General features: G+C 62.5%; 48 protein-coding genes and 3 pseudogenes. 20 read left to right on the top strand and 31 right to left on the bottom strand.

Translation table 11 applies throughout. The features are described from left to right. Positions 1-90: 90 nt before the first annotated feature. The 6 genes from ACWRN3_RS19870 to ACWRN3_RS19845 form a co-directional block, all read right to left on the bottom strand. Positions 91-1,488 carry an aldehyde dehydrogenase family protein gene (locus ACWRN3_RS19870; RefSeq protein ID WP_476741680.1) on the bottom strand — a complete coding sequence of 466 codons (1,398 nt, stop codon included), beginning with the start codon at positions 1,486-1,488 and terminating at the stop codon, positions 91-93. A gap of 51 nt (positions 1,489-1,539) precedes the next feature. Next, positions 1,540-2,880 carry an aspartate aminotransferase family protein gene (locus tag ACWRN3_RS19865; RefSeq protein ID WP_476741679.1) on the bottom strand — a complete coding sequence of 447 codons (1,341 nt, stop codon included), beginning with the start codon at positions 2,878-2,880 and terminating at the stop codon, positions 1,540-1,542. A 95-nt stretch (positions 2,881-2,975) separates the two neighbouring features. Then, complete coding sequence (locus tag ACWRN3_RS19860; RefSeq protein ID WP_476741678.1) at positions 2,976-3,374, bottom strand: GlcG/HbpS family heme-binding protein; 399 nt, start codon at positions 3,372-3,374, stop codon at positions 2,976-2,978. A gap of 95 nt (positions 3,375-3,469) precedes the next feature. After that, positions 3,470-4,423, bottom strand: a complete 954-nt coding sequence (locus ACWRN3_RS19855; protein ID WP_255175391.1) for a phosphotransferase — start codon at positions 4,421-4,423, stop codon at positions 3,470-3,472. Between the two features lie 142 nt (positions 4,424-4,565). Further along, a complete protein-coding gene (gene solA / locus ACWRN3_RS19850; protein ID WP_476741677.1) occupies positions 4,566-5,693 on the bottom strand; it encodes an N-methyl-L-tryptophan oxidase in 1,128 nt (375 codons plus the stop codon). 37 nt (positions 5,694-5,730) lie between these two features. Continuing rightward, positions 5,731-6,345 (bottom strand): TetR/AcrR family transcriptional regulator, encoded by a 615-nt coding sequence (locus ACWRN3_RS19845; protein WP_324645050.1) that lies wholly within the window; start codon positions 6,343-6,345, stop codon positions 5,731-5,733. A 218-nt stretch (positions 6,346-6,563) separates the two neighbouring features. Here ACWRN3_RS19845 and ACWRN3_RS19840 point away from each other — a divergent pair, with 218 nt between their 5' ends. The 3 genes from ACWRN3_RS19840 to ACWRN3_RS19830 all read left to right on the top strand — a co-directional run bounded on the left by ACWRN3_RS19840 (position 6,564) and on the right by ACWRN3_RS19830 (position 9,885). Beyond that, the gene (locus ACWRN3_RS19840) at positions 6,564-7,361 is read left to right on the top strand and encodes a tyrosine-protein phosphatase (RefSeq protein ID WP_476741676.1); all 798 of its coding nucleotides are present in this window, start codon (positions 6,564-6,566) and stop codon (positions 7,359-7,361) included. A 49-nt stretch (positions 7,362-7,410) separates the two neighbouring features. Beyond that, positions 7,411-8,862: an APC family permease gene (locus tag ACWRN3_RS19835; protein ID WP_324645052.1), complete on the top strand. Its 1,452-nt coding sequence runs from the start codon at positions 7,411-7,413 to the stop codon at positions 8,860-8,862. Between the two features lie 90 nt (positions 8,863-8,952). After that, the gene (locus ACWRN3_RS19830) at positions 8,953-9,885 is read left to right on the top strand and encodes an SDR family NAD(P)-dependent oxidoreductase (protein WP_476741675.1); all 933 of its coding nucleotides are present in this window, start codon (positions 8,953-8,955) and stop codon (positions 9,883-9,885) included. Positions 9,886-10,734: 849 nt separating this feature from the next. On the opposite strand, the gene ACWRN3_RS19825 is transcribed toward ACWRN3_RS19830, so the two are convergent. Beyond that, the gene (locus tag ACWRN3_RS19825; RefSeq protein WP_476741674.1) at positions 10,735-11,778 is read right to left on the bottom strand and encodes a carbon-nitrogen hydrolase family protein; all 1,044 of its coding nucleotides are present in this window, start codon (positions 11,776-11,778) and stop codon (positions 10,735-10,737) included. A gap of 147 nt (positions 11,779-11,925) precedes the next feature. On the opposite strand from ACWRN3_RS19825, the gene ACWRN3_RS19820 reads away from it, so the two are divergent. Beyond that, positions 11,926-12,888: an AraC family transcriptional regulator gene (locus tag ACWRN3_RS19820; protein ID WP_476741673.1), complete on the top strand. Its 963-nt coding sequence runs from the start codon at positions 11,926-11,928 to the stop codon at positions 12,886-12,888. 242 nt (positions 12,889-13,130) lie between these two features. Here the strand turns inward: ACWRN3_RS19820 and ACWRN3_RS19815 are convergent. The 4 genes and pseudogenes from ACWRN3_RS19815 to ACWRN3_RS19800 form a co-directional block, all read right to left on the bottom strand. Continuing rightward, positions 13,131-13,909 (bottom strand): annotated as a pseudogene (locus tag ACWRN3_RS19815) (IS3 family transposase); the annotation flags it as partial. A 331-nt stretch (positions 13,910-14,240) separates the two neighbouring features. Beyond that, a complete protein-coding gene (locus ACWRN3_RS19810; protein WP_476741672.1) occupies positions 14,241-15,080 on the bottom strand; it encodes an alpha/beta fold hydrolase in 840 nt (279 codons plus the stop codon). Between the two features lie 41 nt (positions 15,081-15,121). Further along, on the bottom strand, positions 15,122-16,057 hold the full coding sequence (locus ACWRN3_RS19805) for an alpha/beta hydrolase (RefSeq protein ID WP_476741671.1): 936 nt from the start codon (positions 16,055-16,057) through the stop codon (positions 15,122-15,124). A gap of 108 nt (positions 16,058-16,165) precedes the next feature. Continuing rightward, positions 16,166-17,527, bottom strand: a complete 1,362-nt coding sequence (locus ACWRN3_RS19800; RefSeq protein WP_476741670.1) for an MFS transporter — start codon at positions 17,525-17,527, stop codon at positions 16,166-16,168. Positions 17,528-17,584: 57 nt separating this feature from the next. Between ACWRN3_RS19800 and ACWRN3_RS19795 the strand changes: the two genes are divergently transcribed. The 3 genes from ACWRN3_RS19795 (at position 17,585) to ACWRN3_RS19785 (ending at position 19,479) form a co-directional block, all read left to right on the top strand. Continuing rightward, complete coding sequence (locus ACWRN3_RS19795; protein ID WP_476741669.1) at positions 17,585-18,595, top strand: LacI family DNA-binding transcriptional regulator; 1,011 nt, start codon at positions 17,585-17,587, stop codon at positions 18,593-18,595. 276 nt (positions 18,596-18,871) lie between these two features. Further along, entirely contained in the window at positions 18,872-19,117 is a 246-nt protein-coding gene (locus tag ACWRN3_RS19790; RefSeq protein WP_476741700.1) for a biotin transporter BioY, read from the top strand. Continuing rightward, positions 19,033-19,479 carry a beta-xylosidase family glycoside hydrolase gene (locus ACWRN3_RS19785; RefSeq protein ID WP_476741668.1) on the top strand — a complete coding sequence of 149 codons (447 nt, stop codon included), beginning with the start codon at positions 19,033-19,035 and terminating at the stop codon, positions 19,477-19,479. Before ACWRN3_RS19790 ends, ACWRN3_RS19785 begins: the two co-directional genes overlap by 85 nt. 135 nt (positions 19,480-19,614) lie before the next feature. On the opposite strand, the gene ACWRN3_RS19780 is transcribed toward ACWRN3_RS19785, so the two are convergent. The 7 genes from ACWRN3_RS19780 to ACWRN3_RS19750 all read right to left on the bottom strand — a co-directional run bounded on the left by ACWRN3_RS19780 (position 19,615) and on the right by ACWRN3_RS19750 (position 26,588). After that, positions 19,615-20,436: a fumarylacetoacetate hydrolase family protein gene (locus tag ACWRN3_RS19780; RefSeq protein WP_476741667.1), complete on the bottom strand. Its 822-nt coding sequence runs from the start codon at positions 20,434-20,436 to the stop codon at positions 19,615-19,617. Between the two features lie 113 nt (positions 20,437-20,549). Continuing rightward, positions 20,550-21,467 carry an HpcH/HpaI aldolase/citrate lyase family protein gene (locus ACWRN3_RS19775; RefSeq protein WP_324645062.1) on the bottom strand — a complete coding sequence of 306 codons (918 nt, stop codon included), beginning with the start codon at positions 21,465-21,467 and terminating at the stop codon, positions 20,550-20,552. A gap of 16 nt (positions 21,468-21,483) precedes the next feature. Then, positions 21,484-21,792, bottom strand: a complete 309-nt coding sequence (locus ACWRN3_RS19770; protein ID WP_476741666.1) for a hypothetical protein — start codon at positions 21,790-21,792, stop codon at positions 21,484-21,486. Next, positions 21,789-22,868, bottom strand: coding sequence for a tartrate dehydrogenase (locus ACWRN3_RS19765; protein WP_476741665.1), 1,080 nt, complete (start codon positions 22,866-22,868; stop codon positions 21,789-21,791). The genes ACWRN3_RS19770 and ACWRN3_RS19765 overlap by 4 nt, the downstream gene beginning before the upstream one ends. A gap of 36 nt (positions 22,869-22,904) precedes the next feature. After that, complete coding sequence (locus tag ACWRN3_RS19760; protein ID WP_476741664.1) at positions 22,905-23,852, bottom strand: phosphoglycerate dehydrogenase; 948 nt, start codon at positions 23,850-23,852, stop codon at positions 22,905-22,907. Between the two features lie 100 nt (positions 23,853-23,952). Next, on the bottom strand, positions 23,953-25,326 hold the full coding sequence (locus tag ACWRN3_RS19755) for a cation:dicarboxylate symporter family transporter (protein WP_476741663.1): 1,374 nt from the start codon (positions 25,324-25,326) through the stop codon (positions 23,953-23,955). A 95-nt stretch (positions 25,327-25,421) separates the two neighbouring features. Next, positions 25,422-26,588 (bottom strand): mandelate racemase/muconate lactonizing enzyme family protein, encoded by a 1,167-nt coding sequence (locus ACWRN3_RS19750; RefSeq protein WP_324645065.1) that lies wholly within the window; start codon positions 26,586-26,588, stop codon positions 25,422-25,424. A gap of 233 nt (positions 26,589-26,821) precedes the next feature. On the opposite strand from ACWRN3_RS19750, the gene ACWRN3_RS19745 reads away from it, so the two are divergent. The 3 genes and pseudogenes from ACWRN3_RS19745 to ACWRN3_RS19735 all read left to right on the top strand — a co-directional run. Further along, positions 26,822-27,520 (top strand): GntR family transcriptional regulator, encoded by a 699-nt coding sequence (locus ACWRN3_RS19745; RefSeq protein WP_255175405.1) that lies wholly within the window; start codon positions 26,822-26,824, stop codon positions 27,518-27,520. Between the two features lie 673 nt (positions 27,521-28,193). Next, positions 28,194-29,030 (top strand): hypothetical protein, encoded by an 837-nt coding sequence (locus tag ACWRN3_RS19740; RefSeq protein ID WP_476741662.1) that lies wholly within the window; start codon positions 28,194-28,196, stop codon positions 29,028-29,030. Positions 29,031-29,216: 186 nt separating this feature from the next. After that, positions 29,217-29,899 (top strand): annotated as a pseudogene (locus tag ACWRN3_RS19735) (TetR/AcrR family transcriptional regulator C-terminal domain-containing protein); the annotation flags it as partial. 174 nt (positions 29,900-30,073) lie between these two features. Here ACWRN3_RS19735 and ACWRN3_RS19730 read toward each other — a convergent pair. The 8 genes and pseudogenes from ACWRN3_RS19730 to ACWRN3_RS19695 form a co-directional block, all read right to left on the bottom strand. Further along, positions 30,074-30,463, bottom strand: coding sequence for a MarR family winged helix-turn-helix transcriptional regulator (locus ACWRN3_RS19730; RefSeq protein ID WP_476741661.1), 390 nt, complete (start codon positions 30,461-30,463; stop codon positions 30,074-30,076). Between the two features lie 310 nt (positions 30,464-30,773). Further along, positions 30,774-30,974 carry a hypothetical protein gene (locus tag ACWRN3_RS19725; protein WP_110543387.1) on the bottom strand — a complete coding sequence of 67 codons (201 nt, stop codon included), beginning with the start codon at positions 30,972-30,974 and terminating at the stop codon, positions 30,774-30,776. Between the two features lie 105 nt (positions 30,975-31,079). Further along, complete coding sequence (locus ACWRN3_RS19720; RefSeq protein ID WP_476741660.1) at positions 31,080-31,361, bottom strand: hypothetical protein; 282 nt, start codon at positions 31,359-31,361, stop codon at positions 31,080-31,082. Positions 31,362-31,463: 102 nt separating this feature from the next. Then, on the bottom strand, positions 31,464-32,105 hold the full coding sequence (locus tag ACWRN3_RS19715; protein ID WP_476741699.1) for a TetR/AcrR family transcriptional regulator: 642 nt from the start codon (positions 32,103-32,105) through the stop codon (positions 31,464-31,466). A gap of 54 nt (positions 32,106-32,159) precedes the next feature. Next, positions 32,160-32,332 (bottom strand): annotated as a pseudogene (locus tag ACWRN3_RS19710) (amino acid permease); the annotation flags it as partial. Between the two features lie 1,785 nt (positions 32,333-34,117). Next, on the bottom strand, positions 34,118-35,503 hold the full coding sequence (locus ACWRN3_RS19705) for an MFS transporter (protein WP_255175409.1): 1,386 nt from the start codon (positions 35,501-35,503) through the stop codon (positions 34,118-34,120). A 267-nt stretch (positions 35,504-35,770) separates the two neighbouring features. After that, on the bottom strand, positions 35,771-37,951 hold the full coding sequence (locus ACWRN3_RS19700) for an amylo-alpha-1,6-glucosidase (RefSeq protein WP_476741659.1): 2,181 nt from the start codon (positions 37,949-37,951) through the stop codon (positions 35,771-35,773). 204 nt (positions 37,952-38,155) lie between these two features. Then, complete coding sequence (locus ACWRN3_RS19695; RefSeq protein WP_476741658.1) at positions 38,156-38,710, bottom strand: hypothetical protein; 555 nt, start codon at positions 38,708-38,710, stop codon at positions 38,156-38,158. Between the two features lie 335 nt (positions 38,711-39,045). Here ACWRN3_RS19695 and ACWRN3_RS19690 point away from each other — a divergent pair, with 335 nt between their 5' ends. Further along, entirely contained in the window at positions 39,046-40,254 is a 1,209-nt protein-coding gene (locus ACWRN3_RS19690) for an aspartate transaminase (RefSeq protein ID WP_476741657.1), read from the top strand. Between the two features lie 45 nt (positions 40,255-40,299). Next, positions 40,300-40,995 (top strand): 4-carboxy-4-hydroxy-2-oxoadipate aldolase/oxaloacetate decarboxylase, encoded by a 696-nt coding sequence (locus ACWRN3_RS19685; RefSeq protein ID WP_255175412.1) that lies wholly within the window; start codon positions 40,300-40,302, stop codon positions 40,993-40,995. A gap of 146 nt (positions 40,996-41,141) precedes the next feature. Here ACWRN3_RS19685 and ACWRN3_RS19680 read toward each other — a convergent pair whose 3' ends face one another. Continuing rightward, positions 41,142-41,384, bottom strand: coding sequence for a hypothetical protein (locus ACWRN3_RS19680; protein WP_255175413.1), 243 nt, complete (start codon positions 41,382-41,384; stop codon positions 41,142-41,144). A 138-nt stretch (positions 41,385-41,522) separates the two neighbouring features. Then, complete coding sequence (gene nac, locus ACWRN3_RS19675) at positions 41,523-42,458, bottom strand: nitrogen assimilation transcriptional regulator NAC (protein ID WP_476741656.1); 936 nt, start codon at positions 42,456-42,458, stop codon at positions 41,523-41,525. 396 nt (positions 42,459-42,854) lie between these two features. On the opposite strand from nac, the gene ACWRN3_RS19670 reads away from it, so the two are divergent. The 8 genes from ACWRN3_RS19670 to ACWRN3_RS19635 all read left to right on the top strand — a co-directional run bounded on the left by ACWRN3_RS19670 (position 42,855) and on the right by ACWRN3_RS19635 (position 49,695). After that, entirely contained in the window at positions 42,855-43,640 is a 786-nt protein-coding gene (locus ACWRN3_RS19670) for a LamB/YcsF family protein (protein ID WP_476741655.1), read from the top strand. A 2-nt stretch (positions 43,641-43,642) separates the two neighbouring features. Beyond that, positions 43,643-44,368, top strand: a complete 726-nt coding sequence (locus tag ACWRN3_RS19665; protein WP_476741654.1) for a 5-oxoprolinase subunit B family protein — start codon at positions 43,643-43,645, stop codon at positions 44,366-44,368. Next, positions 44,365-45,378 carry a 5-oxoprolinase subunit C family protein gene (locus ACWRN3_RS19660; RefSeq protein WP_476741653.1) on the top strand — a complete coding sequence of 338 codons (1,014 nt, stop codon included), beginning with the start codon at positions 44,365-44,367 and terminating at the stop codon, positions 45,376-45,378. Before ACWRN3_RS19665 ends, ACWRN3_RS19660 begins: the two co-directional genes overlap by 4 nt. A 143-nt stretch (positions 45,379-45,521) precedes the next feature. Then, on the top strand, positions 45,522-46,283 hold the full coding sequence (locus ACWRN3_RS19655) for an SDR family oxidoreductase (RefSeq protein WP_255175418.1): 762 nt from the start codon (positions 45,522-45,524) through the stop codon (positions 46,281-46,283). A 61-nt stretch (positions 46,284-46,344) separates the two neighbouring features. After that, the gene (locus ACWRN3_RS19650) at positions 46,345-47,286 is read left to right on the top strand and encodes a 2-hydroxyacid dehydrogenase (protein WP_476741652.1); all 942 of its coding nucleotides are present in this window, start codon (positions 46,345-46,347) and stop codon (positions 47,284-47,286) included. Beyond that, complete coding sequence (locus ACWRN3_RS19645) at positions 47,283-48,053, top strand: SDR family oxidoreductase (protein ID WP_255175420.1); 771 nt, start codon at positions 47,283-47,285, stop codon at positions 48,051-48,053. The genes ACWRN3_RS19650 and ACWRN3_RS19645 overlap by 4 nt, the downstream gene beginning before the upstream one ends. After that, positions 48,053-49,126 (top strand): L-idonate 5-dehydrogenase, encoded by a 1,074-nt coding sequence (locus ACWRN3_RS19640; RefSeq protein WP_476741651.1) that lies wholly within the window; start codon positions 48,053-48,055, stop codon positions 49,124-49,126. Before ACWRN3_RS19645 ends, ACWRN3_RS19640 begins: the two co-directional genes overlap by 1 nt. A 26-nt stretch (positions 49,127-49,152) precedes the next feature. Beyond that, positions 49,153-49,695, top strand: coding sequence for a gluconokinase (locus tag ACWRN3_RS19635; protein WP_476741698.1), 543 nt, complete (start codon positions 49,153-49,155; stop codon positions 49,693-49,695). A gap of 706 nt (positions 49,696-50,401) precedes the next feature. Here ACWRN3_RS19635 and ACWRN3_RS19630 read toward each other — a convergent pair. From ACWRN3_RS19630 to ACWRN3_RS19620, 3 genes are all read right to left on the bottom strand, one after another. Then, on the bottom strand, positions 50,402-50,824 hold the full coding sequence (locus tag ACWRN3_RS19630; RefSeq protein WP_255175423.1) for a hypothetical protein: 423 nt from the start codon (positions 50,822-50,824) through the stop codon (positions 50,402-50,404). Between the two features lie 110 nt (positions 50,825-50,934). Then, on the bottom strand, positions 50,935-51,156 hold the full coding sequence (locus ACWRN3_RS19625; RefSeq protein WP_324645083.1) for a hypothetical protein: 222 nt from the start codon (positions 51,154-51,156) through the stop codon (positions 50,935-50,937). Between the two features lie 506 nt (positions 51,157-51,662). Next, positions 51,663-52,238, bottom strand: a complete 576-nt coding sequence (locus tag ACWRN3_RS19620; protein ID WP_476741650.1) for a hypothetical protein — start codon at positions 52,236-52,238, stop codon at positions 51,663-51,665. Between the last annotated feature and the right edge of the window lie 635 nt (positions 52,239-52,873).

Raw genomic sequence — 52,873 nt, 5'->3', positions numbered from 1 at the left:
GGGTCCTTGTACCACCCCCGCCCCCCTCTGGGGGGCCGGGGGGGGGGGGGGCCCCCGCCGGGGGGGGCCCCCCCACCGGTCAGTGGTGTTTCAGCCGTTGATGACCTGGGGCACGCCGAGGTGTTTGAGTCCTTCGACGCCGAATTCGAGCCCGTAGCCGGATTGTTTCGCGCCACCGAAAGGGATACGTGGGTCGACGGCGCCGTGTTTGTTGATCCAGACGGTACCTGCTTGGATTCGGGCGGCGACGTTGCGGGCTGTTGCCGGGTCGGAGGACCAGACGGAGGCGCCGAGGCCGACGTCGAGAGCGTTGGCTTTCTCGATTGCTTCGTCGATGGTGCTGTAGCGGATGATGGGCAGGGCGGGGCCGAATTGTTCTTCGGCGACGAGCGGGTTGTCGTTGTCGATGTCGGCCACGAGGGTGGTGGGGTAGAAGTAGCCGGGCTGGTCAGTGTCCGGGTTTCCGCCGAGGAGGACGCGGGCCCCGGAGGCTTTGGCGGCCTCCACGAGGTTCGCGACGATCTCGTACTGTGCCTTGTTCTGCAGCGGACCCAGGACGTTGTTTTCGTCCAGGCCGTTACCCATTGGCATGGCCTTGGCCACGTTGGTGAGTTCGTCGCAGACGGCGTCGTAGATGTCGTCGTGGACGTAGAGGCGTTTCAGGGCAGCGCAGGTTTGGCCGGTGTTGATGAAGGCGCCCCAGAACAGGCCTTCGGCGATGGCCTTCGGGTCGGCGTCGGGCAGGACGATGCCGGCGTCGTTTCCTCCCAGTTCCAGGGTGAGCCGTTTGACGGTGTCCGCGGAGGACTTGATGATCGCTTTGCCCGTGGCTGTGGAGCCGGTGAACATGACCTTCCCGATGGCGGGGTGGGAAGCGAGGGCCTCGCCTACCTCGCGGCCGCCCGAGACCACGGTGAGGAGCCCTTCGGGCAGGGCTTCGTTGATGGTTTCGACGAGGGCAAGCACGCTAAGCGGGGTGTATTCGGAGGGTTTGACCACTATGGCGTTGCCCATTCTCAGCGCGGGGGCGACCTGCCATACGGTGATCATCATGGGCCAGTTCCATGGTCCGATGGCCCCGACGACGCCGATGGGCCGGTAGTGCAGTTCGGCACGCGTTTCACCGTCATCGACCAAGGTTTCTGCTTCGAGCGGTGTCCCGGCGGCGGCGCGGAGCCAGGCAGCGCAGGCGCCGACTTCGAAGCGGGCGTTGGGGCCGTTCAGCGGTTTGCCCTGCTCGCGGGAGAGCAGGTGGGCGAGTTCTTCGGCGCGGGCTTCGACGGCGTCTGCGGCCTTCAGCAGCGCGGCGGACCGTGCCTCATGCCCGAGTGTGGCCCACGCCGGTTGGGCGTCAACGGCCACGTCGATGGCGCGCTGCAGGTCCGCGACAGTATGGACCGGGGCTTCTCCGACCGGTTCACCGGTGGCGGGATTGAAGATGGTCCGGGCAGCAACGGAGCCCTCGGTCAGGACGGGTGTGGTGTTCATGGCATTCTCCTCATTGAGCGGTTAGTTGTTGTTCCGTGCAGATCCGGATGGTCACCGTTGGTTTTGATCAGTTGGGCTATTGAGGGTTTCCAGTGACAGGCGGAGTTGCTCGATCATGTGGTGGGCGTGCTTGAGTTCGAAGATGAGCGGTGGCCTCATTTTGAGGACGTTTTCGTGGCGACCGATCTTTCCGATGAGAACGCCGCGGGAACGCATTTCTTCTGTGAGTGCCTTGGTGGCGGCGGGGTCCGGCGTCGCATCGTCGGGATTGACGATTTCCAGGCCAAAGAAGAGGCCCCGGCCGCGTACGCTCTTGATCCTGGGGTTGCCCTTGGCGAGGGCTGCGAGTTCGTCAGAGATGAACTTGCCGAGTTGGTGCGCATTTTCAACAAGCCCGTTCTCTTCCATGACCTGCAGCACAGCAAGGCCTGCTGCTGACGAGACGGGGTTTCCAGCAAATGTATTGAAGTAGGTGTTGTTTTCCCCGAATTCCTCCATCAGTGCTTGCGTGGTGATGACACCACCTACGGGATGGCCGTTGCCCATCGGCTTGCCAAGCGTCACCAGATCAGGGGTGGTGCCGAAAGCCTGGTGGCCCCAAATGTGGTTGCCGGTCCGTCCGAAGCCCGATTGGACCTCGTCCGCTATGACCAGCCCGCCGGCGGCCCGGACCCGGTCGGTGACTGCCTCTATGTAGCCGTCGGGGGTCTGTACGAGTCCTTCGGTTGAGAACAACGGGTCATACAGGATAGCCGAGACTCCGTAGCCTTCGGCCTGGAGCGAGAAGATGGCTGCATCGACGTCGCTCAGCGCTTCCTGGAGGAGGCGCTTTCGTTTAGCCTGTGTCAGCCCTGCTGCGTCCGGGATACGAAGGGGGCGTACGTGGGCGCCGAGGGGTTCTTTGACCTGGAGGCCGGTGGTCAGTTCGGCCAGGGCGGTTGTGTTGCCGTGGTAGCTGTGGTCCGAGATAAGGATGCCGGTGTTGCCGGTGTGTTGCCGTGCGATTCGCAGGGCGAGCTCGTTTGCTTCGGATCCGCTGTTGGTGAAAAATACCCGCTCCAGCGGGGAATCGAAAAGCGCCAGCAGCTTTTCGGCGTACTCAACGACGCGTGAGTTGAGGTACCTCGTGTGGAGGTTGACGGTCTGCAGCTGGGCTGTGATTGCTTCGCGGACGACAGGGTTGGAGTGTCCGACGTGGGGAACGTTGTTGTAGACATCCAGGTAGGTCTTGCCGGTTGCGTCGTGGACCCACACGCCTTCGCCGGCCACGATTTCCAGGGGAGTGGCATAGAACAGCGGGGAGTGGCGCCCGAGGGTGCGTTCGCGGCGGTCAATGAGGCTTTCCTGGAGGAGCGCGTCGGGTGCCGGTTCTGTGGCTGTTTCGAGTGTCATTGCTGTCCTTGGCCGTTGGTGCGGATTTGAATCCGGAACATGAGTCGGTGGGTGTTGCCGGGTTCGGACGGTCGATGGCCGGCCCCGGCAACCGGTTAGAGGGCTTTGGCGCCGGCGGTGGCGACCAGGTGGTCGTTTTCCACAGTGCTGCCGCTGACACCGATGGCGCCGATGGTGACCCCGTCTTTGGTCAGGGGGATGCCTCCGGGAAAGGTGATCAGGCCGCCATTGGATACTTCGATGTTGAACAGCGGTCCGCCGGGCTGCGAGATGGAGCCGATGTCTCCGGTGGGCATGTCGAAGTAACGGGCCGTGCGTGCCTTTTTGATGGCGATGTCGATACTGCCGAGCCACGCACCGTCCATGCGGGTGAAGGCCTTGAGGTTTCCGCCGGCGTCTACAACGGCAATGTTCATCAGGGTTTCCGAGGATAGGGCTGCCTCTCGTGCTGCTTCAACTATCTTGTGTGCTTCTTGCTGCGTGATGTCGTTCATCTGTTGCTCCGAAATCTTTTCCTGTTTAAGGGCGTAGTTGTATTGACTGGCGTAGAGCCAGCCCTGGTTAGGTGCTAACGCGCGCGGGGGTTTTGTTAGACGAGAGCTGCCGGTTTTGCGGCTGCCTTTATTAAGTCGGGGAAGTCAGGGGCTGTTATTTCAGTGATCAACCCTTCCCAACAGGTACGCAGTTCCCCTGCGTAGTCGGCGTCGTCGTTGGGTGCGGCGTTGCCCATTGCGGTGATCCACAGTCCGCTGTTGGACCAATGAGCCACCGCCATGAAGAGCCTGGCGCGGGCCATTTTTACTGGGTCAGTGTTGCCGAAGTAGGCTTCGAAGAGTGCCTGTGCCTTGTCTTTCCCGAATCCGTTTTGCGCTGCAATAAATCCGATCTCGTAGCACGGGTCCGAGTTGCCGGCGAGGTCCCAGTCGATAATGTTGTAGGTCATTAAGGAGGTGTCCTTGATGATGTTTGCATCCCAAATGTCCAGATGGCAGGGAACAAACTGGGAAGGATCCAGGGCCAGGACGGTCTCCAGACGGTCCATCAGGGCCTGGATGGCTGACGTTCCGGGCGGCAGCTCGATACCTTGTCTTCTGGCGGCCTCCATCCTTTGTCGGGCCAGGTTGAAGGGGTTGATGTCGTTGAGGAACCGGCGGCCGGAGTGATGAAGCCGGTGAAGGGCAGGGACGAGTCGGGTGACGGAGTCATCGTCGTCGCTTAGCCTCGGGTGGCCTCCCGGAACAAAGTCGAGAGCCAGCGCCAAGGGTTCGTTTGAGACTGTTATGACGGGCGCGCCTACGCCGATCTCGGCGGCAATTCTTGTGTTTTCCAGAACCACGTGGGCAGCGGGCAGAACTCCTACCGTTTCCCAGTAGTTGTTCCAGAGCTTGACGACGCAGCGACGGGAACCGTCCTCGACGAGGTAGTTCTTATGGGCCTGGCCGCCGGAAAGGGAATGTGCGGTGACGTGACAGCCACCCCAGTCGGGGTTCGTCGAAAGCACCGCCTTAATGCTGGTGATTTCGGTATCAGGGACGATGGTCATTAGGATTGGATGTCCTTCGATGTTCGAATGCAGGTGCACTGTGTTGGGGTCGGAGGGGGTCCTGGCTGCACTGTTCGCACTGTTTAACGAGCTCCCACAAGCTCTGTAACGGTGCGGTCAGGACGTCTGCCGGTGTCACGGTTTATGCCTTTGCTGTGGCGAAGCGTGAAGGCAGGAACAGGTTTGTTTCGGGACGGGAAATGCCGTCGACATGATCGGCCAGCATTTCACCAACAACCGCTGCATAGCGGAACCCTCGGCCCATGTCTCCGGTGCCGACGATGACATTGGACGACTCCGGGTGTCCACCGATAACCCAATGGCCGTCCTCCACCTCAGACCACATGCATACGGTGGTAGATACCGGGTTGGTGTCGATGTCCGGGAGCCTGGCGCTGAGGACTTCCTGGATCCGTTCGAGGTCTCCGGGTCTGAGGTCCTGGCTTAGGTCCTCGGGGTCGATCCAGTTTCCCTTCCCGGGGACTGAGAACTTCCATTCACCGTTAGGCTCGGAGCAACCGTAAGCCGGTGCCTCGTCCGATCCCGGGGGCTTGGCGAAGTAGATGGCCGGCTTCGGTGGCCCGTCCTGGCGGAAATTGGCCAGCACCTGACGGTCGACCTTGTAGGGCAGATCCAGTTGCATCAAATGGTTGGCGCGGGCACCCACGGTGACGACGACCTTGTCGGCTGAATAGTTACCTTGATCGGTGCTCACGACGATGCCCGAAGCGCTCTCATCCCAGCCTTGAACCGCTTCTCCCGTGCGCAGGGTTGCGCCGAGCCGGCGAGCCTCCGACTGCAGGGCCTTGATGGCGGGGTGAACGAGGGCAACGGTGCCGTTTGGCTCCCATACGGCGACTTCGTCGTCATCAATGGTGGCCCAAGGGAACCGCTTCCGTGCTGTCGAAGCGTCAAGGGCGTGGTACTCAAAATCGGACGCGCCTAGGGAGGCCACCGTTTTGTCGAACCACATTGATCCGGGTTCGCCGACGAACACAGTTCCCGAACGTTCCAACAGACGGGTCCCGGTTTTCGCGGCCAACTCGTCCCACAACTCAAAGGTCCGCTTTGTGAAGGTGGTGTACTGGGCTCCTGCACTGCTGGATTGCCGGGCCAGCCGTGTGGCGCCTCCGTGCGAGCCGTGCATGTGTGGCGGTGCGAACTTATCCAGGCCGAGCACGGACTTGCCGCGGGCTGCCAAGTGCCACGCCGCCGATGAGCCCCAGGGGCCCAGTCCAATTACGATGACGTCGTAGTGTTGTGTTGACACAAATTCCTCCGTTAGTGGTTTTCGAACCCTTGGCGGGTCAGACAGTGGCTCGTACTAGAAGTCCGTCCATGAGTAGCCGGATAGCCGTGACGGCCGGCTCGGCGTCCTCCGGCTTACGTGCAGCAGCAGCCCCGGCAGCGCGGATTGCCCCGGTGATGGTTGCGGCCAAGGCTTCGGTGGGCGCGTCCTCAGGCAAAGTGCCTCTGTCTTTGGCATCCTTCAGATCGCGCGCGATGAGCTCTTCGAAAGAGCGGGAAGTCGAGCCCATGACGTCCGAGAGGGCCGACACCAGGTCCGGTCCCATCACCCCGTAGAACCTGCCTTTGGGCTCCTTTGTCGCCTCCACCAGCGCGGTGGCCAACGCCGTGATTCTTGCGGCGGGGTCCGTGAGGGGATCCCGCAGGCTGATGCCGCGTACGTACACTGCGTCGGCGATCCGCATATACACCTCGCGAACAATTTCGTCCCTTCCGCCGGGGAAGTGGGCATAAATGGTCCCCCTTGAAATACCCGCCTGCTGGCTAAGAACCTCGAGCGCGGTAGAGGCGTACCCCTCCGAACTCAGCAGCTCAGCTGCGGTGTCCAGGATGTCGCCGCGGGTTCTCATACGGTTTCGTTCCCGAAGGGAGAGGGGCTTGTTGGAGGCGCTCATTTCTGGTCCTTCGTGTGGGGTGCTGGTGATCTGCTTCACATGATTGCACATCGGATCCTAAAAGTGAACAGTCTGTGCAAACTTTGAAGAGGGGGTCCGCGGCCGCCCTGGAGCGGTTGAAAACATTGAACACCATGCCTAAGTTCTGAACTAGTCATGCAACAAATATTTAACTTGTTCTATTGCAGTACGAAACATTCAGTGTTTACCTTTTATGTATGAAACAGGTCACACCAGGCTTGGCTGGCCCTAACTCCCTTGAGGGCGTCCGGAACTTCCGAAGCCTCGGGGGACTGCCAGCGCACGGAGGATCCCGTGTGGCTGAAGGCCTGGTGTACCGGAGTGGACACTTCGGATACTCGACAGCCCCGGATCGTCAAAGGCTGGAGGCGGCACGCCTGCACTTCATGGATCTGCGAAGTCCTTGGGAATCCGAGACCGAAGACCGTTCCGTGCCTGCGCTAACGGCTGTACAAACGCCACTACAGGCTAAAGACAGCAGGGACGCGTGGCTGTGGTCTGCGGTTCGCGAAGGTCGCGTGAGCGAGCTTGGCAGGGCCCTTACGGCAGTGCGGGCTGAAGAGGCAATGCACCGGCTCTATGCCCGTGACATAGCAGGCAACCCACCGGTATTTGCCAATTTCCTTCAGTCATTGGCTCGAGTTGAGCTGCCTGTCGTCGTCCACTGCTCGGCTGGGAAGGACAGAACCGGATGGGCAATAGCCATCCTTTTGACCATCCTGGGGGTACCTGAAACCGCGATCCTCGAAGACTACGTTCAGAGTTCATTACCGGAGAACCAATACCTCATCAGAGACTCAGCGGGCAGCGTCACCAGCATCGACAAGCACCTGCGAACAGTCATCACACCCTTGCTGGAAGCGCGGCAAGGGTACCTCGAAGCCGCATGGCACAGCGTGGAGCACGCCTGGGGATCACGTCACTCCTACTTGGAAGACGGACTCGGCATCACTCCGGCGCTCACAAACAAACTCAAGGCACGGCTCCTCGTCTGAGGAAGCCCGAACACGGCTACGGCCATTATCTGCCCGAAAGAGAAAATTCATGATTGATAATGTCAGCGAGTTGCCGGCAACGACGCCGTCCAGCACACCTGTCCAACCGCAAGCAGGCCATCTCCGCTCAAATAAACTCGGTGTCTTCGCCATCGCCTTCTTCGTCATCGCAGCGGCGGCCCCCATGGCGGCTGTCGTCGGCACCGGTCCCGTGGTCTTTGCTGCGGTTGGACCTGCAGCCCCATTGATCTACGCGATCGCCGCACTGCTCATCGCACTCTTCGCCGTCGGATACCTACGCATGAGCAGGCATGTCACCAACGCCGGCGGCTTCGTCGCCTACATCGCCAAAGGCCTCGGTACACCCTGGGCCACCGCAGGAGCTGGTCTGGCGCTGCTGATGTACCTCAGCCTGCAGGTCGGGCTGTGGTCACAGTTCGGCGTCTTCGCCGGGCAGTTGCTGGAGAGCATCACGGGACTCTCCGTACCCCCGCTCGTCTGGATCGTCGCGTTGCTCGTCATCACCACGGCACTCACCATGCGGGGCGTCGACACGAGCATCCGGCTCTTGGCCGTCCTCATCATCGGCGAAACCCTCGTCGTTGCTGCTCTGGTTATTGTGCTCGTTGCCAGCAAGGGGCCGGGAGTCTTCACATTCTCCGGCTTCACCGCTGAGAACCTCTTCAGCCCGGGCCTGGGCATTGCATTGCTGTTCGCCTTCCTGTGCTTCACCAGCTTCGAAGCAACCGTGGTGTTCTCGGAAGAAGCAATCAACCCCCGCAAGACCATCCCGCGGGCACTCTACGCCGTGATCGCCTTTGTCGGAATTTTTTACACGCTCTCCATCTGGGTTATCGGAGGGGCCATCGGGGTGGACAACATCCAACAGGCGGCAACGGATGACCCTGCAGGATTCATCTTCAACCTCGCCTCCGAAAGCGGAGGGAGCGTCTTGAGCATGGCCATGCAGGTCCTCGTCGTGACCAGCTACCTCGCCATGCTGCTGGGCCTGATGAACATGTTCGCCCGCTACCTTTTCGCCCTCAGCCGTGCCGGAGTACTGCCGGCCAGGCTGGCCACCGTTTCCAAGGAGGGGAGTCCCGCCACCGCAGCCCTGTCCAACGGCGTGGCCGTCGGCATCGTCGTGGTTACCTTCCTCGTCCTCGGCGCAGACCCACTGACCGTCGTGTTCGCCTGGTTCAGCGCCCTGGCAACGGCAGCCTTTATCACCATCCTCATCGTGGCGTCCGTATCCATAGTCGTGTTCTTCGTCCGGACCAAGGACAACACCAGTATCTGGGCGACGAAGATCGCACCTACCCTCTCCACCGTGATCCTCTCCTATATCGGCTACGTGACGATCGAGAACTACGACTCCCTCATCGGGCCTGACAACGCCGCAGCAAAGTGGCTGCTCGTCCTCATTCCTGCCGCGATGCTTGGCGGCCTGGTATTCGGCAGGAGCAAGCGCGACATCGACTACGCCAAAGAAGTTATCTGAAACGGTTAGCGTGCTGCCGCCTCCGCGGGCGGCAGCACGGTAATTCGTTTCCTCGAGGACCACAACGTCTTCACGAGGTGGCCCAGTGGTATGCCCGCATCGTCTTTGAAGTCTGACGATCAGTCCTCCACGAGTAAGCGAAAGCACAGACCTTCGAAACAGAACCGGGAGATCAGAATGACCCCCAAATCAGTTGCAGTTATTACCGGCGGAGGAACCGGAATAGGAGCCGCCACTGCCGCAACACTCCGGGGCCAAGGGTGGGAAGTTGTCGTCTGCGGACGCCGCCCAGAAGCTGTAAGCCGAGTCGCTGACATGACCGGAGCCCGCGCTGTCGTCGCGGATGTTGCTTCCGCTTCCGACATGGAACGGCTGGTCGCCGACACCGTGGAGCAATTCGGCGCTATTAACGGCCTCGTACTGAATGCCGGAATTGTCCGCGCCGGCAGTGCCGGCGAGCTGTCCGATGAAGACTGGAACGCCATGGTCAGCACCAACCTCACCGGGCCCTTCCTACTAGTCCGTGCCGCCTTGCCGCACCTGATCAAAGCCAGCGGCTCGATCGTAGGGGTGGCCTCAGCAGCAGCGCTTCGCGCGACGGCTGGAATCGCGGGCTACGACGCCACGAAGGCCGGCCTTGCCATGTTGATGCAATCCATCGCTGTCGATTACGGACCGCTCGGGGTGCGCGCCAACGCGGTATGTCCTGGCTGGACCCGGACGGAAATGGCGGATATGGAGATGGGCGAATTTGCTGAACACAGCGGCATCGATCGCGAGGAAGCCTACAGCCTTGCCACTGCGTTCGTCCCCAGTCGGCGCCCGGCCGCGTCCTCCGAGGTCGCCGATGTCATTGCCTGGCTGCTCTCCGATCAGGCCTCGTACGTTAATGCAGCCACGATCCCGGTGGATGGGGGATTGATCGCGGTCGAACCCGGAGCCATCGCCTTCGACCCCCGTGTCAGTATCGGCACCGCTGCCGTAGACGGACCCACCCCGGCGATGCAGGCAATTCCTGACTAAGCGCTACAGTCCGTCTTTCAGGTGTTACTTGAAAAAAGGAGTGTGGACATTGTCCACACTCTTCCCTTCGGATCCGATGATACTGCCGACGGACTGCTCCGGATTCCGCATGTTTCCGCGGATTCCTAGTGTTTGCAGGGGCTGGAACGTAGTTCGAGTCCCACCTCGGGCACGACGTATTCCCTCGTCAGGGCGATTTTGCTTTGACGTGTGTACAAAGCTTGCGGTCGCGTCGTCTGACGGGTTGGGCTGCGGGCTGTGGCCTGGCTGCCGCGGAGCCTATTCAGGTGTGTGGGTGGCGGGTTCAAGTCCCTGGCTGGTGGGCCTTCCGCCTGCCGCAGTAGGGTTTCCTGCGTTACCTCTTTCCGGTCATGTTGGGTGGGTCCAGAGTGGCCCACACCTATTCATGGGGCGGGGGAGTGGGGACGACATGACTTCGGAGATTGCGCCAAAGAGCGCCCGGGAGTCGGTCTTACGGCGTGCCCACAAGAGTCGCGCCCGAGTTTTGTCCTGCCAAAGAGGGTGTGGACAGTGTCCACACTTACGTCTGCTTTATCGAAGGCCGAGTGAACTTGAGTCCGATGTCAGTTAGGGCCCCCAACACGTAGTCTTCGGATGCCCTCCGCAGGTGCAAGAGGCAGTCAGGCCAGCTCTCGCCTGCCGCCTCTATGCCTCGAAACGCTAGGGATTTGAGGCACTGGGGTTTCGAGACAGCGGCGCCCGGCCATGTCCGCAACCTTAAGTCTCGGAGTACGGCCGGGGGCGCTGGTTTTTCCTGTTTGTTTAGGAGTTCTGCTTGTTCCGTCAGCGAGGGAGACGGCTCAGCGGTGCCTTACGTGGGGCCGCGAATCACACATGCGCGGAAGCCTCTGCTTCTGAAGCTTCGTCCCACTGAAGGTCAGCCTCAAGCGACGACTGAATCTGTGTAGGCGCCTTCGGCATGGTGCTGCGACGGATGACCGGGGTGCGGGGCGTGTCGTCGAAGATTAGCCGTGTGACGTCGGCGCGGGCGTAGTGGCCTGCGGGGTCGACGGTGTTCTTGGCAAGGTCGATGTCCGCCAGGTCGAGGTCAGCGTAGACGATGCCTTCCTCGGTGGGGTCCAGAGGCTCTGTGATGAGGCCGGAGTGCGGACCGTACACTCGGGCGTAACCACCGCCGCCTGTGTAGACGGGCGTGGGTCCTCCGTCTGCTGTTGGGAACTTTAGGGCTCCGTCATCGGACATGATTTGCGTGGCGGTGATCACGAAGGCGCTGCCTTCGAGGGCGTATGTCTGGGAGCAGGCCATGATGGATTCGGGGCTGAGCGCCGGCACGTTGCCCAGGATTCCGAGGCAGGGCCAGCCGGCGACGTGGATCTGTTCGTTCTGCGCGTACATGGCATATTTTGTCAGCGGCTGGAGGTGTTCGAAGCACTGTAAGGCCCCAACCCGGCCCAACGATGTGTCGAGGACTTTGATGCTGCTGCCGTCGCCTTCGCCGAACAGTGTCCGCTCTGCGTGGGTGGGCTTGAGCTTCCGGCGGTGCTGGATGATTTCCCCATCGGGTCCGATCACTGCCTGGGACATGTACAGTGAGCCGCCGTCTTTCTCGCTGAAGCCCACGACAACGGTGATGGAGTGTTGCTTGGCGGCTTCGCGGATCTTGGCGATCTGCGGGCCGTCGATTCTGGGTGAATTGGCGTGGTAGCGGGCAACGAACTGCATCTGTTCGTACACAGGGTAGGACCAGAGGAAAACCGGGTAGCCGGGAATCCATGTCTCCGGGAATGCGACCAGATCGGCTCCGCCGGCTGCGGCTTCGGCAATCAAATGGACGGTCTTTTCCGTCGTCCCGTCAATGTCCAGCCAAACAGGTTCGGCCTGAACGGCTGCTACCCGCACCTTATCGCTCATCAATACTCCTCGTTATGCTTGAATGGTGCTTCCAAATTTATGATCCGGATCACTTAAAATCGTTGGCAATTTCTGCAGACCCATCTACCATTCCTGCAGGTTCAGACCTCTCCTGACAGGTGCTCGTCAAGGAAGTCGGAGGGACGAATGACGGACGTCGCGGTAACTGACGTTTTGGCGTGGCAGCATGCCGCGAGCCGCGCGTTCGTACCGCTGCTGTGCACAGCCCCCGGACCAGGTTTCGTGGCGCATCTTGAGTCCGTTTCGCTGTCCGGCGGGGTATCTTTAGCGAGGGTCCAGTCGGGGCCTCTTCTGGTGGAGCGCCCGGCACGTCTTGCCCGACGCAATGATGGTGATGACATTCTCATGTCGCTGCAACTGCAGTCGACCGGGGCTGTCCAGCAGCATGGGCGCACTGCTGTGCTTGTCCCCGGCACCGCAGCGCTTTACGAGACAAACCATCCCTATCTGCTGGACCAGCCCCAGTCGGGCCAAGACCTCATCGTGCTTCGCGTTCCGCGTCGGCTTCTGGGATTAAAGGACCGGCTCATAACTGACCTGTGCGGGCGGATAATCGATCAATCCGTCCCGGGGATGTCCGCTTTCACCGGCTACGCCGCCGGTCTTGTAGCAGGCCGCGGACATATGGACCAGCGCGCCCGCGTGGAGCTGGGGCACATCAGCGCAGACTTGCTCTCGCTCGCCCTGCGCTCCTTCGCCGGACTCCATCAGGGCTCGCAGAGCGATGACGAGACATTGCTGGAATCGGCAAAGGAATACATCAGGCAACATCTCGCCGACCCGGACCTCACGGTGGAACGGCTGGCCACCGCGCAGAATGTCTCCGTCCGTAAACTCCACGAACTGTTCGCAGCGATTGGGGAAACGCCGGGAGTTTACGTGCGCCGGCGCCGCATGGAACGCGCCACGGCCCTCCTCGCTGCACGGCACGAAACCCGGCAGGGCGTGGGATCCATCGCGATCGCGTGCGGATTCCGCGACACGTCAACCTTTGTTCGAGCCTTTACTCGCGTTTACCAGTGCACACCCACACAATGGCCTCCTACGGCCAGCGCATTGGACGGAGCTCACGTGGCGTCCGCTAAGTAGCTAGCAGGCAAGAGGTTTCAATCCTGTCATTTTCAGAAGCTGACTGCACAGAAGCTCCCATGGTTATAGGAGTTGTGCAGAGGACTCTAGAGCAATGGTCGGTCGATAGTCCCCTGCAAGATGGTGCTTTTGTTATCCCCTGTTCAAAAAATTCGGGGATCCACTGCGCACCGGTGTAGGCCTTCCAGCTCCGCAAGCGGAAAGGCCTCTCAGTGCCCGGTAACGGATCCGCAATGGGGCGCGGCCAGCGAGGACTTCATACGTGAGTCCATCGAGTAGCCAACGATTCTTCCGGAGTAGACGTCCTTCACCGCGCAGAGGTAGAGCTTGCCCTCTGCAGTGGGATGCTCGGTGATGTCCGTCAGCCACAGCTCGTTCGCGGCAACGGCGGTGAAGTCCCGCTCCACCAGGTCGTCGTGAATCGGAGGCCCCGTTTCCGGTTCAGGCCAGGCTTCTTGGAGAACACCGACCAGATGCCGTGGTCCCTGCATAAGCGCTGGACGCTGTTCTCGCCCGCCAGGATGCCTTTCTCCGGGAGTTCGTCGGCGATGAACCGGTACCCGAATGCCGGATCATCTGCGGGGATGTCCAGGGCGGCGTTGACCAGGTGTGCATCGATCCAGTCTCGTTCCGTTACCGGGCTGGTCTTCCATCGGTAATAGCCTTGCTTGCTGAATCCCAACACCCTGCAGGTCACTGCCACGGAACACCGTCAGCGCCAAGATCCGTGACCAGCGGGTAGATCATTTTGGGTTGATGTCCCTGGCCAAATAGGCAGCCGCCCGGCGGAGAATCTCGTTCTCCTGCTCTAAAAGGCGGTTCGGCTTCTTCAGCTCCCGCATCTCTGCCGCCTCTGCCGCAGGCGGGTCGGCCCTGCAATCTTTACGTTCAGCGATGGCAATCCAGCGCTTGAGAATGGTGACAGAAAGTCCGAAGTCCTTCGCGATCTGCGTCAGTGGTGCCTCGCCCTTGCGGGCCACATCAATTACTGGCGGAACTCCGCCCGATAAGGCGTGGGCATGGTCAACATCCTTCTACGAGCACAAGCTCGCTAGGTCAAGGAGTCAACAAAACCGGGGGCAGTCCCAACCGGGACTTGATAGACGTCGTGGGTGGCGAGGGCCGTCTAGTCACTTTCTTTCGGCTCTGCAGGTCTCTGCGAACAAGATCAGGGCTCTGGTGACAGGCGAAACTTGCCCGGCCGGGTGCCTGGACGTCAGGTTGTGTCTTAACCAGACGATGGCTCGTGAGTTGGATTCTTCAGGCCTGTTGAGTCTGTTTACACAAGGTGCTGGGTGAAGAGCGGCACGGCGTGGTCGTGCCATTGACTGTGGATGTAGTGGTTTGGGAGTCTACGCGGCGGATGCTGCTGTTGCTCGGCTCGCGTTGTTGGTGATCTCGCTGACGAAGTCCGGCCAGAGAGGTTCGGGAATTTCGTGGCCCATGCCGGGAAAGACCCGCTGATACGAGTTGTCGATCAGGTTGTGCAGTTCGTCCGATGCTTTGTGGTCGATTAGCAAATCTGCGTCCCCGGTAAGAATGACGGCGGGCGCAGAGATAGCCGGGACTTTTTCGACACGGTCGGGGGCGGTGAAGACCGCTTTCGCTTGCCGGGCGTTGCCGCTTTTCACCGGGTCGCGATCATAGGCTGCCGCAGCGAGTCGGCGTAGCCAGTTCACGTCCTGAGCATAGTCACGTGAGCGGCAAGACTGTTCGCCGGCCAGGAATTCCCGGATTGCTTCTTCACGCGTGAAGCTTGATTGATCCTTCAGGATTTCGCGGTCGGCCGCTTGCGGGAGGAGCCACTTCGCAGAGGCTGTGGTGTAGATGAGCGCTAGGGACGCCACGAGTTCTGGGTGGGCGATGGCCAGTTCTTGGGCGATCATGCCGCCCATTGATTGGCCGACGATGTGTGCCGGTGCGATGCCGAGCGCTCGGATGAGCCCTGCGGTGTCCTCTGCCATGTCGGTGATCGAGTATTCCTGCCCGTCGAATTTCTGCGACAGTCCAACATCACGGTTGTCGAACCGGATGACGTGGAAACCGGCGTCGACGAAGAGCTGGCAGAGTTCGGGCCGCCACTTGATCATCTGGGCGGTGAGTCCCTCGATGAGGACCAGTGGTGACCGGGCGGAGGGACCGAAGGTGTCGTAGTTCAGGGTCGTTCCGTTGGCGACGGTGATGGTGCTCATACTTGTTCTCGTTAATCTTGGGTCGTTGAGTTGGGAGCGGTTTATTCAGAGACGCTGCTGATCCCGGCGATAGCGTTGGCTCGCCAGGTCCGGGCGGCATCGAGGACCTGGGTCATCATGGCGCTGGAATGGATCTGTCCTGCAGCCATTATGTAGCTGACGGGAACGCCTGCTTCTTCGAGTCGTCCTGCGTATAGTTCTGCGCTGCCGCGTGTTAGATCGAACTCTGAGGTAAGTATCAACGCTCGGGGTAGTCCCGACAGGTCCTCGGCCAGGAGGGGGGATGCATAGGGGTTCTCTGCGTCCTTTGGATCAGCGAAGAGGTCGCGGGTTACTACGTCGGCCTCGGCTGCTTCGAGGAGGTATCCCTTGTCGTATTCGTGGAGCATTGTTTTCCAGGTAAGGTCAAGCGCCGGGATTTCCAGTAGCTGCAGGGCGATGGGGGGCCCGGATTTGTCGCGTGCCATGAGCGTGGTGGCGGCGGCGATGTTTCCGCCCGCGGATTGCCCTCCGATGACGATTCGGTTGGAGTCTATGCCCAGTTCCTCTGCGTGTTCTGTAACCCAGAGCAGTGCTGCGTAGGCGTCGTGGACGGCGGTGGGGAACTTGTGTTCGGGTGCCAGGCGGTAGCCGACTGAGATGACAACGGCGTCAGCCCCGACGCACCGTTCCCGGCATGTTCCGTCGATGTAGTCGTAATGGATGGAGCCGCCCCGGAAGCCGCCGCCGAAGAGATTGACGTAGCCGGTGTGCGGGCCGGGGGAGGCGGGGGTGTAGATCAGCAGCTCTATGTTCCCGCCCTCGACGGGTATCTGGACCAGCTTCCGGTCGGCAACTTCCGGGTAGGGTTCGGCAAGCTGGGCTGCGAGGGCGTTGACGATTGTCTGCTCGGTCTCGCGATGAGCGGCCGGATCATCGATCACGACGGGAGGGGGCACCTGTGTTAGCAGGTCGGCGAGGACGGGATCAAGAGGCATGCTGATACTCCGGTGTGTCAAGGAAGTGGCAGATGATGATTTGTGGCATCCGACGGCGGCATCCGCCGTCGGATGCGCGGGTTGGGTAATGCATCGTGTAGGCGTCGCTTAGGTGGTGATGGGTTCACCAGTGGTTACGGCCGTGGGTTCCTGCTCGTGGTCGAACTCATTGGTGATGCGTCCGCCGCGGAAACCTATCCATCCAACGAGGACGCCGAGCAGGGCAGCGCCTGCTGATGCTATGTAGACCATTGATGGGGAGAGCACGATCAGGGCAGGGATGATCGCGGAAGTGATCGCGGCCATCACACGCCCGAAGGTGAAAACGAAACCTTGGCCCGTCGAACGCAGCATCGTGGGGAATGATTCATTCGCCCACATGCGCGCGATGGGCTCCCCCGCGGAAGTCTGGCCGATGGAGGCAATGAACCAAGCACCCAAAAGAGTGACCAGGCTGAACCCGAAGACGACCGGGATCATTAACCCCGCCACGAACACTGCTCCACCGATGAGGAACAACGGCATCCTCAACCGACCGCCGGCGAACTTCATGTACACGCCCAGGGCGATGAGGCCGATCGGGAACAGCGCCAGGGAGTAGGGGACGAATTCCTCCACCGGGATGCCCGCGACGTTCGCGGCGACATAGGTAGAGAATGCGTTCGTGATGGTGCTTGCGCACGTGACGAGAGCGTAGAAGACCATCAGCACCACGAAAGGCCGACGGAACGGAGGCTGGAGCAGATCCCGCATGCGCGCCTTGTCAGCACGGATGGTGTGGATACCAAGCCGGCGTTCCTCCCGGGACTGCAACCACATGGGAGATTCAGGAACCGTCAGTCGCAGGAACAAGCCGATAAGGGCGACGACGACGATCAGACCGTAGAGGATCTGGCCGCTCAGCCGCCCCATCCCTCCTGTCGCGGTGGTGACGATAACGACAATGAACGCCGCGGCGACCCACATGACCTGAGAGAAGACGAGCATAGCGCCGCGGTTCTTGTCGGTCGCCGCTTCCGCTACCGTTGCCAGTGACACCGGCAGGTCCGCACCGACACCGAAGCCGAGCAGAGCCAGTCCCGCGAAAAGAATCCAGAAGTCAGTCGCGAAGGTCGGGGCGAGGCTTCCGATCACGATCATTGCCATGGTGATGATGAAGACCTTGCGACGGCCATAGATATCACCGAGCCGGCCACCGACCAGCGCGCCAACTGCCAGGGCAACTGTCACGACAGCTGTCAGCATGCCAACGTCGGTCGGTGTCAGGCCGATGGTCTGCTGGTAGATCACCAACGCTATGCCATTGACGGTCAGTGCCGCGCCGTCCACGAACGACGCGAGGCCGGCGATGATCGCGACACGCCACGGGTGGCGATAGGCGCCCGTAAGTTCAGCACCCGCTGGTGACTGGCCAGAGGGTGACACAGGGGCTAACGACCTGAATCCTCCTTGATTAATCGTGTAAAGCACGTGACGAAGACCATAAGGGTGTATGGTTACTCGCGTCAAGCATATGGAGGAAGATCTGTGACAGACGGACCGGTAAGAACTGAAGACGTTGCCAGGGAGGCCGGTGTTTCACGGGCGACTGTCAGTTACGTCCTCAACGGCCGTCGGGATGTGAGGGTCAGTGATACGACCCGTCGCCGTGTGCTCGATGTTGCCCGGCGGATCGGGTACGTCGGTTCACCTGCCGCCAGGGCGCTGCGCAACGGACGCGGTGACGTCGTGCTGCTGTTGTTGCCCGATTGGGAAGTGACCGGTCAACTTGAGCTTCTCCTGGGGCACGTCGGACAACTCGTCGGCCAGCACGGCCTGGTATGTCTGCGCTACGAAGGAGCCCAATGGCAGGGCTCGCTCAATACGGTTCTTGCCCGCATCTCTGCGGCGTGCGTCGTCACCTTCGATCCATTGTCTGAGGATGATGCGAGGGCATTGCAGTCTGCGGGGGTGCCGGAAGTGCACACGGGGATCCTCGACTACCCTGGAAGCCCGCACACGACGACCATCGGTCAGGCCGCGATTGTCGCCGCACAGGTAGACCATCTCCTGAACCAGGGTTACAGGCGTCTGGCATACATGGCGATGGATGAACCTCGTGGCCGGAAGTTCGTTGATGCCCGCGTGGCCGCGTTCGATGAGATCTGCCGCGCGCGCGGTATCCCTGATGCGCTCATTACCGTGGCGGATCAGAACCTTGAAAGCATCATCTCAGCTTTGAGCGGCTGGGTCACCACGTCACCTGAGCCGCTGGGGGTGGCCGCCTGGAATGACCTGGCCGGGCTTGGTATCCTCAGCGCAGCAGCTAAGTTGAGCATTCGGGTCCCGCACGACCTAGGCGTGATCGGCGGAGACGACACTCTGGTGGCAGCACTGACCAACCCATCACTGAGCAGCGTCCGCTTCGACCTCACTACCGAGGCAGAGGGCATAGCCGCGCGTATCGCGAGCATTCTCGGATACGACACGAACCTGCGCGCGCCCGACGGCGCGCTCGTGGAAGCCATCGCACGCGAATCCAGCCAACTGCCCTCTTAGCACCAAGGCGTAGGCCGCCAAAAGAATTGAAGAACAGGCCTCGGCATTGCCAGCAGCAGCACGTCTTTAGCGTTCCCACAATTCCGGCTGCGAAGTGGCCCGGGTGACAGAGCCGGAAGTAGCCGCTCTGGCGATTCCCACATTTTCTTCGTCCGCAATAAGCGCAGTCGCTGGCGCTCATCTCCGTGTTCGCCGCTTTGATCGCAGCCGGCGATCGTCCCAGGCATTCCCGTGGGCGGCTTCGGGGTGCCGATCACGCTGCAGACCCTCGCCATCATGGTGACGGGCCTCGTCCTGGGCGGATCACGTGCCGCCGCAGCGGTAGCGCTCTACCTGCTCCTTGCGTTCGCCAGGCTGCCGATCTTCTCGGGCGGCCGGGCTGGGGTCGCCGACCTATCGTCCACCGGGAGTCAGTGCTTTTCGCGGCGTGGGGCATCTTGGCAACCCGGGTCCTCAGCCATGCCTGGAGTGCCCGCGCAACAGTTCTCCTCCCCGGTGATGAGGTGGCCAGGCTCCTCCTGAGGATCGATGACTCCCACTGGTACGCCATCGAAGCATCCGGACGGCACATCGGGGTTGTGGCTCAGATCGGACCGCTTCAGCAGGTGGTGGCTACAGCGGAAATTGACCCAGATCTTGGGCCAATTCACCTGGAGATCGCCTGCAATGACTCACCCTTGGCGGGCCAACCCGGCAAGAATACAGGGCCGGATGAAGTCAGTTTGGGCTTTCGTGAGCACGGCCAGCTGAGGACACTCGCCAGGATGGATGGCCGGTATCTTTCCACCGAGGTTGCGGGCGGGTTCACTGGCCGCGTTATCGGGCTGGCGGCAACCAGTGGCAGCGTTATCATCGAACGGTTCGAATACAACCCTCGCTACTAGCACGGCCATGCTTGGTTCTTCGTGCCGGCGTGCTGTGCCGATGATCGGCTCCGCCGGGACGTGGTCGTCACAGAGAACTGGCGACACTGACCAAAGACAGAACGAAACCTATCGGCAAATTCCACAAGGTATGCGTCAGGTGGTTTCTGCCCTGACGGTGTTGGTGATGCTGCCGATTCCTTCCACGCTCACGGTGATGGTGTCACCGTCTTTGAGGAACAGTTGGGGGTCACGGCGGTATCCGACTCCGGCTGGTGTGCCGGTGAGGATGACGTCCCCGGGTTCCAGGGTGGTGAATTCGGAGATGGTGGCGATGAGTGTGGGGATGCTGAAGATCAGGTGGGAGAGGTCCGATTTTTGGACGACTTCCCCGTTCAGGGTGGTGCTGATGCCGGCCTTGCTGATGTCGGTTTCTGCCGGGGTGACGATGTGCGGGCCGAGCGGGGTGGTGTTGTCCCAGATCTTGCCCTGCAGCCATTGGTGGGACTTGTTCTGGAAGTCGCGCATGGTGACGTCGTTGGAGACGCAGTAGCCAAGGATGTGGTCCATGGCGTTCTGTTCGGTGATGCGGCGGCCTGTCTTGCCGATGATGACGGCGAGTTCGCCCTCGAAGTCGACTTGGGTGGATTCCGGGGGAAGGATGATGTTGTCGGCGGGTCCTATGAGGGTTGATGTGTACTTGGGGAAGAGGACGGGAAAGGTGGCCGTGCTGGTGTCGTCGGCATGGTCTTTGTAGTTCAGGCCCACGCAGAGGATCTTGCCGGCCTTTGGTGACGCCGCGCGCAGGGTGACTTCGGATAGGGGAACCCGTGATTCCCTCAGGCGGGCGGCACTGGCAAGGAGATCGGCGGTTGTTTCCGGTCCGATGTCGGTGAGCCCGGCCAGCGGGATGAGGTGTTCGCCGTGAACTTCGCCAAGGTAGTTGTGACCCTTGTATCGGTAGTTTGCGTAGGCCATTCGTTCTCTCTTCAGATCTTGGTTGCTGATTCCGGTGGTGGGCGGACGTGCCGGACGGTAGCAGTTGTTCATCAGCGGCATCCGTGCCGCTTCGGTCCCCTTGGGCGCAGGCCCTAACCTGCCGGCTGCACTCCGAAGGCGACGGCGAGTTTCATGATCTTTTCGGCGCGGCCCAGGCGGGGCAGGTCGGAGCCGTCGCGGATGACGCGGCCGTTGGCTTCGAAGTCGTTCATGAAGTCGGTGGCCCAGGCGACGTCCGACGGCGTGGGGCTGATGACCTCGTTGATCACCGGGGTCTGGTCGATGGCCAGGCAGAGCTTGCCGGTCATGCCCATCATCACGGTGATGCCGGTCTGCTCGCGCAGGATGGGATGGTTGGTGCCGACGGTGGGGCCGTCGATGGGGCCGGGGAGGTTGCCGACGCGGCTGGCGACGACGAGCTTGGCGCGCGGGTAGGCCATGGCCTCGGGGGTGGCGGCCATGCCCGTGTCGCGGCGGAAGTCACCGGAGCCGAAGGCCAGACGGAACGCGCCCTGGGCCTTGGCGATGTGGTTGGCTTCCTCGATGCCGAGCGCGGATTCCACCAGCGGGATCACGGGCGTCTTGCCGTCCATGCGGTGGTAGCTCTCGGTCACCTGGTCCGCGGATTCGGTCTTGGCGAGCATAACGCCGAGCAGGCCGGGGGTGCCGCGGAGACCGGCGAGGTCATCGGCCCAGAACGGGCTGGTGGCGTCGTTGATCCGGACCCAGGCCTTGCCACCGGCGGTCAGCCAGTCGATGACGTTGTTCCGGGCCTGGTCCTTCTGCGACGGGTCCACCGCGTCTTCAATGTCCAGGATGATCGAGTCGGCACGGGAGACGGCCGACTGGTCGAAAAGCTCCGGCTTCATGGCATTGACCAGCAGCCAGGAACGGGCGATCTCTGCGGGGATATTGCGTTCCGGAATGAAGCCCGGAAGCACATTGCCTGGCACCGGGGTGGAGTAGGAGGTGTCTTCGGTGCTTTGGGGCATGTAGGTGGGCTGCGTCATGGGTCTCCGTGCTAGATCAGGTCTGTGATGGTGTGGATGTCATCCGGTAGCAGAGCCCGTCTTCGGCTTCTTCCGGGTGGGCCCACACTTCGATCCCGTGTGCGGCTTCGTACATGGTGCGTGGTTGGGCGGCGTCGCCTGCGATCCAGAGCGCTGTGGAGTCTGCCATGGCGTCATCCACGGTTCCGGTGCGGATGATGTGGCCGTGCTGGCGGATCTGGACGGTCTCTCCGATGAGCCGGCGCCAGTGGAGGTGCTGGCGGAGCATGATCCGCTCTCCGAAGGCGGGTGTGCGCCCGTTGCTGGGGCCAGTCGAGGGGGTCATGATGTCGTCAGGGCCGATGCCACTGCTTTGCCCAGTTCCTTTGTGGTGGCATTGCCGCCCATGTCCGGTGTGAGTGCCTGATGTCCGTTGGCGAGCACGGTTTCCATGGCGGTGGTGATGGCGGCGGCGGCTTTGGGTTCTCCCAGGTGGTCCAGCATCATGGCGGCGCACCAGATCTGGCCGATGGGGTTGGCGATGCCTTTGCCGGCGATGTCCGGGGCGGAGCCGTGGACGGGTTCGAAGAGGCTGGGGAATTTGCGTTCGGGGTTGATGTTTCCGCTGGGTGCGATGCCGATGGTTCCGGTGCAGGCCGGTCCGAGGTCGGAGAGGATGTCGCCGAAGAGGTTGCTGGCGACGACGACGTCGAACCAGTCGGGGTGCATGACGAAGTTCGCGGCCAGGATGTCGATGTGGTATTTGTCGACCTCCAGATCGACGAAGCCCTTGGCCATGGCTTCCACGCGTTCGTCCCAGTAGGGCATGGTGATGGAGATGCCGTTGCTCTTCGTGGCGGAGGTCAGGTGCTTCTTGGGCCGGCTCTGGGCGAGGTCGAAGGCGTACTTGAGGATGCGGTCCACGCCGGTGCGGGTCATGACGGTTTCCTGGACCACTGTTTCGCGGTCGGTGCCTTCGAAGATTTTCCCGCCGATACTGGAGTATTCGCCTTCGGTGTTTTCGCGCACGACGTAGAAGTCGACGTCGCCCGGGACCCGCCCGGTGAGGGGGCTGGGCACCCCGGGAAGGAGCTTGACCGGGCGCAGGCTGACGTACTGGTCGAAATGGCGTCGGAACTGCAGGAGGCTTCCCCACAGCGAGACGTGGTCGGGGACCACGTCGGGCCAGCCGACGGCGCCGAAGAAGATGGAGTCGAACTGGTTTAGTTCCTCGAACCACCCGTCGGGCAGCATTTTCCCGTGCCGGGCGTAGTAGTCAGCCGAGGCGTAATCGAAGTGCTCGTATTTGAGGTTGAGGTCGAAGGCTGAGGCTGCGGCGTCCAGGACGCGCAGTCCTTCGGGTACGACTTCGGTGCCGATTCCGTCGCCGGGAATGACTGCGATGCGGTGGGGTTTCGACATCAGGGAACCTTCTTCGTCTTTGTCGGGTGGTTGGGGTTAGCGGTCGACCGGGTGGGCCGGTTCGCGGTTTTCGAGGACGTCGATGACGGCGTGTGCGGCTGCCAGCCCGGCCCGTGCCCGTGCCTCGATCGTTTGTCCGGCGAGGTGGGAGGTGATGAGCACATTCTCCAGGCCGCGTAGGGGGCTGTCGTCGGGTAGGGGTTCGTTCTCGAGTACGTCCAGTGCGGCGCCGGCGATAGTGCCGTCGGAGAGTGCTTTGGCCAAGGCTTGTTCGTCCACGAGGGAGCCGCGGGCGGTGTTGATAAGGACTGCGGTGGGTTTCATTGTTTGCAGCCGGGGCGCGTCGATGAGTTTGCCGGAGCTTTGGCCTGCGCGGGTGTGCAGGGAGAGGTAGTCGGCGTTGGCGATGACGGTGTCGAGATCCGTGTAGTGGAACGTGGTGTTTGCTGGGTCTGGGTGGGCGGTGTTGACCAGGACGTTCATGCCGAGAGCTGCGCCCAGGCTTGCCGTGGCGCGTCCGCTGGGCCCGTAGCCGACTATTCCCAGGGTGGAACCTCGGAGCTCATGGCCGGCTACCCGGGGCCAGCCGCCTTGGCGGACGGCGGTGGTGACCTCCAGGAGGCGGCGTGCGGACATGATGATCAGTCCGATGGCCAGTTCGGCGACCGAGTGGTGGTTTGTTCCGGGGGCGTTGCAGACCCTGATTCCTTGGGCGGCCGCGGCCTCGACGTCGATGGAGTCGTATCCCACGCCGCTGCGGGCGATGACTTTCAGGGATGCGGCGGCGGAGAGCATGTCGGCTGTGACCGGTTCGCTGGCGAGGATGGCTCCGGAGATGCCGTCGAACAGTGAGCGGCGTTCCTCCAGTGTCCGTGAGCCTCTGGACGGTGCGTAGACGGGTTCAAGGCCATGGTCGCGGAGGAGGTCGTAGACGGTATCTCCGGCGTGCAGGTAGTCGGTAGTGATGAGTATGCGCCGGGCCATGGTGTGGTGTTCCTCGTCGGTATAGCGGTGGGCTGGTGCTGGGTGAAGTGCACACTGGGCAGGGCCGCCGCCCCGGGGAGAGAGGCGGCCCTGACAGGGTTTAGTGGGCGTCGACCCTCTCGCTCTCGACGTGGTCGGCCGTCCTTGCCGGAAGTTCGTTTTTCTTTCGACCCGATGCGTGGATCACGTTGCGGGCCTGTGCCAGGTCGAAGTCTTTCTCCCATTTGCCGACGACGACTGTTGCCAGCACGTTGCCGATGACGTTGATGAAGACGCGGCCTTCGTTCAGGAGGCGGTCAACACCGACGATGAGGGCGAGGGCCGCGGTGGGGATGGCGCTGACGGCTCCGAGGGAGCCGGCGAGCACGATGAAGGCTCCGCCGGCGACGCCGGCTGTTCCCTTGCTGGAAATCATCATGATGCCGACCATGGCCAGTTGCTGTTCCCAGGAGAGGTTGATCCCGACGGCCTGAGCCAGGAAGACGGATGCCATGGTGAGGTAGATCGCGGATCCGTCGAGGTTGAAGGAGAACGCGGATGGGATGACGATGCCGACGGTCGGCTTGCCGACGCCCATGTTTTCGAGCTTCTTCATGACCTGCGGGAGCACGGCCTCGCTGGAGCATGTTGCCAGGGCGATCAGGAGCTCGTCTTTGAAGTAGCGCATGACGGTGAAGATGTTCAGGCCGCAGGTCCGGGCGATGATGCCGAGGACGACGAGGACGTAAACGATGCAGGTGGCGGTGAAGAGCACGATGAGGAAGCCGAGCTGCTGAAGGCTGGTGGCCCCGTACTTGGCCACGGTAGCGGCAAGGGCGCCGAAGGTGCCGATGGGTGCCAGGCGCATGAGCCAGCCAACGATCCGGAAAATAACGGTGGATAGGGCGCGGATGCCGCCGGTGAGCAGGACGCCGGATTCGCCCGAGAGGTTCAGCGCTGCGCCGAAGACGATGGAGACCAGGAGGGCGGCCGGGATGGCACTGCTGGTGAGGGCGCCGAAGAAGGATGCCGGGATGAGGCTGTTGACGAACTCGATCCCGTCAAAGCTCTTGCCGGCGCCCGGGATCTTGTCGGCGTTCAGCTTGGAGACGTCGATGTTCATGCCTTCGCCGGGGTGGAAGACGTTCGCCACGACCAAGCCGATGAGCATCGAAATCAGGGAAAGGACGATGAAGTAGCCGAGGGCCTTGATGCCGATTCGTCCTGCCTTGCGGAGGCTGTCCATTGACGCAACGCCGAGGGTCACGACGCAGAAGACGACCGGGATGATGATCATCTTGACCAGTGCGATGAACCAGTCGCTCAGCGGGGTCAGCTGCGAGCCGACCTGCGGGATGAAGATACCGACGAGGATGCCGAGGACTCCACCCAGGAGCACCTGGAACCAGAGTTCGCGGATCAGGCGCCCGAACCGAGAGAGCTGTTTGGGTGGGTGTGGGGAATGCTGGTGGTGCTGCATGGTGTGGGAAGACATCTTGGGTGCTCCTTTGCACGTCAGACAGAGAAGTTGGGGGTGGTTGCCTGGTCCCGGGCAGTTCTGCTGCCCGGGACAAGACAGGTGTGGGTGGTTTACTCGTGCAGGCCGCGCAGGACCTTGTAGAACTCGGCCTTGCCTTCCAGCCCAATGCCGGGCAAATCGCCGGGGGCTACGCGGCTGTTGACGACGACTGCGTCGTCGGTGAAGCCGCCGGTGGGCTGGAATTCGCCGGGGTAGGACTCGTTGCCGCCGAGCTTGAGGGCGGCTGCGATGTGCAGGGAGAACTGGTGTCCGCCGTGCGGGATGCAGCGGCGGGAGGACCAGCCGTGCTGGGCAAGCATGTCCTGGATCCGGCGGTATTCGGTGAGGCCGTAGCTCAGGGCCGGGTCGACCTGGATGAAGTCGCGGTCCGGGCGCATGCCGCCGTAGCGGACCAGGTTCCGTGCGTCCTGGAGGGAGAACAGGTTCTCGCCGGTCGCGATCGGGTTCTTGTAATGCTCGGAAAGGGTGGCGTTGAGGGCGTAGTCCAGCGGGTCGCCGACTTCTTCGTACCAGAACAGTCCGTACTTATCGATGGCTTTTCCATACTCCAGGGCGGTGTCCAGGTCGAATTTGCCGTTGACGTCCACCATGAGGCGGGAAGCGTCGCCGTCGAGGACGTCGATGACGGCTTCGATGCGGCGGAGGTCCTCCGCCAGGTCGGCGCCGCCGATCTTCATCTTGACAATGTTGTAGCCCTGGGCGAGGAAGCCGCGCATTTCGTTCTGCAGGTCTTCCAGCGTCTTGCCGGGGGCGTAGTAGCCGCCGGCGGCATAAACGAAGACGTCCTTGTCCGGATTGCCGTCACCGTAGTGGTCCGAAATCCAGCGGTACAAGGGGACACCGGCGATCTTTGCGGCGAGGTCGTGCAGCGCCATGTCGGCCACACCCACGGCGACCGACCGTTCGCCGTGGCCACCGGGCTTTTCGTTGGACATCATGATGTCCCACGCCTTCTCCGGTGACAGTTCGCCGTTCTCATCCATGAGGTCCTCGGCAGGAGCATCCAGCAGGCGCGGCAGGATGCGGTCCTGCAGGATGCCCGTAGCGTTGTAGCGGCCGTTGGAGTTGAAGCCGTAGCCAACCAGGGGCTTGCCATCGACGAACACGTCGCTGACCAGGGCGATGATCGTGCAGTCCATCTTGGTGAAGTCAATGAACGCGTTCCGGATGGAGGAACTGATGGGGATAGTGCCTACGTGGGCGGAAACGATTTTCATCTTTGAATCTCTCTCGGTCGGATCTTATTTCTTATAAGATCGATGTTCGGGTCGATGCCGTCTGGCCGAGCATCTGGTGTTGGTTACTAGCGAATATCTTATAAGACGATGAATCGAGGTTAGCTGGCCGTGAGCCGGAGCACAAGCGCGTGGCGAAATTTCTTATAAGATGTTGGTTGGAGGGCTACACTTGGAGGGGCGGGGGCAACTCTCCCGCAGATTTGGAGCGGCAGATGAGTACCAACGTCTTTTCGAGCAAGGGCAGCCTGGCGTACAGCGAACTACGCCAGATGATCCTCTCCGGCGCCTTAGCCCCCGGCTCGCGTATTTCCCAATACGAGTTGGCCGAGAACATGCAGATGAGCATCACCCCCTTGCGTGAAGCCATCCGCCGGCTCTCGAGCGAGGGCCTGATCACGATGGACACCCACCGCGACTCGAAGGTTGCCGACATGAGCGCCGCCGAAGCCCGCGAGCTGCTGGAAGTCCGCCTCTCGCTGGAGCCGTCCGCAACGGAACTGGCCGCCTACCGCCGGACCGACGCTGATGTCGCCATCATCCGGGCGGCCGCCGAAAAACTGCTCCCTGTCACACGCGTGTGGGGAGAGGACGCCATCATTGCTCATCGCGACTTCCACCGTGCCGTCTACACTGCTTCTCACAACGCGACCCTGATCAAGCTCCTGGATGACCTCTGGGACAAGTCCGACCGCTACCGGCGCATCGGCCTGGAGCTGCCTTCCGCTGACGAGCCCCGCACCATCGACCTGAACCAGCACCACCGAATCCTTGAACTCGTCACCGCGGGAGACGGGCCCGGAGCGGCGGAACTCGCTCGTACCCACATCGCCAACAGCCTCACAGCATCGGTGACCGGTGCCCTGCAGGAGCGGGAGAACGAATCCTCATCCGACCTTGAGAGAACCGCCTAAATCTCCGCCGGCTTTTGGGGTACGGTCCTCCGCGTTCGCAGCGCCACCTGGCGCGACATTCAGTACCGTGAAAACGCCGCCACATAGCGCCGCAAGTCGCACGCAGTAGTGGTCTCCGAATCGCTTTGGGGAAACACGCAACAACTCGCGCGCGCGATCGCAGCCGGAATCGGCGAAGGCGCCGACGTGGTCGACGCAGCCTCAGCACCGGGCACACTGGACTCCAACCTGGATCTCTTGGTGGTAGGTGGTCGAACCGACGCATTCTCCATGTCAACCGGGGCGACACGCGAGTCAGCGAAGCAATAGCCTGCAGAGCACATCCCAGCAGGCGGCATTTGGGAGTGGATCGAAGCGCACGCCTCGCCTGGTCGCCCAGTTCCTGTACTGACGTTCGATACGCGAGTCGTTAGCCCTCGGTTGCCCGGGTCTGCCGCGACGAAGGCGATGAAACGCCTTGTCACGCTTGGATTCCGACCCATCGTGAAGCCCGAGACTTTCGGCGTGCACGGTTATGCATGCCCGGTCGCCGACGGTGAGCTCGAACGCGCCAACGTTGGGGACGGAGCTCGCGGGCCTCGCGTCCCGTAGCTGAGCTTACGCGCCGAGGCGTGCCATCGGGCCGCCTATGGCACGCACAGATGAAGCTGAGCGTGTCCGCTAGTCTTTCGATATGGATACCGACCAGTACCGCTCAGAGGCGGCGGTTGAACGACGCGGAACGTCGCTTTTCATGGCGTCCTTCGGTATTGCCCTGCTCGTCACTCTGGCCAGCCTGCTCGGGCTGCTTGCTTCTTGGCCGTATCAGAAGGAAACCGAAAACTGGCTCCTGCAGGCTCGAGGGCAAGACCTCGGTAATCTTCTGGCGGTTGTCGTTCTCGTCTGGAGTGCGACCAGGATACGCACAGGCTCAATGGGAGCGACGCAACTCTGGGTCGGTACCTTGTTCTATCTGCTGTATGCCTACATCGTGTATGCCTTTGCCGTGCACTTCGGTCGCCTGTTTCTTGTGTACGTCGCTATCCTCGGCTCTGTCTTCTACACCTTGATCGCTGGGCTCTCTACTACGGTGCGCCCGGCGGCATACCCTCACGGCGCCGCACGGGCATTCGCTGCGTGGGTCCTGATCGGCACCGGCGCACTCTTTGCCCTGCTGTGGCTGAGCGAATTAGCTCCAGTAACCATTTCAGGGCAGCCACCGCCCAGCCTGGAAGTAGCCGGGCTTATCGTGAACCCGGTCCATGTCATTGACTTGTCTCTGGTCCTGCCGGGCATGATCATCATCGGAGTGCTCGCGCTGCGCGGGAACCCCACGGGGTTGTTCTTGACAGTGCCCGCGTTAGTTTTTTCCGTGCTGATGGGATTGAGCATCATCGCCGCCATGGCGTTGATCGTCAGGAGCGGGGATACGAGCGCATTTGTTCCCATGGCGATGGTTTGTCTTGTTGTCGGCGCCAGCCTCGCAGCCGCCGTCGCCTATTGGCGTCAGATCCCAGTTCATAGGTCGTAACCGAGGTCGTAACGTGAGGTGGGTAACATCCTCCTCACGCTACGACCAGACGAGGCACGGAGATTCATCAGAGGGACCAGACCGAGAACGACGATGCGCGCAGTCCTCACCGCGCATTCAACCGGGGAACCGGTGGTCTTGGTATCGCGGCTCCGGCGAGACTGGTCTCCACACGACGGTTTCGCTATGGCCTCTCCCAACCCCACCCCGACCTCTGCAGCCCCCCCGAAAGGGCGTCGGAGCAGGGAAATTGTCCTCTCCACCTCTCTTGAACGGGTGGACGCTGAAGGCCTGGATGCCTTGACGATGCGACGGCTGGGCCAGGAACCCGGGCGGGACCCGATGAGCCTCTACCGCTACGCCGCCAACCGCACCGCCCTGCAGGATGGTGTCGCTGAAACAGTCCTCAATGAATTGGCGATCTTTGCCGATGACTCGGACTGGCAGGCACAGCTGCGCAAATCGCCCACGACCTGCGGCTTCTGGCCCTGCGGCATCCCAACGTCGTCCCGCTGCTGGTCACCCGGCCACTGTCCACACCGTTGGGTCTGCACCCACTGGGCACCATCCGGCCCCTCGAACAGATCCTGGCACTGCTCATAGACGCCGGTTTTGCCCCCGCCGACGCCCTCCACGTCTACCGGACGTACAACGGATTCCTCTACGGGCACATTCGGAACGAACTGCAGGAATACGTTGTGGACCCGGACGAAAACGAAGCCATCCTCCGCCTCGGACTCCACCGGCTGCCGGCAAAAGACTTCCCACACCTGCGCGCCCTGGGACCCGTCCTCGCTGAGTATGACGGCGACCTTGAGCTGGACCAGGGAATGAGCATCCTCCTCCCCGGCCTCGCCACGCAACTTTCCGGCTCCAGTCCAAGGGTCGCTGACCTAAACACACAGTTACGGTTCCGACGAACAAAGCATGTTTCCAGAGCTCACAGGATTGGGCGTCCATTGGCGCGGCGGGCTGGGAGGGCCGGGGCGCACCGCCGCAGAGCTCCCAACCCGAGTGCTACAGGAGACGGCCTTTGTCTTCCACTAGCGATATGTCCTAGGAGGCGTGTAGTTACCGGTTGCCGGGTTTTGCTTGGCGTTGGAGGCGAGCAGTTGAACGATGGCTTGCAGTTCCTTGCGGAGATTGCCGCCATCCGCTGCCGAATGAGTCAATACTGTGCGGTCCACTTCACGGGCCTCGCTGATCACCCGGGCGCCGAGGTCGGTGATGGAGACGACCTGGCTTCTACGGTCGGAAGGGCTGGGCTGTCGGCGGATGTAGGCACATGCCTCGGCTCTGGATAGTACATCGAGGGCTATCACTCCGGCGTGGGTGAGCCCGGCATGGGCCAGTTTCTCGTTCCATGAATGTTCGACGAGCCTGGCCGCGGTTGATAGGAGGCGGCCGGTAGGCCAGGAATTCATGTCGGGCATGAGCGGAGTATAGACCTTCGGCCTGCACGGGGCCTGGACGTGGTGTTCAGGGTGAAGTGGAAGCCTGGGGTGCGGAGCCTGCGAAGGCACCATTCCCTAATCGGTTTGGAGACGCGGGGGAGCAGAAGCGACTCTCAGGAAGTCGTCTAGCCGAGTGCGGCGATTCAAAGGCAATGCCATAGGTCGTGTCGCTGCAGCAGCTCGGCGGAGGGCCCTCCTTTGCGGCTAGGCGCCCGCTCTTCGACAGCCATGAAGGCCACTGTGAGGGACCGAAGTATTGAAGCGGTCCTTCGGGGCCACGAGCAGCGGATTAGTCCTCGCGCTGCTCGAACTCCGCATCAAGCTCGTAGTGGCGGAACTCGGTCTCCGGGTGAGACTCACCATCGGTCACGATTTCGTGGTCGATTTGGCGTTGGACCTGGCTGTCGAGAACCTGCAGTTTCTCGTCTTTTAGTGTTTCCAGATCCTCGGGAAACGGGTCGGCAGGGGTGATGCGCAGATTGCTTGACATTGGTGTCCCTTTCACTAGCGGCACTCCATTTCATCGGATACCCGCAACGAGAGTATTTTAGTCGAGCCCGTCAGGTCCACGCGCCTGAGTTGGCAGAAGCCTTAGTCAGACCAAGCTTGGTTGGCTGGCGAGGATGTAGTCCAGAGCGGCCGGACCGGTCATTCGAAGTCCCGGCCGTATGCACCGGTCGTCGTTGGCGCGTCGTTCGTGGATGCCCTGCTGGAACATCGCCGCCCAAAACGATTCGCAGGGGCCGGGGATTTGTGCTTGCAGTGCGCACCAGCTCAGGTACACGCCGTAGAACTGGTCTTCCGTGCGTATGTGGTCATCGGCCGCATCGGCGGCAATGCATTCCTGAACAAAACGGGCGTAGTCCGGGGTTTCCATTTCTAATGGCTCCTGTTCCTTCAACGGAATGGTGGATAAAGGGGCTGCAGCATCTTGGAACCGCCAAGAGAACGGAGAACAATGTCCGCGGATAACGAAACGTCAGGGGGCGATCGGGACCTCACCTCCGTGGTCGCGTATGAGGGAAGCAGCCATCCGTTTGGCGAAGACCGCTGACTCCCGGTCTCCCTCGACCGCTGAAATAATCGAACCCTTTGTCAGGATGTGGCAAGAGCGGGCGAAAATGTCGGGTTGTTCAAGGCCGGCCTCCACGGCCAGGGCCCGTATGAACACCCGGACCTGCGCTAAATACTCGATGGATGCAATTCCCAGTGGGTGGGCGGGGCCCATTTCCAGCATGGTGCTGACGAAGGCGCAGGCCTGGAAGTCATCCTGGCGGAACCACCCATCCAGGACATCAAAAATAGCCATTATCCGGCCAGCGGGGTTCGCGGTCCGCCTTCCGGTGTCGGCGATGATCGCCTCAACGGTCAGGTCCTGGTGGCAGCGCTGCAGGTAGGCAAGGACCAGTTCATCCTTTGACGTGAAGTGCGTGTAGAACGTGGCTTTGGCGACCCCGGCCCTCGAGATCAACTCATTGATGCCGACATCGCGGATGCCCCGGTGTAGGAACAGCTCGTAAGCGGCGTCCAGGATGCGTTCCCTGGCGCCACCAGAGGCCACCCGCGGGGGAGCAGAGGCGAGATCATCGACGGCGGTCGGTAAGTCATATGTGTGGACCATCACCAGCAGACACTACACGAAAACCAGACAGACAAGTCAGTACGCCCGAAGCTGAAGCCGGGCCCCGGCTCCCATGAACAAGCCGGTGCCGATCGCACCGCCGATGGCGGTCACCTGGGTTCGGCGGGGCTTGGGGTCTCGTGGTAGCCCTGTTCCTCGCTGGAAAAGTCGCGGACGGCACTGGCGACGTCGCCGGTGAGTTCCCGCCCATTTCCATTCGGGGCCAACGCGATAATGAGGCTGGCTGCCGGGCCGTGCAAGGAAAAGCGACAGCTTAGTCTCGAGGCCAAGTCTTCCCTTTTCCGGCGTCTACGTCCGGTTTGAGCGTACCCAAGGAACATCAAGGTCCTAATTCACTGGGATTCGGGAGGGGAATGTGATGGGCGCTAGATAGGGAGTAGAGGTGACACAACTTCTGCCGGTCTCACGACGGAGTATAAAATTTTCGGGCTGCCTGTCCAAGCTCTTCACCACGCTTTCCAGCTCCACCGGATGGGGAGACGCAAGCGTGCAACTGCAGAGCAGGGCCAGCTGGCTGGCCTTAAGTCCGGCGCCAAGGACCCCTGCTGATCGTATTGGCTCTGCTTCGTTGGCTGCTGCGTGGGCTTGTCGGGTTTGGCCTCACTTTGAGATAGCCGAAAGGCATATCCTGGGTCGCTGCCGGCCGGCCACAGAGTTCGGACCTATTTCAGGGGCGAGGGGTGTTTGATCCCCATCGGCTCGGCGGTGCCCGCGGTGACTGGGGCCGGTTTCCCTGAGTATGGGGACGGTGGGTGGATGCCCTGGTAGCTGTGCCGCCTGCCCATTCGGACGGCAGCCATTTCTGCAGTGTTTGATAAGGACTCGAGTGCAGTTCGACGCTTCCACTGCGTTTATGGAGATGTGATCCGACGCCGCCACCGAAGGTGTTGGCGCTGTAGGAGACGACCTCCCGAAGCGGGACTCCCAAGGGGTAGGGTGTGCCCTAGCCGACGAAGGAGCCATGATGAGCTACAAATATCGAACTGTTCGGGTTCGCGGTACGGAGCTGGTCGGAACAATTGCCAGGAAGCACGGGGGTGCGGCTGAAATCTACGAAACTTCCAAAGACTTGAGCACATCAGTAGTTCCGGTGTTCTTCGAGGCAACGGGCGAGATCCGTTTCTTCGACAGGTCAGTACTGGAGGACGTTGTGGCGCCATCCACATAGCTCTCCGGATGCCGGGCCGGCCATGCCGGGCTGGCGTGTGGGACACATTTCAGGGGCAAATGGGGGCGTGGACAACGTCCACAATTCCACCGTCGAAGTGGGTCGCACACCGGTTGGACTGTTTAGGATTCCACATGTTTTCCGGAGTTTCCGGTGTTTTCCAGGGTTTGAATGTAGTTCGTGTCCCACCTAGGGCACAGCATATCCCCTCGTCAGAGGGGTTTTTGCTTTTAACGCGGTGACAAAGATTGTGGTGGCGTCACTCACACGGGGTTGGTTCGCCGGCTGTGGCCTGGCCGTAGCGTGGCCTATTCAGGTGTGTGGGTGGCGGGGTCAAGTCCCTGGCTGGTGGGTTTTCCGCCTGCTGTCACAGGGTCCTTGCAGTGCCTCGTTTCCGTTCCTTCGGGTTAGCTCGGTGGCACGCACCTGTCGACGGCACGGGGCTGTGGGTGCGACATGACGCACCTCCGTGACTCGGAACGGACTTGGGAGGCCGCTATTGTTACCCGGGGGAGTTGCGGTGAGTGTTGGTCCTGCCGAATGAGGTGTGAAAAGTCCACACTTATGTCTTCCTTATTGGAGTGCCTGTAGGCCCCGGTCAATTGTCAGGGTTGGGCATATGAAATTCTGCCACCCTTGTCAGAAAAGAAAGGCCAGACGGCATTACGGGCGGAACACGAAGACCTCTTAGTCGTTGGCGGTGTGTAACGGCCACCAAGACTAAGAGGTCTTCACGTATTCACGACGTAACGAATGTTGCGCCCCGTACAGCCAGTTCGCGATCAGCTCAGGGGCGGATTACCCGTCACATCTGCATTCCAGGCTAACCAGCGAGGCCGTGGGTAGCTGTAGCTGTGCCCGCGGACACGGTCGCGGCCGTGAGGACGGCCGTCTCCCGCTCACTCTGCTGCACCTCGTCGAGTTCCTTGAGCGTGTACTTTTTGGTCTCCTTCGCGGTGAGGGCTGAGATCCCTGCCAGGACCATGAACCCGAGCGCGACCATGGACGGGCCGACCCAATCTTTCAGATCGGGGCCAGCGAGTGCTGTCGAGAGTACGGGGCCGATGACGCCCGAAATGGCGAAGCCGATCTGGGTGCCAAGGGCGAGCCCGGAGACGCGCAGCCGGCCGGGGAACATCTCGGCGAAGAACGCGGGCCAGGACGCATTAACCATTGAGTAGAAGAGGGAGTAGTTGACGATGCCAAACAGGAAGATCAGCGACCAGTTGCCGGTCGTGATTGACCAGAGGTAGGGCACCATCGTGATTCCTACGCCGCCCGTTGCGATGAGGAACATCGTTTTGCGGCCGATCTTGTCCACAAGGAATCCTGCCAGGGGCGTGATTCCGAGGGCGATCACTGCCGAGACTGTGGTCGTCAGGAGCATGGTCGGCTTATCCAGCTTGTATCCGGCGGTCCCGAACGCCACCGAGAAGGTCTGCATCATGTAGCTTGTGCCCGCGATGAGCGCACAGAATACGATCCGCAGCACCGCGCGCCAGTGGAAGCGCAAAAGGTGCCTGAGGGGGGCGACGTTCACCTTGGCGGTCTGGACCTTTACGAACTCAGGCGGCTCCTGGATGTGGCGGCGGATCAGGTATGCAGCGACGACTACGACGGCAGAGGCCCAGAATGGAAGCCGCCAACCCCAACTCAGCAACTGCTCCGAGGGCATGGCTGCGATCGGGATGAAGACCAGCAGTGTGAGCAGCGTGCCGGAGGAGGATCCCAACGTGGTGAAGCTCGCAAGGAAGCCGCGTCGGCCCTCGGAAGCATGCTCCAGGCTCATGGTGATGGCACTGGGCTGCTCGCCGGAAAGGCACAGTCCTTGGATGACGCGGATCAGCACGAGCAGGATCGGAGCAAGAGGACCGATTTGGGCGTACGTGGGCAGGCACCCGATCAGGAAGGTACAGCCGCCGATGCCGAACAGCGTGATCATCATGACGAACTTGCGGCCGCGGCGGTCACCCAGCGGCCCCAGGATGAGAGAGCCGAGCGGGCGTACCGCGTAGCCGACCGCGAAGGTGACCATGGCGAGCAGCACGCTGATGCCCTGGGGGAGCTCGGGCGAGAAGAAGAGGACGTTCAGAATCAACGCGGACGAGGTGCCGTACACGGCGAAGTCGTAGTACTCCAGCGTCGTGCCGATCCAGGCCGCGACCGCGGCCCTGACCGGGGTCTTCTTCGGAAGTAAGGTTTCAGTCATTTCGTCTCCGTGGGTGATTGGGTGAACACCGGCTGCCGCTACACCTGGGCTCTGGGAAAGAGATTTCGAGTGGAATATCCGGTTGGTCCTGCTGTGAGCTCTCTCGCAAGTCGTGTTTACGGCTTTGCGGACCGGCCCCAGACATCAAGTTAACGTTTGCGGTGTGGGTCACACAAAGTCCGCTTTTATGTACCTACATAGCGATTCGTTATGGCATAGAGGCGAAGAACGGGAGGCCTTGGACAACAGGAAGCTCGACGTGGTTCCCTAACGAAGAGGGTTTGACGAGGGGCGACTATTTCCACGACGCTGCACCGCTTCCTCCACCAATTCGGACATCCACGGTCGGTGTCCCCGGTGAAGGGCCATCCCCGGGGGTAGTCCCTGGACGGACGGGACTGAGCCGGCGATGTCGATGGTGATGCGGCCATTGCCAAGCGGGGCGTTGGAGATGTGCAGGTCCCCGAAGGATTCGGGGAGGACGGGATCGAGCCACACGCCGCCGGCAGACACGACCGGGTCGTAGCGCATCAGGCTGGACACGATCTGGATGGGTGCGGTGGCTGCCCATGCCTGAGGCGAGCAGGCGGTGGGGTAGGGAACGGGAGTGGCGAGGTGGTCCCGGCTGAAGCCGCAGAACAGTTCCGGGAGGCGGCCGTCGGAGAACTCTGCCGCGTCCATCATCCCGGTGGCGATTTTCTGCGCTTCGGCGACGAAGCCGTACCGGAGGAGCCCCGCCGTGATGATGGCGTTGTCGTGGGGCCAAACGGACCCGTTGTGGTAGCTGGCCGGGTTGTAGGCGCCCATGTTGCTGGCCAGGGTGCGTACGCCCCAGCCGCTGAACATTTCCGGTGACATCAGGTGCGCGGCGACTTGCGGTGCTTTGTCTTCGTCGATCAGACCTTGAAGCAGGCAGTGCCCCATGTTCGAGGCACAGGCATCAACCTGCCGTTTCCTGCCGTCGAGCGCGATGGCGTAGTACCCTCGCTCCGGGATCCAGAATTGCTCGTTGAACTGCTTCTTCAGCCGGGCAGCGCGATCGGTGAGGTCGTTGCCCAATGCCATGTCACCGGCCTCGTAGGCCAGCCATGCCCGTGACAGGTAGGCGACGTAGACGTAGGCCTGTACCTCGCAGAGCGCGATTGGTGGCTCGGCCAGGCTGCCGTCGGCAAAGTTGATGCCGTCCCAGGAGTCTTTCCAGCCTTGATTGACCAGCCCCTGATCGTTGAGCCGTTGGTACTCGACGAAGCCGTCGCCGTCCTTGTCGCCGTAGTTCACGATCCAGTCCAGTGCGCGGTCGGCGTGGGGCAGCAGGGCCTTGATGGTGTCCGCGGCGAATCCCCAACGACTGACCGCACCGAGCACCATCAGGAACAGGGGAGTGGCGTCCACGCTGCCGTAGTAGTTCGACTTGCCGCCCAGGGACAGGCCGCTGGAGACATCGAGCCGGACCTCGTGGAGGATCTTGCCGGGTTCCTCTTCCGTCATGGGGTCCACCACGGTGCCTTGGCGATCGGCGAGGGTCTGGAGTGTGCCCAGGGCCAGCGAAGGGTCTACCGGCATAGCCATCACCGAGGCCCACAAGGAGTCCCTTCCGAACAGGGTCATGAACCAGGGCGCCCCGGCGGCGACGACGACGCGCTCCGGATGGTCGGGGTCCTCGATCCGCAGAGCGCCCAGGTCGTCATAACTGCGGCGCAGGGTCCGTTCCACGGAACGGTTGGCTACCTGCAGTTCGGGGATTTTCGCCACCCACTCCCGCCGGCGGCGGTCTCGGGGGGACAGGCAATCCCCCTCGGAATGGGCGAAAGCCGGTGCGTGGGCTCCATCGTTGGTGGGCAGAACGGTCAGGACTGTGCTCCATTGCCCATGAGCGGGTACGGACACCCGATACTGGACGGTGTTACCGGAAATGTCGGCACCAGGTACGTGGATGGCGGTGCCTTTGCGGACGTCCTGCCAACTGCCCCGAATGGTGAGCATCCCGTCGTCGGCTTCTCGTGTTTGCTCCCACTGTCGCCGGATACGTGCCTCCTTCACCTCGAAGAGGTCCGCGTAGTCGGCCCCCGTTTCCAGAACGATGAGGCACTCAGCCGGCTCCTGGGAGTAGTTGTGGACGGTGAGCTGCTCCTGGAGGCCGGCCCCGACTTCCCGCAGCCGTTCCACGATAAGTGGGCTGTCCGCGTAGCCGTCGGACCGGGGGATCCTTGCAACAAATGCGGCACGGAACGGCTCCTTTGTCTCTGCTGTGAGTGGTTCAAGCGCCTGTCCATTCACTGTGAGTCGCCAGGCAGAAAGGATCCTGACGTCGGCCACGAAGAGGCCGTGCGGACGGTCGGCCTGAATATCCCCGTTGGACGACGAAGTACAGAAGGATGAGCCCTCGACCAACGTCACAGAGCCAGCCCCTAGTGGACCGGCCGCCGTATCCGCATTCCACCCCGCCATTCTGGCCTCCTCCGCGACCACCGAAGCGCCGCACAAGCAGACACCGTGCTCGCCGCGGCCTCTTCGAAAAGACGCTACGCTTGGTTGCCAGTCGCCGCCAGAGCGGAGGCGTGAAGTAAGCCGGAACTCGTCTACGCCGGCGTCCGCAAGGGACAACGGGGTGAAGGACGGCGGGCAGCGGATCAGCCGGGACGATCCTTGCGGCTAGGCCACGCGCAAGCCCACGCCCCTGGTCACTTTGCGGATCTCGTCGGACTTCAGGCCGCTTGCCCCGGCAAGTTGGTAGTCGTCAAGCAGTCGGGATTTCCTGGCCAGGGCCAGTACCTGCGTGCGTTCTTCTTCCGCGGCACTCCGGGTGCGTTCGGCCACCGCCAACTCCGCGGCCAATCCTGCAATGAGGTCCAGATGGCGGTTTCGGGTTTGGCCCGACGGGTACAGCTCGCCGCGTGCCAGCGCGGCAGACCGGATACTGGCGGCAGGCAGGCCCGCGGCCTTTGCGACGGCGGCAACCTTCACGCCGTCGCACACGGCCTGGGCAACGCAGTCACCCAGCTCGGCGGTGAGGGCACGCACCCGGCTGGACCGGAGCGCGATAGTCGTCCGCAGCTGGGCCAGCATGGCCAGCGCTTGTTGGGCGCGGGCAGTAGCGGGGTCCGGCTTCGGCACGCCCCGGTACCGGTAGGCGGCCACGCCGAAACCGCCCGTCCCGGTGCCGGCCGTACGCGCAAGTATCCGTTCGTAAATCCCTCTACCGGGCACCTTTGCTCCTTGTCTTTCGTTGGTGCTGTTTCCATGTCAACGCGGCTTCCCAGCAGCAGGGGCACTTTTCCCGCGGTTTGTCCCGGCGGTCTGGAAGGAACGTGCCGGGGGCCGGCGCTGTGCCTTCCTCAGGTCTCTCCACCCTGCAGGTTACGCCGCGGGCAAGCCCGGGAGGCAATACCGAAAGTGCATGGAGCAATACGCGAAAGTTCTGGCCTGCCCCGTCATAAGGGCTGCTTATCTGTCCACGCACTTTAGGTCTTATCCAAGAGCATGGCTCCTTCCCTAGGCTCGAATGAACCACCCTCATCCGTACCGGAAGCCTGGAAGAGAACATGCCTGAATTCGTGCCCGCATCACGCGTTACCCGTATCAAATCCTCACCCAGCGTTGCCGCGGCGGCACGCGTGCGGGAGCTCAAGGCCGAGGGCCGCCGGATCCTGGACCTGACGGTCGGCGAGCCGGATTTTGATACACCGCAGCACATCAAGGACGCTGCCATCGCAGCCATCGGCCGGGGTGAAACCAAATACACGTCGGTGACCGGGACGCCCGAATTGCAGAAGGCCATCCTGCAGACGCTGCAGCGCAAAACCGGCCAGCAGTACACGCCGGGTGAGATCACCATCGGCGGCGGCGGCAAGCAGGTCATCTTCACCGCATTCATGGCCACCCTGGACCAAGGCGACGAGGTCGTCATCCCCGCACCCTACTGGGTCTCCTACCCGGACATGGTGCTCGCCAACGAAGGCACCCCTGTGATCGTTTCCTGCGGCGAGGATACTGGCTTCAAACTCACCCCTGGCGCCCTGGCAGGGGCACTGACGGAGCGCACCAAGTGGGTCATCCTCAACACCCCCTCCAACCCCACAGGAGCGGTGTACTCCCGTGAGGAATTGGCCGGACTGGCCGCCGTCCTCAAGGACCATCCGGCCGTCTACGTCCTCACGGATGAAATCTACGACGAGATCCACTTCGGCGAAGAGCACATCACCAGCCTGGTGGCCGTTGCCCCTGAGCTCAAGGACCGTGTGCTGGTTACGAATGGCGTCTCCAAGGCCTATGCCATGACGGGCTGGCGCTTGGGCTATGCCGGTGGGCCGGGGCCCCTGGTGGCTGCCATCAACAAGCTGCAGTCCCAGATGTCCTCCTGCCCGTCTTCCATCAGCCAGGCAGCTGCTGCCGCGGCACTTACCGGAGACCAGGCATTCGTCCACGAAAGCGTGGACGTGTACCGCGAACGGCGCGATGCGGCAATCAGCGGGCTGAACGCCGTCAAGGGCCTGCAATGCGCGACGCCGGATGGCGCCTTTTACGCCTACGTCAACTGTGCCGGGGTCATCGGCAAGACGACCCCCGATGGCAAGCAGATCACCAACGACGAGGACTTCACGCTGTACCTGCTGGAAGCAGCCTCTGTTGCCGTTATCCAGGGTTCGGCCTACGGGCTAAGCCCCTACTTCCGGATCTCCTACGCCACCGGGCTGCCGGTGATCGAGGAATCCATTGCCGCCATCGAAAAGGCCGTCACGGCGCTGGCCTGACCCAACCTTCCCCTTGCCTACTCTTTCCAACAACAGGAGCTCCCCATGATCCACGTCAAAACGAAATTCGACCGGCCCTCGGAGGACGCCATTCAGCGCCTTTCCAAGTTTTCCTCCGCCACAGTGCATGAAGCACAGGGCCGCAAGGGCGCCCTGAGCTCCAGGATTAAGCCCATCGACCGCAGCATGTCCTTTTGCGGACCCGCCGTCACCGTGGTCTGTGCACCCCGGGACAACCTGATGCTCCAGGTGGCCATCCACTATGCGCAGAAGGGCGATGTTGTCCTGGTGTCCGCCGGTGAGTACGAAGAGGCGGGGACTTTCGGCGATGTGCTGGGCAACGCCATGAAGGCGAAGGGCCTGGCCGGTATGGTCACGGACTCCGGCGTCCGCGACACCAAGGACCTGATCGAACTTGGATTGCCGGTGTTCTCCGGCAGTATCTGCATCAAGGGGACGGTCAAGGAAACCATTGGGCCCATCAACCATCCACTGGTGTTTGGTGATGAGATTGTCTACCCGGGCGATGTCCTCCTGGGTGACGCCGACGGTGTGGTGGTGGTCCGCAAGGATGAGATCGAGCAAGTCATCAAGCTGTCGCAGGCACGCGTTGACGCGGAGGACGACCTCATTCGCCGCTACAAGGAAGGGGGGACCACCATCGAGTTGTGCAAACTGACGGATGTGCTGAAGGCGAAGGGCCTGCTGGTCGAGGATGCTGAACTGCAACCTGCGATGTAGCTCCTGCGTTGCTGCGTAACTGCCGTCATGACTCCTTCGTTGTGACGACAGTTACGCAGCAACTCTCTGTTAAAACCAAGAGGCCCGGGTTCCTTTCGGAACTCCGGGCTTTGCCTCTTGCTGCCCCCGTGCGGCCGGGTACTGGCTTAATTCATACCGGGCAGGAGATAGGCGGGCGGACCCACCTGAGAGTCGTCCAGGTACCACATGGTGGAGCCGTTTTTGCCCGGCGGCATCATGCTGCCCTCAAACACGAATACCGGCTCCGCGGACGGGCCATCCTCCGGCCGCCAGAAGCCGTTGGTGGGGCAGTGTGAACCGGTGCTTGCTTTGAGCTGGATTCTTCTTTCCGCTGTTTTCCGGTATCGCAGGCTGGTGATCTTTTTCATGGTGGGCTCCGGGAAATTATTGCCGAGGTGAACGCTGTTTCAGCGGACCTTTATGGCTTTTATCCTAGAACGTCCGTTAAGCCCTGAATAAGACAAAACAAAAGTGCCCTGATAAGCCGCCCTTATGATGCCCTCCGTTCACTGACCGGGAATGGGCGGATATTTGCTGCGGAGCATTTCCTGGAGCATTTCCTTCAGTACCAGCAGGACCGCTGAACCGGCTTCGGACAGGGGCTCATGGTCCGGGGTGCACAGTGCGATTTTGCACTGCAGTGCAGGTTCGACGATCCGCAGGACCCGGAAGTCCTCCTCGTGGAACAGGGCATCCGCGGCCGACTTTGGCAGGATGGTTGCCCCGAGGTCCGTGCGCAGCAGCCGGGTGAGGGACGGGACCGATTCCACTTCGCCCACCAGCTTCAGCTCCAGGCCCTTGTTTTCGATGCCTGCCTGCACCACCTGCCGCAGGGTGTGGATTTGTTCGGGCAGGAAGAGCCCAACCGTGGCCACCTCTTCGAGCGTGATGCTGTCGGCGTCCCCAGCTACCGGCAGTTCCCGGCGGGCATTCACGATCAGGTACAGGTCCTCCACGATCAAAGTGGTGAAGTGCACCCCACGGATGGGTCCGGGCTCGTAGATGAGCGCCATGTCCAGGCGCCCGTTCTTGATGGCCTCGCTGAGCACGCCGCCATAGATTTCGGTGACGTGGAGGACGATGTCCGGGTAGCGCCGGCCCACCTCGCTGATGATCCGCGGGGTAAGGCTGGACGCCATGCTGTACGGCGCAATGGCAATGGAGACGCGGCCTGAGGGGGCAGCGCCGGAGGCTGCAACGTCGATTCTGGCCTGCTCTACCAGCCGCAGGATGGTCTGCGCGTGCCGGTACAGGGTATGGCCGGCCGCCGTGGGCTCCACGCCCTGCTTGCTCCGGATCAGGAGCCGCTGCTTCAGTTCCGTTTCCAGGGCGGACACCTGCTGGCTCAGCGCGGGCTGGGCCACGTGGAGGGCGGCGGCCGCCTTGGTGATGCTTCCTGAGTCGACGATCTTGACGAAGTACGCCAGCTTCCGGGTGTCCATAGCGCTCCTCTTTTCCGGCGGGGACGGCACAGCATGCGGGGTCATACGTTGGCGCTATGGCGGGACAGGCATTACGTCTTTGTGTGATCCGAGTCTCGGGCATAGGTTAATTGCAGATGACTTTCCAATGACCAAGACATTCTATCCCCGCCAAGCCATCGCCGATTTTGATGACTGCATATGTTTCTAGCATAGGCGGGGAAAGAGTTTCTTAGCAGCACCGTTTTTGCAGTTGCCAAACAAAAGCCGCATACATCTTTTGCGATCGGCGGCCAATAGCGCCGGCGAAGGTCATAGCTGTTCCCTATAGGGAGATACCGTATTCGTCTTTGTGTAGCTCAAATTCCGATGCCACACTCATTTACACCCGCAGAACCCGGCAGAGAAAGGCCCGTAATGCCCACAGTCGATCTCGTAGCGGATCTTGGTGAAGGTTTTGGAGCCTACTCGATCGGTGACGACAAAGCCCTGCTGGAGATCGTGTCCAGCGCCAACATCGCCTGCGGCTTCCACGCAGGGGACCCCGACATCATGGACGCCACGGTGGCTGAATGTGTCCGGACGGGAGTTGGCATCGGCGCCCATCCGAGCTTCCCGGACCTCCGCGGCTTCGGCCGCCGGGCCATGGACCTCACCGCTGACGAGGTCCGCACCGACGTCATCTACCAGCTGGGAGCCCTGTCAGCGTTTGCCGCCTACCACGGCGGTTCCGTCTCCCACCTTGCCCCGCATGGCCGCCTGGGCAACCTGGTGGCGACACGCGCCGATTATGCGGGAGCCGTAGCGGATGCCGCCGTGCGCGTGGATCCCGCCCTGATCATCCTTGCGCAGGATGGTGAACTCGCCACCGCCGCCGCGGAGCGCGGCCTGCGGGTAGCCATTGTCGGCATCGCGGACCGCGCCTACCAGGATGACGGCACACTGGTGCCGCGCAGCCAGCCCGGCGCCGTGATCCATGACCCCACCGTCATCGTCGAGCGCACCGTGCGGATGGTACGTGAAGGACTGATCGAGACTGCCTCTGGCAGGGACATCGCCATCCAGGCAGACACGGTGCTGCTGCACGGCGACAACCCTGGCGCCGTCGAACTGGCCCGCCTGATCCGCAGCGAACTGATTGCCGCGGGCGTCACCATCGCCCCGTTGGCAGAGGTGCTCGCCGCAAAGCAGAAGGTGTCCTGACGATGGCCGCAACGACAACGCCGACAGCGCTGGCTATTTTCGAATCCGGAGACGCCGCCCTGCGGGTGGTGGCACGTTCCGGTGATGCAGAAGCGAACTGGGCCACGGTGCACTCCCTGGCTGGCTGGCTGGCCACGGCCGGCGTCGACGGCATTTACGGCGCCGTTCCCACCTACGACTCGGTCCTGGTGGAATTCGACCCCTACGTCACCTCAGCCCGGCAGGTCCGGGCGTTCGTCCTCCTGGGAATGCGCCAGCTGGACTTCACCGGCCCCACAGTGCGGGAACCGCGCCGCTTCGAGGTTCCCGTGGTGTACGGCGGGGACTACGGGCCCGACCTGGAACGCGTCGCGGAACACCAGGGCCTGGACGTTGAGGACGTCATCGCCAGGCATACGGCCAAAACCTACGTCATCCGCTGCCTGGGCGCGCCGGCAGGATCTCCCATGATGGACGGACCCGACTTCCCAGTCCCCGTGCCCAGGCTCAAGGACCCACGGCTGTCCGTTCCCGCAGGTGCGGTGTCAGTTGCCGGACGCCAGGCAGTGATCGCGCCCGCCGTGGCTCCGGGTGGCTGGTGCGTCATCGGACAGACCCCTTTAACAGTCCTGGACGCGGCACGCGAACCCCTGGTGCCCTATGTTCCGGGTGACGAACTGCGCTTCTACCGCATTCCCGCGGAGGACTTCGGAAACTTCACGGGGAAGTTCCTGGAGGCCCGGCCATGACCGGCTCGCTGATTATCCTGCAGCCTGGCCACTCCGTGGTCACCGACCTCGGCCGGACGAAAGGCCCGGCGTTCGGGCTGCCGGTTAACGGGGCCCTGGACCAATTCTCGGCCAAGGCCGCGAACATCCTTGCCGGCAACGAAGACAACGATCCGTTATTCGAACTCACTGCGCTGGACTTCCGGATGCGTGCCACCACCGACCTGCTGATCGCCGTCACCGGAGCGCCCCTGGACCTCACCGTGGGCGGCCGCGAATGCCCGCAATGGGAGCCGGTGTCCGTCCGGGCCGGCGAAGTCGTGGCCGTTCGGGGAATCCGGACCGGACTGCGCGCCTACATCGCCGTCCACGGATCCTTCACGGTCCCCAGCCTGCTGGGTAGCTGCGCCCCTGACACTGTGGTGGGCTTCGGGTTGAAGCTCGTGGAGGGCTTCCGCCTGGAAACCCGGAAGACCACAGCGCCCATCACCCAGCCGCACTTTGGCCTGCCGCTGTTCCGGCTGGGCCTCACCAAACCCGAGTTCACCACCAATCCGGTCATCGATGTCACGGACGGGCCGGACGTGGCGGAATTTGGTGACACGGCGGACCTGCTGTTCACCACGCAGTACACGGTGAGCCCCCGCAGCAACCACATTGGGCTGCGGCTCGGTGGTGCCCTTCCTGAGCGTCAGCTCACGTCCGAAGTGCTCTCCCGCGGTGTTCCGGTCGGGGCCATCGAGATCCCGTCCCGCGAGGAACTGCTGGTGCTGCACCGGGGACGCGGCGTGACGGCGGGCTACCCGGTCCTGGCCGTGGTCACGAGCCGCTCACTGGACGTCCTGGCGCAAGCCAGACCTGGACACACCATCACCTTCAGAAAGACAACCGTTGCTGAGGCAACAGCCATGCACCGCGCCGCCTGCCTTGAACTGGACAGGCTCCGGAACACTATCAACACAGTCTTCGGACTCCTCGGCATCGGCGCCGGCCAGCGCTGGCATGAACTCAGCCCAGCGTCAGGATCCTGAACATCATGAACGCTTTTCCCACAGCCAAGGACCGCGCCCACGAACCGCTGCGCGATCCCTAACCCCTGCCAACCCGGGGCTCCTGCGTCCAGCCCATTGCCGGACACAAGAGCCCGCCCGAATTCCACCACTTTGGAGTACCAATGCCTTTTTCCGACTACACCACCGCCCTCGTCACCGGAGCTTCCACCGGCATGGGCGCCGCCATCGCCGAACGGCTGGCCAAGCGCGGCCTCACCGTCCATGCGGTGGCCCGCAACGAGGAACGCCTCACCGAGCTTGCCGACCGCACCGGAGCAGTCCCGCATGTGGTGGACCTGACCGACACCGCCGCCCTGACCGCCGTCGTCAATGACCTGAAAGTGGACGTCCTAGTCAACTGCGCCGGCGTCTCCAGGCCGGGCAACATCCTGGATTCCTCCGAGCAGGACATCGACGAACTCATCGACGTCAACCTCCGCGGGCTCCTGCAGCTCACCCGGCTGGTCCTGCCCGGCATGGTGGAACGGGACCTCGGCCACGTGGTCAACATCAGCTCCATCGCGGGCATCTACAACTTCTACGGCCACACCGTTTACCACGCCACCAAGGCCGCAGTGCACCAAATTTCCCGGCAGCTCCGCAACGACACCGTGGGCAAGCGGATCCGCGTCACCGAAATCTGCCCCGGCCGCGTGGAAACCGAGATCTTTGGCCGCAACATGGGCGGCAGCCCCGAGGCCATGGAAGAAGCCTGGCAAACGTACTACGAGGGCTACGAGTCGCTGACCACCGACGACATCGTCAACGCCCTGGACTACGCCATCGAAACCCCGCGCCACGTCAACGTGGGCATGCTGGAACTCATGCCCACCTTCCAGGTCCCCGGCGGCCTCACCTTCGACCGTCGCGGGGACTCCGACTAAAGCCGCCCGACGCCCAAACCCGGGAACTACCTTTCCACCGCCCAACCGATAGGCCCTCACGATGCAGTTAGTACGAACCGTTAGTTTCCCCGAGCCCCAGCTCCTGGCTGACCTCTCACCACTCCCCGAAGGCCTGCGGGGCGTGGTGTGGGACATGAAGGACGAACCGGGGGAGGAGCTGGGTGACATCGACGGCGTCATCCTGCCCTACATCGACGCGGGGGCGGTGATAGGTTCGCTGGCCAAGGTCCCGAACCTTAAGTTCGTGCAGACCCAGTCAACAGGGTACGACGGCGTCCGCGAGGCTGCCGGGCAGGGCGCCGCAGTGGCAAACGCCTCAGGCGTCCACGCAGCTGCCACGGCGGAGCTGGCCGTGGGGCTCATCCTGGCCAAGCTGCGCGGCATTGACCAGGCCGTCAAGGACCAGCAGATTGAAAGCTGGAAGCCGCAGCGCCGCCAGTCTCTGGCAGACCGGAAGGTCCTGCTGCTGGGCATCGGGGGCATCGGCAAGGAACTTGCCCGCCGTCTCGAGCCCTTCGAAGTCACCGTGACCCGGGTGGGAAGCTCAGCCCGGACGGACGCGGACGGACAGGTCCACGGCCCGGACGAACTGGTGGAGCTCGCCGCCGGCCACGACATCCTGGTCTCGGTCCTCCCGCTGAACGACAAGACCCACCACCTGGTGGGCCGGGACGTCCTGGCCGCCCTGCCAAACGGCGCCCTCGTGGTGAATGTGGGCCGCGGCGCCGTGGTGGACACGGACGCCCTGACCCGGGAAGTGGCGTCCGGCCGCCTGCAGTGCGCCATCGACGTCGTCGATCCCGAACCGCTGCCCGCCGGCCACCCGCTGTGGTCGGCGGAAAACGCCCTCATCACCCCTCACATTGGCGGTAATGCCTCAGCCTTCGAACCACGGATCCTCAAACTCCTGAAGCGCCAGCTCGAGGCCCTCGCCGCCGGCGAAACCCCCGCCAACCTCGTCCAGCAGGGGCCGTTCGCATGAGCGCGTTGTTTGACCTGACGGGCCGTGTTGCCCTGGTGACGGGTTCGAGCAGGGGTATCGGTTCGGCGCTTGCGCGGGCGTTGGCCGACGCCGGAGCAACAGTGGTGCTGAACGGCATCAGCGAGGAGCGGCTCAAGGCTGCCGCGGCGGCAATGGCGGCTGATTTTCCGCCGGGCCGGATCCACAGCATTGCCTTCGACGTGACCGACGACGGCGCCGCCGCCCGCAGCATCCGCTGGATCGAAGAGAACGTGGGTCCGCTGGAGATCCTGGTGAACAATGCCGGGATCCAGCACCGCGTCCCCATGCTGGATCTCGATGTGGCCGACTGGGAACGCGTCCTCTCCACGGACCTCACCAGCGCCTTCCTGGTGGGCCGCGAAGCCGCCCGGCACATGATCACCCGGGGCCGCGGCAAGATCATCAACATCTGCTCTGTCCAGGCCGACCTGGCCCGCCCCACCATCGCCCCGTACATCGCTGCCAAAGGCGGACTGCGCAATCTCACCCGCGCCATGACCGCAGAATGGGCCGCCTCAGGGCTGCAGATCAACGCCGTCGCTCCCGGCTACATCCACACCGAAATGACGCAGAACCTGGTGGATGACGAGGAGTTCAACTCGTGGATCCTGGGCAGGACACCCGCGCACCGCTGGGGCACCGTGGAGGATCTGGCCGGTCCCGTGGTGTGGCTGGCCTCGGACGGGTCCAACTTCGTGAACGGGCAGACCATCTTCATCGATGGCGGAATGACGGTGGTGGTCTGATGGCTTCAATCACCGAGGAACTCCCGGCAACCGGCCCGGCCCTGGTGGCCCATGCGGCCGGCGACCTGCGCATCGACGAGGTCCCGCTGCCCCAACCCGCCCCGGATGAGGCGGTAGTGGAGGTCCGGTACGGCGGCATCTGCGGCTCGGACCTGCACTACTGGCTGCACGGCGCGGCCGGGGAGTCCATCCTGAAGGCCCCGCTCGTCCTGGGCCACGAAATCTCCGGGACCGTGGTCCGGGCCGCGGCCAACGGTACCGGCCCGGAGGCCGGGACCGCAGTCGCCGTCCACCCCGCCACCCCGGGCCCAGGCGCGGCAAAATACCCGGCGGGCCGGCCGAACCTGTCCCCTGGCTGCACGTACCTGGGCAGCGCGGCCCGCTACCCGCACACGGACGGGGCGTTCAGCCGGTACGTGACGCTGCCGGTACAGATGCTCCGGGCGCTGCCCAAGGGCGTGGACCTGCGCACCGCGGCACTTATCGAGCCCGCGTCCGTGGCCTGGCACGCAGTGTCGCGCGCCGGTGACGTCAAGGGCAAGACCGCGCTGGTCATCGGCTCCGGCCCCATCGGCGCCCTCACCGTCGCAGTCCTCAAACGCGCCGGCGCCGCCCGGATCACCGCCGTCGACCTCCATCCCAAGCCGCTGGAAATCGCCACGGCCGTGGGCGCGGACCAGGTCATCAACGCCGCGGACACCGAAGCCATCGCCGCCGTGGAGGCCGACGTCGTGATCGAATCCTCCGGCAACCATCACGGGCTGGCCTCGGCCATCCGCGGCGCGGTGCGCGGCGGCACCGTAGTCATGGTCGGCCTGCTGCCTACCGGCATGCAGCCGGTGCCCATCTCGCTGGCGATCACCCGCGAACTGCAGCTGCTCGGCTCGTTCCGCTTCAACAACGAGATCGACGACGTGATCACGGCCCTCGCCGACAGGTCCCTGCACATCGAGCCCGTCATCACTCACGAATACCCCCTCGCGGAGGCGTTGTACGCCTTCGAAATCGCCAAAGACTCCACAACCTCCGGCAAAGTCCTCCTCAGCTTCGGGGAACCAGGGGGAGACCAGTGAGCGGGAAGCTGGCGCCACTGGTAGTGATGGGCGTTTCCGGGTGCGGCAAGTCCACAGTCGGGGCTTGGCTGGGCCAACAACTGGGGATGCCGTTCTATGACGGGGACGACTTCCACCCCGCAGCCAACAAGCAGAAGATGGCCGCTGGGGTTCCGCTGACGGACACGGACCGGGAGCCATGGCTGGGCCGCGTGGGGGAGTTGCTTGCAGGGAAGGACGCCAGCGGCGCGGGAGTCCCGCCGATTGTGGCCTGTTCGGCACTGAAGCGCCGGTACAGGGACTTGTTGCGCAGCTACGCCCCGGATGTTGTCTTCATCCATTTGGTTGGCACTCCCGACACTATCGGCGCCAGGATGGACGCCCGTTCCCATGAGTTCATGCCGCGCACGCTGCTCGACTCCCAGTTCGCCGCGCTGGAGGAGCTGGAAGCGGACGAGGCCCATGTGCTGGGCGACATCACCCAGCCCTTGGACGTCCTGGTGGAGTCGCTCAAGCTGAAGCTGAAGTCTGCGGATGCGGTCACGGTTGGGCCAAAGGCGACGCTTCCGGGAGCCGCCCAAACTGCCTGAAATCGGAGAGGGTTCCCTCCCCGGCTCAGGCCGCTGGAATCTGCGCCTCACTCCGCGCCGCTACCTCCTCACGAGCCTCTCTCCCACCCGTATGGCCGTGCCGAATGGGCCAAAAGCTGCGGCCGGGAGGGTATTCCCGGGTGCCCCAGGACCAGACCTGGCTAACACTACGCACGGCACGGCATCATTGCGGTGCCTAGCCTTTGGGATCTTTCTGCCCGACTTATGGTGTGCATGTGCTGGGCAGCCTCCTGGAGATGGAAGTAAGTTTGCTGGCCGGCTCACACTCTTCGTTCGGGTCGTCCGAGAACCGCACAGTCCAGGCTGCTTCGAGTGCTGTGACCCTGGGTCAGATCGAAGCCCCTGGCTGGCACCTTGAGCACGCTGGTTATGTCTTCGTGGAAACCGGGTCCACTTCTACTAAGCGTGTGCTGGCAACTGGATAGGGCGTGGTCACCAAGGGGCATGTCGCCGGAATCTATCTGTTCAGGCGTGTGGAGCAGCAGAAGATCTGAGGCCGCTGAACCGTAATAGAGGTGCTTCGGCCGTGAGGCCAGCCCTACCGGAGGGGCTGTCAAGGGGTTGTCCCCCCTTAATCACATTTGCAGAGACCAATAGCGGGCGTTCCGTCAGACTGAACAGCCTACCGTGAGAGCTAAAGAAAAGAGTGTGGACAATGTCCACATTCTGGGCTGCGGACCAAGTCTTACCGCCCTCGAACCGCCCGGTTTCCGTATGTTTTCGGGGGTTCCCAGTGCTTGCAAGGCTCGTTTAGCGGGACCCATCTGGAGGACCAGCCGAGCCAGTAGGAGCTGCGGATCCATTCCTCACGAACAGGCACTTTACCGTGGGTCAATCCGCCCTCCAGATGCAGCCGGTACAGTTCCGCGTCAGTTCCGACAGCCAGGCCTTTGTCGGGAAACAGGACCCAGCCGAAGACCGAAGTGCGGTACCTCCGGTGGCCGCTGTAGGTCTCCAGGGGCAGGGGATGGATGTCGCGGGCCTGGGCGGTCTGGACGAACTCAATCAGCCGGCGCCTGTATGCCTGTTGCCGTTCCGCCTCATCGGAGTCGTGCGCCAGGGCACGGTGGCGCTCCATTGGTCTGTCCGGGTCCTCGGGAAGTCCCATGGCCGCGTAATTCCACAACCGGTGCCGCCTGTGTACCGGTAAATGCCCCTTGTATCCGCCTGGATGGCATGGGCCACAGGTTGGGCTCGCTTGTTTCAGGAAGGGGTCGGCTACCTCCTGCGGTCAAGGAACCAGGAGGCGTCCATGTCCGGTGCGGGCTGGTGTCGGAGCCTTTTGACCAGGGCGATGAACGGCAGCAGCAGCAATTGCAGAACCCCGCCAGAGATCAGCAGTGCGACGAGCAAAACGATGACCGGCAGGTAGAGGAGGAACACCCCGCCCATTGCGGCAATGTAGCCGGCCGTGTAGCTGAGGATGGTCCCGGTATCCATGCTTGCTTCCTAATGCTGGTGCGGACGGGGGATTCTCTGGGGCCTCAGTCGGCGGCGCGGCACCGGGTTGTGCCCTGTTACGGGCGGGACCCGTCGCCATGGCTTGTGTGGCCGATAGCTGGTGAGCCCCGGGGACGGGGGAGCCGTGGCGACCGCTGAGGACCCTTTCCTGCGGTGGCGCAGCGTCAGGAGAACAATCAGGGTCAGGCCGATCCACACGAAGGCTACAACGAAGATCAGCGCCACCATCTGGGCCGGGCTCATGACGGGACTGTCTGAAGAAGCGCGTGATGCACGAGCGGAAGGATGGATGCTGGGTTATGGTCAGCGTTGGTCATGGTGCCCCGGCTCTGGGTGGCTACCGTTGGGCTGACTGCATAACTCGGTAGGTCAAGTGTCCGCCCATCGCTCCGGGGCGGCAAGGGCACCAGGCCTGGAAACCGCCCCGTTACCAAACTGCGGCTTTAGTGACGGACTGGGGACTCCGCGGGCCCAGCATGCGATCATCAGCCGCGCAGTGGCGGCGCCGCCTGCGCGGGTCCAAGGGCCAACCGGACCAGTGGAATGACGGGAAGCAGGAACAGGCCCAGGCCCGAGATCGGGTAGATGGCGTTGAACGTGAAAATAATCAAGCCCAGCACCAGCAGTCCCAGGAAATTCAGCAGCTGGATGGGCTTTGGCTGTGGCCTTCCGGTTGTGGCATAGCCCAGCTCGACCGATGACTCCAGGTACGCTCCGGGGAGTATGACACTCGCGCCGGTGTCCCGCCGTCGAGCCAGCAGCGAGCCGTCGCGACGAATAATCTGTTGGACGTCGAACAGCGTGCCATTGCTCACGAAATTACCGTCAGTGTCGACTAGCTTTCGGTTATTTCCGCGGGCGATGACCGTGTCACCGGAACCGGCTCGTAGGCCATCGCTGAGAAGCAATGTGTGCTCGGGATCCACTTCACCCTGGGCAACCCGGTCCGCCTGCGCCCGTTCCTTGAGCAAGCCGACCGTTTCATTGTCGGCGCCGATGAGGATGGACGACTTTCCTGCCCGAGTATCTGCCTGCCACGCGAGGTACGCCTTGTCAGCCATATCCAGGTAGCTACCGTGCCGGATCCGCCCATGTCGGGCGTAATCGGCAATGGCTGAGTACTCACCCTTCTCACCGACAGCAGCCAGGCGAAAGAGGCCGTATACGCCTACGACTCCTGGGGACTGACCACCACCAGCACCGGAACCCAAGCCGGTACCATCCCGTGGCAATAGGCCGGCGGAAACAACGACACCACCGGCAACCGCATCAAATTCGGTGCCCGCTGCTACAACCCCTACCGCGGACGCTTCACCCAACCCAACCCCTCCGGACAAGAACAAACCGCTACTCTTACGCTGCCTGCAACCCAATCAACAGCACCGACCCAACAGGTCTCGTCACGCGGGAACGTATTCGGCAGCGGGTGTAACGGGGTTCAACTTGTTCGTCGCTGTTGCGGCAGCAGCGGCAGCGACGGTGGTTACTGGAGGAGCAGCCCTTGCCACAGTGGGCGTTGCAATCGGAACCTATGGAACGGCGTCTTTTGAGGAATCGGAGCGGCAGCAGTGTAAGCGGCCATGAAAAACTGCCCGTAGGCGGCCACGAAAGTGCCCACTGACGGCCAGTAGAACTGCCCACCGGTGGCCATGAGATCTGCCCACTTCCTTACTTGTCCTGCCGCGTCTTAAGCGGC

The sequence above is a fragment of the Pseudarthrobacter sp. rb genome (assembly GCF_056389225.1).
This window is presented reverse-complemented; position numbering and strand designations above follow the sequence as displayed.

What these genes read in the sequence shown, in the direction of transcription:
- ACWRN3_RS19645 (WP_255175420.1), top strand. Translation starts at nt 47,283, where the DNA reads ATGAGCGCGTTGTTTGACCTGACGGGCCGTGTTGCCCTGGTGACGGGT.
- ACWRN3_RS19635 (WP_476741698.1), top strand. Translation starts at nt 49,153, where the DNA reads ATGGGCGTTTCCGGGTGCGGCAAGTCCACAGTCGGGGCTTGGCTGGGC.
- ACWRN3_RS19845 (WP_324645050.1), bottom strand. Translation starts at nt 6,345, where the DNA reads ATGAGCGCCTCCAACAAGCCCCTCTCCCTTCGGGAACGAAACCGTATG.
- ACWRN3_RS19685 (WP_255175412.1), top strand. Translation starts at nt 40,300, where the DNA reads ATGATCCACGTCAAAACGAAATTCGACCGGCCCTCGGAGGACGCCATT.
- ACWRN3_RS19755 (WP_476741663.1), bottom strand. Translation starts at nt 25,326, where the DNA reads ATGTCTTCCCACACCATGCAGCACCACCAGCATTCCCCACACCCACCC.
- ACWRN3_RS19740 (WP_476741662.1), top strand. Translation starts at nt 28,194, where the DNA reads ATGGATACCGACCAGTACCGCTCAGAGGCGGCGGTTGAACGACGCGGA.
- ACWRN3_RS19640 (WP_476741651.1), top strand. Translation starts at nt 48,053, where the DNA reads ATGGCTTCAATCACCGAGGAACTCCCGGCAACCGGCCCGGCCCTGGTG.
- ACWRN3_RS19690 (WP_476741657.1), top strand. Translation starts at nt 39,046, where the DNA reads ATGCCTGAATTCGTGCCCGCATCACGCGTTACCCGTATCAAATCCTCA.
- ACWRN3_RS19725 (WP_110543387.1), bottom strand. Translation starts at nt 30,974, where the DNA reads ATGTCAAGCAATCTGCGCATCACCCCTGCCGACCCGTTTCCCGAGGAT.
- ACWRN3_RS19715 (WP_476741699.1), bottom strand. Translation starts at nt 32,105, where the DNA reads ATGGTCCACACATATGACTTACCGACCGCCGTCGATGATCTCGCCTCT.
- ACWRN3_RS19825 (WP_476741674.1), bottom strand. Translation starts at nt 11,778, where the DNA reads ATGAGCGATAAGGTGCGGGTAGCAGCCGTTCAGGCCGAACCTGTTTGG.
- ACWRN3_RS19855 (WP_255175391.1), bottom strand. Translation starts at nt 4,423, where the DNA reads ATGACCATCGTCCCTGATACCGAAATCACCAGCATTAAGGCGGTGCTT.
- ACWRN3_RS19820 (WP_476741673.1), top strand. Translation starts at nt 11,926, where the DNA reads ATGACGGACGTCGCGGTAACTGACGTTTTGGCGTGGCAGCATGCCGCG.
- ACWRN3_RS19780 (WP_476741667.1), bottom strand. Translation starts at nt 20,436, where the DNA reads ATGGCCTACGCAAACTACCGATACAAGGGTCACAACTACCTTGGCGAA.
- ACWRN3_RS19730 (WP_476741661.1), bottom strand. Translation starts at nt 30,463, where the DNA reads ATGCCCGACATGAATTCCTGGCCTACCGGCCGCCTCCTATCAACCGCG.
- ACWRN3_RS19830 (WP_476741675.1), top strand. Translation starts at nt 8,953, where the DNA reads ATGCCCGCATCGTCTTTGAAGTCTGACGATCAGTCCTCCACGAGTAAG.
- ACWRN3_RS19760 (WP_476741664.1), bottom strand. Translation starts at nt 23,852, where the DNA reads ATGGCCCGGCGCATACTCATCACTACCGACTACCTGCACGCCGGAGAT.
- ACWRN3_RS19630 (WP_255175423.1), bottom strand. Translation starts at nt 50,824, where the DNA reads ATGGGACTTCCCGAGGACCCGGACAGACCAATGGAGCGCCACCGTGCC.
- ACWRN3_RS19620 (WP_476741650.1), bottom strand. Translation starts at nt 52,238, where the DNA reads ATGGCTGACAAGGCGTACCTCGCGTGGCAGGCAGATACTCGGGCAGGA.
- ACWRN3_RS19750 (WP_324645065.1), bottom strand. Translation starts at nt 26,588, where the DNA reads ATGAAAATCGTTTCCGCCCACGTAGGCACTATCCCCATCAGTTCCTCC.
- ACWRN3_RS19660 (WP_476741653.1), top strand. Translation starts at nt 44,365, where the DNA reads ATGACCGGCTCGCTGATTATCCTGCAGCCTGGCCACTCCGTGGTCACC.
- ACWRN3_RS19775 (WP_324645062.1), bottom strand. Translation starts at nt 21,467, where the DNA reads ATGACGCAGCCCACCTACATGCCCCAAAGCACCGAAGACACCTCCTAC.
- ACWRN3_RS19810 (WP_476741672.1), bottom strand. Translation starts at nt 15,080, where the DNA reads ATGAGCACCATCACCGTCGCCAACGGAACGACCCTGAACTACGACACC.
- ACWRN3_RS19765 (WP_476741665.1), bottom strand. Translation starts at nt 22,868, where the DNA reads ATGTCGAAACCCCACCGCATCGCAGTCATTCCCGGCGACGGAATCGGC.
- ACWRN3_RS19680 (WP_255175413.1), bottom strand. Translation starts at nt 41,384, where the DNA reads ATGAAAAAGATCACCAGCCTGCGATACCGGAAAACAGCGGAAAGAAGA.
- nac (WP_476741656.1), bottom strand. Translation starts at nt 42,458, where the DNA reads ATGGACACCCGGAAGCTGGCGTACTTCGTCAAGATCGTCGACTCAGGA.
- ACWRN3_RS19870 (WP_476741680.1), bottom strand. Translation starts at nt 1,488, where the DNA reads ATGAACACCACACCCGTCCTGACCGAGGGCTCCGTTGCTGCCCGGACC.
- ACWRN3_RS19835 (WP_324645052.1), top strand. Translation starts at nt 7,411, where the DNA reads ATGATTGATAATGTCAGCGAGTTGCCGGCAACGACGCCGTCCAGCACA.
- ACWRN3_RS19720 (WP_476741660.1), bottom strand. Translation starts at nt 31,361, where the DNA reads ATGGAAACCCCGGACTACGCCCGTTTTGTTCAGGAATGCATTGCCGCC.
- ACWRN3_RS19770 (WP_476741666.1), bottom strand. Translation starts at nt 21,792, where the DNA reads ATGACCCCCTCGACTGGCCCCAGCAACGGGCGCACACCCGCCTTCGGA.
- ACWRN3_RS19865 (WP_476741679.1), bottom strand. Translation starts at nt 2,880, where the DNA reads ATGACACTCGAAACAGCCACAGAACCGGCACCCGACGCGCTCCTCCAG.
- ACWRN3_RS19650 (WP_476741652.1), top strand. Translation starts at nt 46,345, where the DNA reads ATGCAGTTAGTACGAACCGTTAGTTTCCCCGAGCCCCAGCTCCTGGCT.
- ACWRN3_RS19670 (WP_476741655.1), top strand. Translation starts at nt 42,855, where the DNA reads ATGCCCACAGTCGATCTCGTAGCGGATCTTGGTGAAGGTTTTGGAGCC.
- ACWRN3_RS19745 (WP_255175405.1), top strand. Translation starts at nt 26,822, where the DNA reads ATGAGTACCAACGTCTTTTCGAGCAAGGGCAGCCTGGCGTACAGCGAA.
- ACWRN3_RS19655 (WP_255175418.1), top strand. Translation starts at nt 45,522, where the DNA reads ATGCCTTTTTCCGACTACACCACCGCCCTCGTCACCGGAGCTTCCACC.
- ACWRN3_RS19665 (WP_476741654.1), top strand. Translation starts at nt 43,643, where the DNA reads ATGGCCGCAACGACAACGCCGACAGCGCTGGCTATTTTCGAATCCGGA.
- ACWRN3_RS19705 (WP_255175409.1), bottom strand. Translation starts at nt 35,503, where the DNA reads ATGACTGAAACCTTACTTCCGAAGAAGACCCCGGTCAGGGCCGCGGTC.
- ACWRN3_RS19790 (WP_476741700.1), top strand. Translation starts at nt 18,872, where the DNA reads ATGGTGACGGGCCTCGTCCTGGGCGGATCACGTGCCGCCGCAGCGGTA.
- ACWRN3_RS19700 (WP_476741659.1), bottom strand. Translation starts at nt 37,951, where the DNA reads ATGGCGGGGTGGAATGCGGATACGGCGGCCGGTCCACTAGGGGCTGGC.
- ACWRN3_RS19625 (WP_324645083.1), bottom strand. Translation starts at nt 51,156, where the DNA reads ATGGATACCGGGACCATCCTCAGCTACACGGCCGGCTACATTGCCGCA.
- ACWRN3_RS19840 (WP_476741676.1), top strand. Translation starts at nt 6,564, where the DNA reads ATGAAACAGGTCACACCAGGCTTGGCTGGCCCTAACTCCCTTGAGGGC.
- ACWRN3_RS19860 (WP_476741678.1), bottom strand. Translation starts at nt 3,374, where the DNA reads ATGAACGACATCACGCAGCAAGAAGCACACAAGATAGTTGAAGCAGCA.
- ACWRN3_RS19805 (WP_476741671.1), bottom strand. Translation starts at nt 16,057, where the DNA reads ATGCCTCTTGATCCCGTCCTCGCCGACCTGCTAACACAGGTGCCCCCT.